This window comes from Geobacter sp., from assembly GCF_030834625.1.
Classification (GTDB): Bacteria; Desulfobacterota; Desulfuromonadia; order Geobacterales; family Geobacteraceae; genus Geobacter.
Window position 1 is genome coordinate 1 of record NZ_JAUQXO010000025.1, and the last position, 57,671, is coordinate 57,671.

Below are 57,671 nucleotides of genomic sequence, written 5' to 3' on the forward strand. Positions count from 1 at the left end.
GTGGCGTTGAAGGGGTTGGGAAGCCCTTTGAAGAGCCCCTGGCCATTGTGATGAATCGGGGAGGTCTTGCCGTGCATGAGGGTGGAACTGCGAACCACCTTCCCACCAAAGGCGGCGCCGATTGCCTGGTGGCCGAGGCAGACGCCGAGGATCGGTATCTTCCCGGCAAAGTGCCGGATGGCGGCGACCGAGATTCCTGCTTCCTCGGGGGAGCAGGGGCCGGGGGAGATGACGAGGCGCTCGGGCGCCAGTTCCGCAATCTCTTCGATGGTTATCCCGTCGTTGCGGAAGACCCGCACATCCTCGCCCAGCTCGCCGAAGTACTGGACGATGTTGTAGGTGAAGGAATCGTAGTTGTCTATCATCAGGAGCATGTCAGTCCAACCCCTTTTCCGCCGTCTCGATGGCCTTCACCACCGCCATGGCCTTGTTGACCGTCTCCTGGTACTCGGCGGCCGGGTTCGAGTCGGCCACGATGCCGGCCCCGGCCTGGAGGTGCACCATGCCGTCGCGGATGACGAGGGTGCGGATGGCGATGGCCAGATCCATGTTGCCGGAGAAGGAGAAGTACCCCACCGCGCCGCCATAGACCTCCCGGCGGACCGGCTCCAGCTCGTCGATGATCTCCATGGCCCGTACCTTGGGGGCGCCGGAGAGGGTGCCCGCCGGGAAGGTGGCCCGCACCACGTCGAAGGCGTCCTTCCCCTCCTCCAGCTCACCCTCAACGTTTGAGACGATGTGCATCACATGGGAATAGCGCTCGATGACCATGAGCTCCGACACTTTGACGGTGCCGGTGCGGCAGACGCGCCCCAGATCGTTGCGCCCCAGGTCCACGAGCATGACGTGCTCGGCCCGCTCCTTGGGGTCGGCCAGAAGCTCCTCGGCCAGCCGTTCGTCCTCTTCCACGGTGGCGCCCCGGGGGCGGGTGCCGGCGATGGGGCGAAGCTCCACCCGGTCCCCCTCCTTGCGGACCATGACCTCGGGGGAGGCCCCCACCACGAGGGTGTCGTCCATGCGGAGGAAGAACATGTAGGGGGAAGGGTTCAGGGTCCGCAGCACCCGGTAGATGGCGAGGGGCTCCACGGTAAGCTCGCCGGAGAAGCGCTGGGAGAGGACCACCTGGATGATGTCCCCGGCCCGGACGTACTCCTTCGATTTCTCCACCGCCGCCTCGAAGGCTTCGCGGGGGACGTTGGAGGCAAAGGAGACCGTCCGCACCGCCGGCGCCGCCGGCATTGCCGGCAGGGGGGCCCGGAGCTTGGCGATGAGGGCGTCCACCCGGGCGATGGCCTCGGCGTAGGCGGCCTCGGGGGCCTGGCCGTCCTCCAGATGGGCATTGGAAACCACGGTGATCTTCTGACGCATGGTGTCGAAGATCAGGATCGTGTCGGTGATGACGAAGCAGGAGTCCCAGGCCCCGATGACGGCGGGCTTCTCCGTGGCGAGCCGCTCGAAGTGGCGCACCATGTCGTACCCCAGGTACCCCACGGCGCCGCCAAAGAAGCGGGGGAGTCCGGGGAGCTCCACGGGACGGAAGCGGCTCAGGTATTCCCGCACGAAGCCCAGGGGGTCGTCGCTGGTCGTGGCGTGGACCTCACCGTTGGTGACGAGCTCCACGGTGGTGCCGAGGGTCCGGATGACGGTGGTGGGGTTGGCGCCGAGGAAGGAATAGCGGCCCCACTTCTCCCCCCCCTCGATGCTCTCAAGCAGGAAGGAGTAGGGACCGTCGTCAATCTTGCGGAAGGCGCTGACCGGCGTGTCCATGTCGGCCATGATTTCGCGGCAGACGGGGATCAGGTTGCCTTGGGAGGCCAGGGACCGGAAGGTCTCGAAATCGGGAAAATACACGGTAGGCTCCGATCAACGGGAAACAGACAGGAGGAAATGCCCGGAAAGGCTGTTTTTTAAAGGAGTTTAAACTAGCACAGGGGGCGGGAGAGTGTCAAGAAACCGGGAGGGTTACGGGATGGCGAGGTAGAACGTCGCCCCCTTCCCCTCCTCACCCTCGGCCCAGGAGCGGCCGCCATGTCGCTGGGCGATCCGCTGGACCGTGGCGAGGCCGATGCCGGTCCCCTCGAATTCATCGGCGCTGTGGAGCCGCTGGAAGGGACCGAAGAGCTTGTTGACGTAGCGCATGTCGAAGCCGGCGCCGTCGTCACTGACGAAGATGACCCGCTCGCCGTCGATGACGGTTTCGCCGAACCGGATGTGGGCGGATTCCTTTTTCCCTGTGTACTTCCACGCGTTGTCCATGAGGTTGGCAAGGGCCACCCGAAGGAGCGTCGGATCCCCCTTTGCCACGACACCGTCGGCGATCTCGAATTCAACCCGCCGATCCGGCTGGGACTCCTCAAACTCCCGCGCCAGATCCCGCACCATCCGGCTCAGGTCGACGGACTCACGGCGCATGGTGCTGCGGGAGACTCGGGAAAGGTCGAGGAGGTCGTCGATGAGTTGCCCCATCCGCCGGGACGCGCTCCTGATCTTCTCAAGGTAGGGCGCCGCCGTTTCCGGCAGCGAATCGCCGCAATCCTCCATGAGTGCCATGCTGAAACCGTCGATGTGGCGCAGGGGTGCCCGCAGATCATGGGAAACCGAGTAACTGAACGCTTCCAGCTCCCGGTTGGCGGTTTCGAGAAGGATGGTCCGCTCGCTCACCCGCTGCTCCAACTCCTCGTTAAGGCGACGGATCCGTTCCTCGGCAAGCTTTCGCCGGGTGATGTCGCGCAACACCACCTGCACGGCCGGCTGGCCGTTGAAGGTGAAAGGGATGCCGATCACGTCGACCTCAACCACCGTACCATCCAGCCGGATAAGCTGCTGCTCGGAAAGGGGGGCCGGCTTGCGCTCTGCGTAGAGGCGCTGGATCCGTTCGGCTACGACCTCGCGGCTGTCGGGGTGGACAAAATCGGTGATCGGCCGCCCCACCAACTGGTCGGGATAGTCGGCACCGTACAGCCGGAGGGCGGCCGGATTGGCGAAGACATAGCGCCCGGCGCAGTGGATGACAATGGCGTCGGGCGACAATTCCACGAGCAGGCGGTACCGCTCCTCGCTCTCGCCCAGCTGATCCTGACTCATCTGGTACTCGTCGATCTGCTGGCGCAGCTCCTCCTCAGTCATGGCGAGTTCTTCGTTGCGGTCGCGCAACTCCCGTTCCCGACCATGGACCGCGTCGGTCATGGCGCTGAAGTTGTCCACGAGCTCGTCGACCTCGCGGAAACTGGGGGGTGGCGGGGCAAAGGCGTAGTTGCCCCGGGCGATCTCCCGCGCGCAGGCCACGAGCGCCGTCACGGGCCGAAGAACCACGGCCCGGCCCGCCAGAGCCAGCAGAAAGGCCAGCAGGATGGTCGATACGGTGCCAAACCAGAAAATCGACTCGATTTTGGTTACCGGCGCCAGAGCCTTTGCAAGGGGGACCTCGACGATGACGAGCCACCCCGTCTCCGGTATCTGCACCACGCTGCCGAGCCGCTCAACGCCGTCCACGGCATAGGTGTGGGTACCGGCCATCCCCGCGAGCCCCGCGCGAACGATCTCCATTCCTCCCAAGTCGGTCTGCCGTTGCACCAGGGTGTAGTCGGGGTGGCCGATAACCTTCCCGGCCCTGCTGACGATGATGACCGAGCCGCCATCGTCGGGCTTGATCTGTTCGGCAATCCTGCTCAGCACCCGGAGCCCCACGGTGCCGACGACTGCACCTTCCCCCGCCGGGGCGGCGAACATCACCGCCGGGTCGCCGGTGGCGGACGAGAGAAAGACTTTTGAACGGCCGATCCCGCCCCGGGCAAGGGTCTCGCGGAGAACCGGCAGGTTCGACAGGTCCATGCCGAGATAATCGCGGGGCGATGCCGGCACGTTCTGCGCAAAGGCAACATCGGCAACCCTGCCGTGGCGGTCGAGCAGATACACCGATTCGAAGAGCCCGATGGCCCGGACTTCCTCCAGGAGCCGCCTCGCCTGCTCTCGTGCCTTGCCGTCATCCCTTCCCATGACCTTCCCGATGTGTTCGATGAAGCTCTGGGGTTCCCGGAGGCTTCCCGCCACCTCACGGGAAACGCTGCGGGCAAGGGTGAGATTGGTCGTGCCCACATGGTCAGACAGATTGCGTCGCTCGATCGTAAGGGTGATCAGGCCTATCGCGAGCACCGGCACGACCGCCGCAACGAGCAGGGCAGTCAAGACGGCGTTTCTGAAGCTTGGCTTTCGTTTCACTACTCCTCCACCATGCGTGATGCATCCGTATATATTAACAAGAAACGTCCCATTACTAGCATAATCCCTGGTTTCTTCCTAGATGTTCAAAGGATGACACGATAGTATCATCATCCCCCTTGAAATTCGTCCCGACGATGATTAGGTTAGAAACCACGCAACCACCACACCGATCCAAAGGAGAAGACACACCCCATGACGAAAACCACCAAGAAATTCGAGACCGAAGTCCAGCAGCTCCTGGATCTCGTGATCCACTCCCTCTATTCCAACAAGGACATCTTCCTGCGGGAGCTCATCTCCAACGCCTCCGACGCCATCGACAAGGTCCTCTTCGAGTCCCACCAGAACGCGGCGGTCATCGAGGGGGAGCCGGAGGGGAAGATCAAGCTGATCACCGATAAAGAGGCCTGCACCATCACCATCCGCGACAACGGCGTCGGCATGACCCTGGAGGAGGTGGAGAAGAACATCGGCACCATCGCCCATTCGGGGACCAAGGCGTTCCTGGCGAACCTGAAGGAGCAGAACGTGGCCGAGCACCCGGAGCTCATCGGCCAGTTCGGGGTCGGCTTCTACGCCTCGTTCATGGTGGCCGACCGGGTCACCCTCATCACCCGCAGGGCCGGCCACGACAAGTCAGCCGGGGTCCGCTGGGAGTCCACCGGCGACGGCACCTACACCGTGGAGGAGGCCACCAAGGAGACCCGCGGCACCGAGATCACCCTCCACCTGAAGGAAGAGATGAAGGAGTACCTGGACGAGTGGAAGATCCGCTCCATCGTCCGGAAGTACTCGGACTACGTCCAGTACCCCATCGTCATGGACGTCACCCGGACCGAGGTCCCCAAGGGGGTGAACGGCGAGGAGATCGAGGGGGCCGGCACCATCGAGAAGACCGTTGAGGAGACCCTCAACTCCATGAAGGCCATCTGGACCCGGGCCAAGAGCGAGGTGACCGACGAGGAGTACGAGGAGTTCTACAAGCATGTCTCCCACGACTTCGAGAAGCCCCTGCGGACCATCCACTACTCCGCCGAAGGGGTAAGCGAGTTCAAGGCCCTCCTCTACCTCCCGGCCCACAAACCCTTCGACCTCTTCATGCCCGAGCGCAAGCGAGGGGTCCAGCTCTACGTGCGACGGGTATTCATCACCGATTCCTGCGAGCAGCTCATCCCCGACTACCTCCGCTTCGTCAAGGGTGTGGTTGACTCCAGCGACCTCCCCCTCAACGTCTCCCGGGAGATCCTCCAGGAAGATGTGCAGATCAAGCGGATCCAGAAGAGCCTCGTCTCCAAGATCATCTCGACCCTCTCCGAGATGCGGGAGAAGGAGGCCGACGACTACCTGGCCTTCTACAAGGAATTCGGCCAGGTGCTCAAGGAAGGGGTCCATTTCGACTACGCCAACCGGGAGAAGCTCCAGGACCTCCTCCTCTTCGAGAGCACCAAGACCGAGGCAGGGCAGTTCACCTCCTTCAAGGAGTACGTGGAGCGGATGCCCGCGGGGCAGGAGGACATCTACTTCATCACCGGCACCAGCCGTGCGGCCCTGGAGCAGTCCCCCCACCTGGAGATCTTCCGGAAGAAGGAGTACGAAGTCCTCTTCCTGACTGACCCCGTGGACGAGTGGGTCGTGCAGGGGGTCACGGAGTACGGCGGCAAGAAGCTCAAGGCCGTGGATCGGGGCGACGTCATCCCCGCCACCGAGGAGGAGAAAAAGGAGCAGGAGGCCAAGCGGGAAGAGGCTGCCAAGCAGTACGGCGACCTCCTCTCCTTCGTGAAGGAGAAGCTCGCCGAGCGGGTCAAGGAGGTGCGGCTCTCCAGCCGCCTCACCGACAGCGCCTGCTGCCTGGTGGCCGACGAGCACGGCCTGAACGCCAACATGGAGCGGATCCTCCGGGCCATGAACCAGGATGTGCCCGACTCGAAGCGGATCCTGGAGCTGAACCCGGACCACCCCATCATGCAGGTCATGGCCACCCTCTTCGCCAAGGACAAGGCCAACCCGCGCCTGGGCGACTACTGCGACCTCCTCTACGACCAGGCGCTGCTCACCGAAGGCTCCCCCATCACCGACCCGCTCCGGTTCACCCGGCTCGTGGCGGAGCTGATGGTGGCGGACGGGAAGGCAGCTGCGGAGAAGTAGACGCCCCAAAAGGCAAAGGCATACGGAGAGGGGAGTCGGCAATGGCTCCCCCTTTTCCGTTGGTGCAGCGCCGCCTCCTTTGTCGAATATCCTGACAACCCCCCTCCGAAAAGCGTAACAATTCTTTACAATTCGTCCCGGACGCTCTGTTCAAGCTACCGCCTGCGTCAGCGGACAGGCGCAGTGTGTCCAGAATGTGCCGCCGGGCGCGGAAACCCCGGCTGTTGCCGGCAGCTGCTTAGATGGCCAGGATAACGACTGTGACGGTCTCATCGACTGTGCCGATCAAGGCTGCGCCAATGCCGTGGGGAATGCATGCGCCACGGGGTTCCCCGGTATCTGTTCGGACGGAACCCTTACCTGCATTGCCAATAATCCCACTGTTCAATGCGTCCAGAATCAGCAGGCTGCCGTTGAACTCTTCAACACCGCCACCTGCGGCGACGGGTTGGACAACGACTGCGACACCCTCGTCGATGCCGCCGATCCCGGCTGCACTCCACCGGCAGAATTGTGCTTCAACGGGACGGACGATGACGGCGACACATTCGTTGATTGCCTGGACCCGGACTGTACCGGCGCCAGGAATGGCCCGTGCGATAGCGGCATTCCCGGTGTATGTGCAACGGGACAGGTCGGATGCCTCAACGGCAGCGCGCAATGCCTGCAGACAGTATTCCCGCAAACATAGGCATTGACTGCCGGCAACACCTGCAGCGACGGGCTGGACAACGACTGCGACGGCTTTGTTGATGCATCTGATCCCGGCTGCACAACGCCTGACGAGATCTGCTTCAACGGTATGGATGACGATTTCGACGGCCGTGCCGATTGCGCTGACCCCAACTGCGATGGCGCCCGGGGCGATCCGTGCGGTTCAGGCCTGCCGGGCATCTGCTCTGCCGGCACGGTAACCTGCCAGGGAGCTGCTGTCGCCTGTGTCCAGAACCGGAATGCGGCAACCGAGGCAAGTGCCGCGGGCACCTGCAGTGACGGGCAGGACAACGATTGCGACGGTTCCATGGACGGAACCGATCCGGGTTGTGCCGTGCCGGGCGATCTTGACGGTGACCGCGACGTGGACGAGGAGGTAGCTGTCACAGCCTTGAGCCTTCAGCTTCAACTTTACCCTTTGCCCTTTACCCTTTGCCCTTTACACTTTACCCTTTACCCTTAAGCCTTCAGTCTTCAGCCCATAGAAAGGACCCCCCATGACCCTTTACACCCTGCTCGCCTTCCTCGGCGCGTCCATCGCTTTGACCGTGGCCCCGGGCCCCGACAACATCTTCGTCATGACCCAGGGGATCGCCCGGGGAAGGAAGCCGGCCATCGTGACGGCCCTCGGCATGTGCAGCGGCGTCAGCGTCCATACCGTTGCCGCGGCCTTCGGGATCTCGGCGGTGTTCTACTCGTCGGCGGTCGCCTTCACGGTGGTGAAGTCCGCCGGCGCGGCGTACCTCCTCTACCTAGCCTTCAAGACCCTGAAGGAGCGCTCCGCCATCAGGCTCTCGGCGGCGGAGGCACTGCCGGCGGCGGCCCTGTTCCGGCGGGGTTTCATCATGAATGTGCTGAACCCCAAGGTGGCCATGTTCTTCCTGGCGTTCCTCCCCCAATTCGTGGCCCCCGCCGCCGGCCACGTCCCGCTCCAGATGCTCCTCCTGGGGGTCATCTTCATGGTGCAGGCGGTGGTGATCTTCTGCCTGATCGGGTACTTCGCCGGAAGCATCGGCAGTTTCATCCTGGCCCGGCCCCGGATCGCCCGGTACTTCGACTGGCTGACCGCCGGAGTTTTCGCGGCGCTGGGGGTGAGGCTGGCCCTGGCGGAGCGGTAAACGTACCGCCCCGCCGGGCCACGGTTTCAGCCTACCTGTTTTCCATGAGGTTTTTCAGGATGAGGTTCGCCTCTTTCAACTTGGCTTCGAGGGTTTTCAACTCATCGACGGTATAGACCGCCGTCCCCTTGGCAAGTTCCTTGTTGAGTCTGGCGATTTTCTGCTGGAGGCTGTCGGTCTCCTGGGCGCAGTTCCTCAGCAGCATCTCGCATTCCCTGGCGCACTGCTCGTCCATCTGCTTGTGGGAGGTCCCGTGCTGAACGGCCAGTGCCGACGTGGCGGAAAAGAGGGTAAGAGTCAGTGCGGTTGCCATGAGTTTTTTCATTACTGTTCTCCTTGAAGGTGTGATCGGCGAGAGGCATTGCCCGTCGCCGCTGTTCTGACTCTTTTCTTTTCACATGCCATACCATTCCGCACCAGCTTGAAATAGCTGGCTTTTTTACATTGGTTCAGCAAACGGCACCTCTGGTATGCATACTATTCCTCAACAGTCAGGGGAATATTCCCCGCACGTCGTCATAACGGCATTGCATCGATGCCACTGAATGGGATACAAGCTGACTGCAGCCGATGTGCTCCAGTTCCCCTCGATTCAGGATGAAACGCCATGTCCAACGTCTGGTATGCACTGGGACTGACCCTCTTCGCCGGCCTGGCGACGGGGGTCGGCAGTGCCATCGCCTTCTTCGCCAAACGGACCAACTACCGCTTCCTGTCGGTCTCGACGGGCTTTTCGGCGGGGGTGATGCTGTACGTGTCGTTCGTGGAGATTCTCCCGAAGGGGCTTACGGCCCTGGCCGTTCCCTACGGGGAGAGATTGGGGCACTGGATCAACACTGCGTCGTTTTTCGGCGGCATGGCCCTGATCGGCCTCATCGACACCCTGGTCCCGGCGGCGAAGAACCCCCACGAGACCCACTCGGAGGAGGAAACGGCTCCCCTCCACGATGCGTCGGCCGCTTGGCCGGCTTTCGACACGGTTGCCCCGCAATCCCGCCAGGCAACCGTCGGCGTGCATGATCACCGGATCGACCGGGACAAGCTGGTGCGGATGGGTCTCTTCACGGCCCTCGCCATTGCTATCCACAATTTCCCCGAAGGGCTCGCCACGTTCCTGGCGGCCCTGGAGAACCCGAGCCTCGGCGCCGCCATCGCCCTTGCCATTGCGCTCCACAACATCCCCGAGGGGATCAGCGTTTCCGTCCCCATCTACTACGCCACCGGCGACCGCCGCAAGGCCTTCGCCTACTCGTTCCTCAGCGGCATGGCCGAGCCCGTGGGGGCCGGGGTGGCGTACCTGGCGCTCAGTCTGCTGACCGGGGGCGCGGGGGGCGTCATCCCTCCCCAGGTGATGGGTCTGACGTTCGGCGGCGTGGCGGGAATCATGGTCTACATCAGCCTTGACGAACTGCTCCCCACCAGCAAGGCCTACGGCAAGGGGCACGACAGCCTCCTGGGGCTCGTATCGGGGATGGTGATCATGGCGTTGAGCCTTCTGCTGATGAAATAACGAATCCCCAACCCTCCCACCAAGTCCTTTCTTTTAAGACATTTTCATGTTACAAGACATCGGCGAATTATAACTGACCGGGATTACTCAAGACTTCAGGTACCCGCCCTGTGCGCTACGCGCACGGAGCGGCATACCAATTGCCAGGGAGGGCACACAGGTGAGGAAAAATGGGATGCTATCGTTTGTAGTAACGGCGGGACTGTTGATAGGCACGGCATTGCCGGCATCGGCAACGCTCTTCCAGCCCCACGTGATGAATACGCTGGAATTCAGCTATGTGGAGAGCATCTTCGGCCCTGACGGGGCAAAAAAGGGAGGTTTGACGCTGGCGCCTGGCGATCAGCTCATCGGCATTATCGCCATCAACCGGATCATCGCGGGAGGGGAAACGCTTTTTGCTGCCGGCCCCGCGTCGCAGCTGACCGGAATTTACGCCCACAAGGTCCTGAGCGTCCCACCATACTTTGTCCAAGGTGGCGTTTCGTACGATCCCCATCTCCAGACCGCTGCCTACGCCCACGTGGAATTCGGCAACCCGGACATGGGAACATTTACCGACGGTTCAAGCTCGTTCAACCTCGCCGCGATCCTGACGCCGGGCGAGATGTTGGCCCTCTGGCTCGACCAGGGGAGCAGCGCCACCGTCTACACGACGGGCGGGTCCCTCGCCAACGGCGTGGCCAGGGCAACCGACGGGCTCCCCTTCCTCTCCGCAGGGATCGGCAGCTCGGGATATTTTTACGGCCATACCAATCCGACCGTCACCCTGGCCGACCTCATGCGGGGAGCTCTGTTCGGCCAGGCATTCGGTGGCCTGGAGGTCATGACCAACGCCACGGGGCAGACCCTGGACCCCATCCGCAACCCCGGCGACCGGGAAAAGGGTGTCCCAACACAGATGATTCTCTCCTGCGATCTCTCGATCAATCCGGCCGGCTTTTCCTCGACCAACCCGTCACCCTGGACCCTTGCCGGAACAGGCACGGCGCAAATCTATCCGGCTCCCGAACCGTCCACCTTCGTCCTCTTTGGTGTGGCCGGGACCGTAATGGCCCTGTGGCGGCTGAGAAAGCGCCCCTGACTGGATGCTCATTCCAGGCACAGGAAAGGCGTCCCACCGGACGCCTTTCTTGTTACACCGCGAATGAGCCTCTCCTCCCTCTCCTTGACACCCCCGGAATGCCTGCTATTTTTTGAACACAAACCATCCCGCCCGCTCCCGCAACCCAGCATCTCACCCACATCGAACCACGCACAAGGAAAGGCTTTCGACCACAGCAATCAAAGGGATCGGGCCTTTCTCAGGAAAGGAGGATTTGCCATGTCTCAGGGAAGAGAAGTGAATGGCGTGAATGTCGACCAGCTCTTGGCCACTATCGAACAGATCAAGATGAAGCCGGAGATCGCCAAATTCAAATTCCGGGCCACCAACCGGTGGGTGGGGGGAACCCACAACCAGGCAACTATCAAGGACTTCTACGGCGCCTGCGCCGAAGACGACTCGCGGCAACCGATGGTCTTCGACCTGGACGAGCCGCCGGTCCTGCTGGGCGGAAACCGCGGGGCCAACCCGGTGGAGTACCTCCTCGCCGCCCTTTCCGGCTGCCTGACGACGAGCCTCGTCGCCCATGCGGCGGCCCGGGGAATCGCTGTTCGGGGGGTCAGTTCGCGGTATGAGGGGGATCTGGACCTGCGGGGATTTCTCGGCTTATCCGAGGATGTCAAGGTGGGGTTTGAGACGATCCGGGTCTACTTCACGATAGATGCTGACCTGTCCGACGAACAGAAGGAAGAACTCATCCGGATGGCGCAGAAGTACTCGCCGGTATTTAACACCATCGCCAATCCGGTGCCGGTTTCGGTTCAGCTGGACAAGAGGTGATCGCTTCCGGACAGTGAAAGGCGCGGCATGACGCCACCGCCCCAGGCGGTGGCATCACCACAGCCTGCGTCGCGGAGGGTACCATGGCACGTCATGAATTACCTCCCGGCTTCCGGGACATGCTGTCGTTCGGCCTCATGGAAGCGCTGCTCGGCCGCCGCTCCCGCCGCTTCTTCCGGGAGGCGGAGATTCCGGACGGGGTGATGGCCTACCGGTCCCGCCCCCCCCTTCCCCCTCTCCGAACTGGAGAAGCTCCTGGTCGTCACCGCCTGCGGCGGCAATACCGGCTGGCACAACCTGATCTACCGGGCGAAGCGATACGCCCCCTTCCTCTCCAACTACGCCGGCGCCGCCGGGGGGCGCACCTTTCCCTCGGCGGCCGGGTTCCACACCAGCATGACGTTCTTCACGGACGACGAGGGGGTCTATGTGCTCGATGCTCAGGACGCCCCTGCCTGCCGACCGGAACAGGGACGGCTCCCTGGATCTGGAGGCGGTCCTCGACGCCGCCAGGGGACAGATCAGGAAGCTCCATGACTGGCGCCTCGGCCTGCCGCCGGAGGTCCCCTACACCGAGCCCCACAACACCTGGCCCCTCACCTTTGTGGAGCAGTGGTCTCTGGCCGAGCTCACGGCCGAGCTCTCCACCAGCTGCTACGCCGGCACCCTCATGCTCCAGGCAATGGGGCTTGGGGGATGGATGTTCAACGGCCTCGATCCCTTCAGCGTGCTCGGCGCCAGCGGGACGCCCGAGGTCCCCGGCCGGGGGTTCCGCTACGACACCCGCGACGGGTGGCTCTATCCGAACCCGACCGGCCTTTTGGGAATCATGGAGGGATACTGCCCACCCCATCACCGGGACAAACTCCATTTGATTTGTTCCTCGAGAGCGGGTAATCTTCGCGGAATAAATTCACCCAGGGGAAGCTGCTCCATGGTTATCACCACAACACGTCGAACTCTGCCGATGCTCGTCCTCATGGCCCTTCTCTTCGCCCTGCCGCCCAAGGCCTCGGCCGGGGACGACCTGGCGCGGGCCGTGCTCACCGAACTGAACGCGGCTCGCGCCAACCCCAAGGCCTATGCCGAACATCTGCGCGTCTACCGGTCCCAGTTCTCGGGAAAGTACCATATCCCGCCGGGCACCAAAATTCGCTACATCACCAAGGAAGGTCCAAAGGCCGTGGACGAGGCGGTGTGCTTCCTCGAACGCCAGCGCCCCCTTTCCACCTTGGGCTGGGCCGAAGGGCTCGCCCACGTCGCGGCGGAACTGGTCCGCGACCAGGCAAAAACAGGCGCCATAGGCCACGGCTCGGGAAGGATGGAGATGCGGGCCCGGGCCGAGCGTGTCGGCCGCTGGCAGAGCACCATTGGCGAAAACATCAGCTACGGCCCCGACGACGCCCGCCGCGTGGCGATGCAACTCATCGTCGACGACGGGATGCCTGACCGGGGGCACCGGAAGAACATCTTCACGCCCGATTTCCGGGTAGCCGGCATCGCCTGCGGGCCCCACCCGGTCTTCGAGACGAGTTGCGTCATCGACTTTGCCGGCTGGTTCTCAGAGAGATGAGGCTCGTGCAAAACGTCATGAGGAGGCCGGGATGCTAGGCGCAAGCAAGCGAGAAGGCGAGGCGTACCCGTTGGTACGTTGAGCTTTCGAGTGAGCGGCAACAACGCAGACCGGCCCCGCAGTAGTTTTGCACGGGCCTCAGGAGACATGCCCATGACACGGCAATTCAAGGACTATTTTTCCGAAAAGTCGGATGCCTATCGCTCCTACCGGCCCGGCTACCCCCCTGAACTCTTCGCCTGGCTGGCGGGATTGCCGGCGCAGCGCGACGCGGCCCTTGATTGCGGCTGCGGTACCGGCCAGGCATCGGTGGCCCTGGCGGAGCACTTTGCCCGGGTCTACGCTGTAGACCCGAGCGCCGGGCAGGTCGGAAGCGCCATGCCCCACGAGCGGGTGGAGTACCGGGTGGCCCCGGCGGAAGAGACCGGCCTCCCCGACACCAGCGTCGACCTGGTGATCGCTGCCCAGGCCCTCCACTGGTTCGACTTCGACCGTTTCTACCCCGAGGTACGCCGGGTGGCGCGGGAGGGTGCCGTCTTCGCCGCCTTCACCTACGGGCTTCTCGCCATCAATGGAGAGATCGACGGTATCATCGGCCGGTTCTACCGCGACGTCATCGGCCCCTACTGGCCCCCCGAGCGCGCCCACGTGGATTCCGGCTACCAGACCCTCCCCTTCCCCTTTCCCGACATAGAGCCCCCGACCTTCGCCATGACCGCCCACTGGGAACTGGAACACCTGATGGGGTATTTCGAGACGTGGTCGGCGGTGAAGGAGTACCGGCGCCTGAAGGGTGATGATCCGCTGGAACTGGTGGCCGGGGAACTGGCCGCGGCCTGGGGCGACCCGGTGCTCGTGCGGCGGGTCTCGTGGCCGCTGGTGCTGCGGGTGGGGCGGGTATCATAAGAGAAAAAACCCTACTTCTTCCCCTTCTTCCGCAGAACCACCCGAAGCCCCTTGGCAATGCGCCGCTCCTTCCCCTTCCGTTCCTGCCGGGCCACCACGTCGTCGCGGGCAGCGGCCTCGTCATCCTCTTTCCTCAGCTTCAGGTAGCTGGCGTAACGGCCCTGGTCAATCTCTCCGCCGGCCAGGGCGTCGCGCACGGCGCACCCGGGCTCGTGGGCGTGGCTGCAGTCGTGGAACCGGCACCGCAGGGCCAGCTCGGCAATCTCGGGAAACGACGCGGCGAGCCCCTCCCCCGCCTGCCAGAGGCCGAATTCGCGCATGCCGGGGGTATCGATGACAATGGCACCGCAGGGGAGAAGGATCATCTGCCGGTGGGTGGTGGTGTGGCGCCCCTTGGCATCGCGCTCCCGCACGGCGCCGGTGGCCATGACCTCTTCCCCGGCAAGACGGTTGACGAGGGTCGACTTGCCGACACCGGAGGAGCCCACGAAGCAGGCGGTCACCCCCGGCGCCAGGACCTCCCGCACCACCGCCACCCCCTCGCCGGCGAGGGAGCTGACGGGAACCACCCGCACGCCGTGGGCGAGGACCTCCGCCTCCGCCACCCGCTCCGCCGTATCTGGACAGAGGTCGGCTTTGCTGAGGATCACGACCGGCTCCGCGCCGCTCTCCCGGGCAGCCACGAGGTACCGTTCGAGACGCCGGGGGTTGTAGTTGCCGTCGAGCCCCATGACGATGAAGACCAGGTCCACGTTGGCGGCGATGGGCTGCACTTCGCCCCCCCCTCCCGCGCCGCGGCGGGCAAGGAGTGTCTTGCGCGGCATGATGTCATGGATCGTCACCTCTGCCCCGCCGCTCACCGGCTCCACGACGACCCAATCACCGACCATGGGGCGGTCGAGGCGGTCCGCCGCCCCCTTGCGGAGGCGGGGTGCAAGCTGCGCCGGGAACTCCCCCCCAGCGGTTCGCAGCCGGTACTCGCCCCGCAGTTCGGCTGTCACCCGCGCCAGGGTTCCGGCGCCCACGGCCCCTTCGACGGCCGCTGCGGCAAACCAGTCGCTCCACCCCAATACTTTCAGTTCATCCATGAAAACCTCGCACCCATGAGCCCCGAATCAGGCAACTGGCATATCTCGAATAATCGCACGACGGCATTGTACGCAATGTGGAAGGAAACGCAACCGGGTGATACTGCTTCAGAAAGGCACTGGAAGAAAAAAGCCTGCGTGGGCAGGCTGTGGCGGGGTGGCGGGATTTACCGGGTCAGGCGGCATCCCCCAAGTGCGGGGCGCTCCGGCAGGGTTCAAGCCGGCAATTGGCGCGGCAGTGGTCAAAGATGTGGAGCGGGGTCCGCTCCCCCCTGAAGGGCGGCGCCTCGTCCCACGTCCGCCCGTCCAGGACCCGTCCTCCCCCGCGCCAAGCCGTAAAGAGAAAGGGGATGCCGCGATCTTCCGCCTGATCGCGGAGATCCAGCGCCCACTCGGGACGCGGCAAACCATCGCGCCCCTCGGCTCCGCCGCAGATCACCCAGTCGACACAGCCGAATCCGGCCATGCAGAGGCTGTTCACCTGCCGCAGGTCCAGCTCTCCCCGAAGGGGCTCGGCGAGAATGCCGACCACCGGCCACCGGACCCCGTCGGCCACCCAGCAGTTCTTGAGGGCAATAGTGGCAGGGATGCGAAGGTCAGCCTCCTCCAGGTCCCGCATCCGGACCAGGAACCAGAGGTTGTTAAGGGCATCATCCTCCTCCAGGAGCCGGCACGGGGAATCGGGCGAGGGGGCATAGAGCCTCTGGAGTGAAAGCTCGGGGTAGTCGGTGACGGCGATGAAGAGATGCTGGGGAGACGACGCCACGACCGAGAGGATGGCGTCCAGGGACTCCACCGGCAGGGAGGGATGGAAGGGATCGCCCCCCACGAGCCAAGCCTTCCCCGTCTTTTCGCCAAAGGGACGCCAGAGCACCGCGCGGTCAACCGTGTCCCGCCGGACGATTACCTCCCAGGTGTCATCCCAGAAAATTCCTTCACTCAACCGATCGAACATCTCCAACCCCACCTGGCGCTAACCCGTTGATATCTGAACCGCACGATGCAATCAACCCCATGGTTATGTATCGGCAGACGTTCCCGAAACTTGAGGGTTTCCGAATTGTGTCCGTTTGTTCCGTTGCTTTTTCATCGAAGCACTTTACAATACCTACTACCCCGCCCCTTCAAGGGGCCAGGGTGTCCAGGCACCGCGGGAGGAGAGGCGATGGAAAACGTCAGGACCATCACGAAACTATGGAAGAGCAAGCCGACCGTGGAGGGGGCGGGGGTGCACCTCAAGCGGGCCTTCGGCTACCACGAGGCGCCACAACTCGATCCCTTCCTCCTCCTGGACGATTTCCGCTCGGCAAACCCCGCCGAGTACCTCCCCGGCTTCCCCTGGCATCCCCACCGGGGGATCGAGACGATCACCTACATGCTCGACGGCGAAGTGGAACATGGCGACAGCATGGGGAACCGGGGAACCATTTTGTCGGGGGATGTCCAGTGGATGACCGCGGGGAGCGGGATCATCCACCAGGAGATGCCGAAGGGAGACGCCAACGGCCTCATGGGGGGATTCCAGCTCTGGGCAAACCTCCCCGCCTCCCACAAGATGATGGAGCCCCGCTACCGCGACGTGAAGAGTCGCCAGATCCCCGAGGTTTTCCTGAAGAGCGGCGCCACGGTGCGGATCATCTGCGGCCAGGTGAATGGCGTACGGGGCCCCGTTGAGGACATCGTCACCGATCCCGAGTACCTGGACGTCTTCATCCCCCCCAACGCCCGCTTCACCCACCCGGCGAAAAAGGGACACACCGTATTCGCCTACGTGGTATCGGGGGCGGCCTCCTTTGACGGGGATGGTTCGCGCCTTTGTGACACCGGAACTTTGGTGCTTTACGGCGATGGAGACAGCGTGGCCGTGGCCACCGAAGCGGAACCGGTCCGCTTCCTCTTCGTTTCGGGGAAACCCATCGGCGAGCCGGTGGCCTGGCGCGGCCCCATTGTCATGAATACCCAGGAGGAGCTTCAGATTGCCTTTGAGGAATACGAGCAGGGAACGTTCATCAAGCACCAGTGACGGCATACGCACCACGGACGGAGCAGCCGCCATGAACAACGCAACCAGAATCGGCCCGCCGAGCCCCCCCGGCAATTTCCCCGGAGCTGCCCCGTGAGCCGCGGCCTCGTCATCTTCTCCCACGGCAAGGAGAGCGGTCCGTGGGGAACGAAAATCACGGCTCTGGCCGCCGTAGCCCGAAACCAGGGCTATTGCATCGAGAGTATCGACTACACCGACCTCCCCGACCCCGATGCCCGGGTCCGCAGGCTCGTGGAGCGGTGCGCCGGTGAAACGGGTCCCCTTGTCCTCGTCGGTTCCAGCATGGGGGGGTATGTGGCAACGGTGGCTTCACAGACCGCGAATCCGGCGGGGCTCTTCCTCATGGCGCCGGCCGTCCACCTCCCCGGCTACGACGAACCGGACCCCGTGTCCTGGTCAGAGAAAACCTTCGTCGTCCACGGCTGGCACGACGAGGTGATCCCCCAGGAGAACGTCGTCCGCTTCGCCCTGGGGAACCGGGCGAGGCTCTTCCTGGTGGACGGCGACCATACGCTCGTCAGTCAGCTCCCCTTCATCGAAGAGCTCTTCGGCCTTTTCCTTGAAAACCTGGAGAGTTAAGGGCAGGGATAGGTCAGGTCGAAATACTTGGGAATATGGCGCTTCCCGCTCTTCCTCATCGCTATGAGATGATAGGGCTGCGTCAGTGACTGGGTCGTGATGCACCCCTCTCCCGGCTTCGTCCTGATGATAGTGAGCCAGATGCCGTCCATCCCCTCCAGCGCCTCCTGCACCTCGATACTGTACCCCCCTGACGGCCGGACCATGTCCACCACGGCAACTACTTCATTCCGCGAAAAATCGACGGAAGGAAGGGGGGGAAGGGGGGTCATGTTCTGGTGGAGCGAGCCCCAGAATGCTGTGAACTCCGCCTCGTCGGCAATGACGCGGATCTGGGGCCAGACGAGCTGGGTGTCGGTGCCGGGCTCGGAGTAGGCACCGCCAACCCCCTTCTCCACCGTCTCCACGGCGATCTTGTGGGCGGCGGGGGCCGACTGCACCGGGATGGCGGTGGCGCAGCCGGCAAGGGAGATGACGGCAAAAACGAAGAGCAGCGTGATGCGAAAAAAGTTCATGGTTGCACCATCCTGTCGTGTAATTTCAATTGTGACTATCGTCCGAAGACTTCCCTGAAAAAGCGCTTCATCTCGTCCCACGACTCCCTGTCGGCAGCTGCGTCATAGGCGAGAGCGAGACCGAATTTCCTGGCGTAGATGTCGGCGTCAGGGTTCGTGAAGCTGTGCTTCGCCCCGGCATAGGAGATGAACCGGAAGTCGGCACCGGCGCGGGCCATCTCGGTAGCAAAGGCGCCCACCTGTTCGGGGGTGATGAACGTGTCTGCCCCGCCATTGAGGACCAGGACCTTCGCCTTGACGGCACCCGGCTCGGCCGGCTTTGCCGAGGCGAGGCTTCCATGGAAGCTGGCTACCCCCTTGAGGTCAAGGCCCTGACGGGCCATGTTCAGCACAACCGCACCGCCGAAGCAGTAGCCGATGGCGCCGATACGGCCGGCATCGACGGTGGGCTGTTTTCTGAGGTATTCCATCGCCGACGTGAAGCGCGCGGTCATGATGTCCATATTTTTCATCACCGCGGAGGAGAACGCGCCGGCATCGTCGGGGTGGTCAGCCTGCTTCCCCTCGCCGTACATATCGACCGCCAGGGCCGCGTACCCCATCTCCGCCAGCATCCGTGCCCGCTTGCGGGCGTATTCGTTGTGCCCCCACCACTCGTGCACCACGAGCACGCCGGGACGCCTCCCCTTTACCGCATCGTTCCAGGCGAGATATCCTTTCATGGTCACCCCGCCGTCGCGGTACTCGACTACCTTCCCCTTCACCGCGGCATCTGCCGTCGATACGCCCAGCAGGCCACCGACCAGTGCGACCACCACCCAAACGAAACCTCTGATTCCCCCCATGACTCTCCTCCCCTCTCACCGCCCGGAGGCGGTTTCCAACGTCTGCTGTAACTTTACCAGATCATGGAGAAATTTCCCGCAAGGCTCCCCATTGCCCTTTCATCCCTTGATTATCGGATAGGGTGTATTACTCTTTTCTCGTTGTTTTCAGACGTGGAGGAAACTTACCATGACCATCAGTGAGAAGATCGCAACGCTTTTCCCCGCCCCGGAGGATATCCCCGCCCAGCACCAACTCCCGGCCCCGGTGGAACTGCGGACCTACCTCGTTGCGGGGGAACTGCGTCAATGGGAGGGGCCGGCCCAGGAGGTCTTCTCACCGGTCTGCGTCCGAACCCCGGCAGGCCCCGAGCGGGTCAGGATCGGGAGCTTTCCCCTCATGGGAGAAGCCGACGCCCTGGCGGCCTTGGACGCGGCAGTGGCAACCTATGACAACGGCAGGGGGGATTGGCCCACCATGACCGTGGCCAACCGCATCGGCCACGTGCAGCGGTTTGCGGCCCGGATGAAGGAGCGGCGGAACGAGGTGGTTCGGCTCCTCATGTGGGAGATCGGCAAGGCCGAGAAGGACGCCGCCAAGGAGTTTGACCGGACCATCGCTTACATTGCCGACACCATCGACGCCCTCAAGGATCTGGACCGGGTCTCCTCCCGCTTCGTCATCCACGAGGGGATCATCGGGCAGATCCGCCGCGCCCCCCTCGGCGTGGCCCTCTGCATGGGTCCCTACAACTATCCCCTGAACGAAACCTTCACCACCCTCATCCCGGCCCTCATCATGGGGAACACGGTGCTCCTGAAGCCGCCGCGCCACGGGGTCCTCCTCTTTGCGCCCCTGCTTGAAGCCTTCCGGGACTCGTTCCCCCCCGGCGTGGTGAACACCCTCTTCGGCGCCGGCCGCACCGTCACCCCCCCGCTCATGGCCTCGGGGAAGGTGGATGTGCTCGCCTTCATCGGCACGAGCCCCGCGGCCAACGCCCTCCACAAGGGGCACCCGAAGCCCCATCGGCTCCGGACGGTCCTGGGGCTCGAGGCCAAGAACCCGGCCATCGTACTCCATGACGCCGACCTGAACCTGGCGGTGGAGGAGTGCATCGCCGGGAGCCTCTCCTTCAACGGCCAGCGCTGCACCGCCCTCAAGATCATCTTCGTCCACGAGTCGGTGGTCGATCACTTCCTGGCCCTCTTCTCCCGGGCTCTCGCCACGGTCGGTTGCGGGATGCCGTGGGAGCCCGGCGTGATGATCACCCCCCTCCCCGAACCGGGGAAGACGGTCTATCTCTCGGATTTGCTGGAGGACGCCCGCAGGCACGGCGCACATGTCGTCAATGACGGCGGCGGAATAGCAACCGGCTCCTTCTTCTCCCCGGCCGTGGTCTACCCGGTGACCCCGACGATGCGCCTCTACGCCGAGGAGCAGTTCGGCCCCATCGTGCCGGTGGTCCCCTTCTCCGACGTCAACGTCCCCATCCGCGCCATCGAGGAGTCGGACTACGGCCAGCAGGTGAGCATCTTCGGCCGCGACCCCCAGACCCTAGCGGGTCTCATGGACCATCTCGTGAATCAGGTCTCCCGGGTGAACATCAACTGCCAGTGCCAGCGGGGCCCCGACATCTTTCCCTTCACCGGTCGAAAGGACTCGGCGGTGGGAACCCTGTCGGTCTCGGACGCCCTGCGCTCCTTCTCCATCCGGACCCTGGTGGCGGCCAAGGAGATCGACCTGAACAAGGAGATCATCGCCGACATCGTCCGGGAGCACCGCTCCAACTTCCTCTCCACGGATTTTATCCTCTGAGTGTGGGAGCGGGGGAGCGAGATAGATAAACGCTCCCTCGCTCCCTTCCAGCCGCCTTTACATAAGCAATTCTTCACCTATACTTTCTCTCACCAACCAATTCTGCCGGGAGAGATCCGTGTTCCGCACCTTCCTTGAAAAACTGGGCGCCGTGGCCATCTCCATCTTCCGGGAAATGGGCCGGATGCTGATTTTTCTCGTCATGGCCCTCGTAAACATCATTATCAGGCCCGGCAAGCCGATCCACGTCTTCAAGCAGATCCACTTCATCGGTGTAAAATCCCTCTTCGTCATCGTTCTCACCGCCGCCTTCACCGGCATGGTCCTGGGGCTCCAGGGGTACTACAGCCTGGCCAAGTTCGGCTCCGAGGGGATGCTCGGCTCGGCGGTTGCCCTCTCCCTGATACGTGAGCTGGGGCCAGTCCTCACGGCTCTTATGGTGGTGGGGCGGGCCGGGAGCGCCATCACCGCCGAGATCGGCATCAAGAAGATCACCGAACAGATCGACGCCCTGAAGACCATGGCCCTGGAGCCGTTCAAGTATCTGGTCTCGCCAAAGATCATCGGAGCTCTGGTGGCCGTGCCGCTTCTGTGCGCCATCTTCGACGTGGTGGGTATCTACGGCGGCTACGTGGTGGGGGTGAAGCTCCTGGGGGTGAACCCCGGGGCCTACTTCCACGAGATGGAGCGGAGCGTGGAGTGGAAGGACGTCTGGTCGGGGATCGTGAAATCCATCTCCTTCGGCGGCATTGTCGCCTGGGTCTGCTGCTACAAGGGGTACCACGCCGGCCATGGCGCCGAAGGGGTCTCGCGGGCCACCACCGAGGCGGTGGTCATGTCGTCGGTGCTGGTGCTGGTCTGGGACTACTTCCTCACGTCGGTGATGCTGTGATTTATGATCAAACTTATTGATGTCTATAAGTCTTTCGACTCCCAGGTGGTGCTGGACGGCCTCTCCCTTGAGATCCCCCCCGGAAAGATCACGGCGGTGATCGGCCCCAGCGGCGAGGGGAAGAGCGTGCTCCTGAAGCACATGATCGGACTCATGAGGCCCGACCGGGGCCAGGTCCACGTGGAGGGGGACAACATCACCGCCATGCGCCGGTTCGAGATGAACCGGGTCTGGGAGAAGTTCGGCATGCTCTTTCAGAACGCGGCCCTCTTCGACTCCATGACGGTCTTCGAGAACGTGGCCTTCCCCCTGGAGGAGAAGACCCGGCTCACCCGGGCCGAGATCAGCGACCGGGTCCACGACGCCCTGGAGAACGTGGGGCTCAAGGGAATCGACAAAAAGTACCCCGACGAGCTGTCGGGGGGGATGAAAAAGCGGGTGGGGCTTGCCCGGGCGCTCTTGCTGAACCCCCGAATCATCCTCTTCGACGAGCCGACCACGGGCCTCGACCCGATCATCTGCCGGGCCATCCACCAGCTCATCAGGGAGACCCACGAGCGGTACGGCTACACGGCGGTGATCGTCTCCCACGAGATTCCGGAGATTTTCGACATCTCGGACTGCGTGGCAATGCTCTACAAGGGAAAGATCATCGCCACCGATACGCCGGAGGCTATCCAGCGCTCGGAGCATCCGGTGGTGCGGCAGTTCATCAGCGGCAGCCTTGAAGGCCCAATCCAGTTCATCTGAAACGGGTGATGTCATGAAAAAAATTACGCTCGAACTGATCGTCGGTGTCTTCGTCGCCATCGGCATTCTCTGCCTCGCCTGGCTGTCGGTGAAGCTGGGGAAGATGGAACTGGTCGGCGGGAACCACTACGAGGTCTACGCCGAATTCGACTCGGTGTCGGGGCTCAAGAAGGGGGCCGCGGTGGAAATTGCCGGAGTGGAAATCGGCCGGGTCGACCGGATCGACCTCGATCCGAAGTACCATGACCGGGCCCGGGTCTATCTGCGGATCGCCAACGGGGTGAAGCTCCAGGAGGATGTCATCGCCTCGGTCCGCACCAGCGGCATCATCGGCGACAAGTTCATCAAGCTGAAGCCGGGCGGCTCTGAAAAAATGCTGGCCGGCGGCGGCAGGATCAGGGAGACTGAGTCAGCCGTGGACCTGGAGGAGCTCCTGAGCAAGTACATCCACGGCAAGGTGGAGTGACTATATTCAGAAAACATCTTTCAACACGGAGCAACGGAGCACACGGAGCAAAATCAGAGAAAAACATTTTTCAGCACTTTTTACGCATTACGTCTAGAATTCAGGGGGAAACTTTGGTTTTCTCCGTTGCTCCGTTGCTCCGTGTTATTCCCGTCGTTGTTTCGGGTTCATTTGCATCCGAAGGAGGAACTTTCATGAGAACGCTTCGCACAGTGGCACTGGCATGCTGTCTGACGGCCCTTCCCCTGTCGGGGGTCCTGGCAGCCGAACCGGAAACGGCAACGAAAACCTTCAGCCTCGACGAATGCATCCGGGGGGCCCTGGCCACGGCGCCGGAGCTGGGGGAATCCCAGGCCGACATCGAGTTGGCCCAGTCCCGGCTCGATGAGGCCAAGGGGTACCGGTTCCCGCAGATCGAGATGCGGGGCCTCGTCGGGCCGGTCCCCGAGGCCCGGGGCAATCAGATCTCGTCGCCCGACGGGGTCAACGACACCGACTCCTTCACCTGGTTCGCCCGGGCCGACGCGACCCTGGTCCAGCCCCTCTACACCTTCGGCAAGATCAGCGAGAGCATGAAGGCGGCCACCCACGGCATCGAGGTGGACCGGGCCAAAAAGGACCAGCGGCGTAACGAGGTGGCCCTCCAGACCAAGGAGTACTACTACGGGGTGTTGTTGGCCCGGGAGTTGAAGGAAGTGGTCAAGGAAGTGCGGGAGAACCTGGACAAGGCCCGCACGAAGGCCCAGGAGCTCTTGGACAAGGCCTCCCCCAATGTGGATGAACTGGACATCTACAAGCTGGACGCCTTCAACGGCGAGGTGGGGAAGTACCTGGCCGAGGCCGACAAGGGAGAAACCCTGGCCCTCTCGGCCCTCCGCACCCGCATCGGCCTGCCGCCCGAGGCACAGATCGACGTCGCCACCGAGCGCCTCGTCCCCGATGAGGAAACCGTGGAGGACCTCCCCGTTTACATCGACGAGGCCCGGGCCAAGCGCCCCGAGTTCAAGCAGCTCAAGGAGGGGCTCAAGGCGCGGGAGGCCCTGGTGGAGGCGGCAAAGGCCGCCTACTACCCCGACATCTTCCTGGCGGGGCTCCTGTCGGGGGCCTATTCGCCGGAACGGAGCCGCATCGACAACCCATTCATCACCGACGAATTCAACCACTTCTGGTCGGGGATCGCCCTGGGGGTCAAGTGGAAGCTCGATTTCGGCATCACCGGCTCAAAGGTAGCCGGTGAGCGGGCCCAGTACAACCGGCTCCTCTCCACCAAGGCCTACGCCGAGAACAACATCCCCCTCCAGGTGAAAAAGGCCTGGCTCGACCTGAAGGAGTCGGAGAAGAGCATCGACGCCACCCGGGACGCCTACACCAATGCCAAGAAGTGGATCGTCTCCGCCATGGCCAACTTCGACTTCGGCGTCGGCCCGGGCAAGGAGCTTTTCGACGGACTCCAGAACTACGCCCGGATGAGAGGGGGCTACTTCCAGTCCATTTACAACCAGAAGATGTCCAAGGCCAACCTGGACTATGCCGTCGGCGCACTGCCGCTGGAGAAATAAACCAGGAAAAGCATTTGAAACACGGAGCAACTGAGCAACGGAGCAAAATCTGAGAAGAAAATTCGTTCTTTTCAATTTCCGAGCACCCCCTGAAAGTCAGGCAGGATATTGGATTAATGCATTGATTTCTCCGTTGCTCCGTTGCTCCGTGTTATTCCTGATGCCGTTAGAACGATCAATCTATGGAGGAACATGATTTATGAAATGGTTTGCCCTTCCCATCCTCTTCATAACGCTCGCCCTGGGCGGACCGGTCTTCGCCCAGGGAAGCCCCACCGAGACGGTCAGAAAGACCGTGGACGAGGTGGTCCGGATCGTCGCCGACAAGGAGATGAAGAAACCCCAGAACGAGAAGAAGCGCCGCCAGGAACTGAAAAAGGCCATCGGCGCCGTCTTTGACTACGGTGAGATGGCCCAGCGTTCCATGGCCCGCCACTGGCGGGACCGGAGCGCCGCCGAGAAGAAGGAGTTCACGGCACTCTTCGAGACGCTCCTGGAAAACTCCTATGCCGACAAGATCGAGTCCTACAACCAGGAGAAGATTGTCTACCTCAACGAACGGATCGACGGTGAGTACGCCGAGGTAAAGTCCAAGGTGGTCACCGCCAAGCGCGACGAGTATTCCCTTGACTACCGCCTCATGAAAAAAGGGGGGAAGTGGATGGCCTATGACGTGGTGATCGAGGGGGTGAGCCTCGTCTCCAACTACCGGGGCCAGTTCAACAAGATCGTCACCAACGACGGCTACCCCGCCCTCCTGAAAAAGCTCCGGTCCAAGAGCGAGGAGATCAAGGCGCCGTAGGGAAAATTCGCGCCGGAAACGAGAAAAGAGAGGTATCGCCAATAATCGCCGGTGCCTCTCTTTTCTTTTGTACAGAGCTTCCTCGCGCCTCCACCCCCTCCTTGCATTATTCTCCCCATTTGGTATAAAGTGACCCTGTTGCATTTTCGCTACACCAAGGACTGCGTATCAATGGATTCAAACCGTAACCACCAGACAGACATCATTCCCCCCACGGAGCAGGAGAGAAAGAAGCGACGGCGCGAAGCGATCATCATCGCCGTTTCGGTGCTGCTGATTCTCGTCCTGACCCGGGTCGAAGTCCACCTTTCCCGCATCAGCTCCGATGTCCCCATGGGGAGCAACATCCTCATCTTCGGCATCATCAACATCATCATCCTCCTCATCATCCTCCTCATCTACCTGGTCTTCCGCAACGTGGCGAAGCTCCTCATGGAGCGACGAAGCAAGGCCCTGGGGGCCAACCTCCAGACCAAGCTTGTCATCGCCTTCATGGGGCTGTCACTGGTGCCGACAATGCTCCTTTTTGTCGTGTCGGCCACCTATGTGAACCAGAGCATCCGCAACTGGTTCAATACCCGGATCGAGAACTCCCTTGCCGAATCCCTGGAGGTGGCCCAGACCTACTACAAGAATTCGGCCGCCAACGCCCTCTATTACGGCCGTCAGATCAGCACCACCATCCGGGACGAGCGGCTGCTGAACGAGGAAAACCTTCCCCATCTCCGGGAACTGGTCCGCAAGAAGCAGCAGGAGTACAACCTTGGCATCGTGGAGGTCTACTCCTCCCAGAACGAGGAGCTCGTGCGGTCGTCCAACCCCAGCGTCCCCCTGGGGGAATTCACGAACCCCTCCTCCGAGGACATCAAGGCAGGTCTCAACGGCAAGGAGCTCACCCGGGTGAACACCGTGGGAAAGGCCGATCTCATCCGCGGCATCATGCCCATCTATTCCACCTACCGGGCCGACGAGGTGGTGGGCGTGGTGGTGGTGAACTACTTCGTCCCCTACTCCCTCGTGGAGAAGATGCGGGAGATCACCAGCTCGTACGAGGAGTTTCGGCAGCTCAAGATCCTCAAGAACCCGATCCGCTCGGGGTACATCCTGACCCTCTTTCTCATCACCATGGTGATTGTCTTTCTGGCGGTCTGGTTCGGCATCTACCTGGCCAACACCCTCACGACCCCTATCAAGGAACTGGCCGAGGCGACCCGACAGGTGGCCGAGGGGAACCTGGATGTGCAGCTGGGACAGCGATCGAGCGACGAATTCGGGATGCTCGTGGCCGCCTTCAACAAGATGACCGGAGACCTGCGCAGCCACCAGCAGGCCCTGCGCCAGACCAACGTGGAGCTTGTCAGGAGCAACCAGGAACTGGACGAGCGGCGCCGCTACATGGAGACCGTGCTGCGGAACGTGGCAGCCGGCGTCATCTCCGTGGACCGGCACGGCATGGTCACCACCATCAACAAGTCGGCGGAGGAGCTCCTCCAGATCCCCCCCCGCGACGTGGTGGGAAAGAACTTCCGGGAAGTCCTCAAGCACGAGCAGCTCGACACCATCAAGGGGATCCTGCGGGACATGGTGATGGCGAAGCAGGACACCATCAGCCGTCAGGTGACCCTCCCCGTCCGCGACACCAGGGCGACGCTCCTCTTCAACCTGACCATGCTGCGGGATGAGAGTGGCGAGTTCCTGGGAACGGTGGTGGTCTTCGATGACCTGACCCAGCTCATCAAGGCCCAGCGGATGGCGGCCTGGCGGGAAGTGGCCCGGCGCATCGCCCACGAGATCAAAAACCCCCTGACGCCGATCAAGCTCTCGGCCCAGCGGCTGCGTAAGCGCTACCTCCCCCGCTTCGGCTCAGAAGACACCATCTTCGACGAATGCACCGCCATGATCGTCAAATCGGTGGATGAGCTGAAGACCCTCGTGGACGAATTCTCCAACTTCGCCCGGATGCCGGCCGCCAATCCGACCCCCAACGACCTGAACGGCATCATCCGCGAGGCCCTCACCCTCTTCCGGGAGGGACACCGCACCATTGCGTTCGGTTTCCGCGAGGACCCGCGACTGCCTCTGCTCCAGCTCGACCGGGACCAGATCAAGCGGGTTTTCATCAACCTGCTGGACAACGCCGTGGCAGCCGTCGGGGGGGAGGGGCACATCGTGATCGAAAGCCGCTTCGATCCGGAGCTGAAAATGGCGGTGGTGACCCTTGCCGACTCGGGGCACGGCATCGCCCCCGAAGACAAGCCGCGCCTCTTCGAACCCTACTTCTCCACCAAGAAGTCGGGGACCGGCCTGGGGCTCGCCATCGTCAACACCATCATCACCGACCACAACGGCTTCATCCGCGTGCGGGACAATGCGCCCCGGGGGACGAAGTTCATCATCGAACTGCCGGTAACGGCCTAATCCCCCCTCACCCCCGCCCCCCTCCCTCAGGGCGAGGGGAATCTTAAACCCTCTCCCCGCGGGAGAGGGTGGCCGAAGGCCGGGTGAGGGGAATAATAGCTAAAGGATCACAAAATGAACGAAACGATACTCGTCGTCGACGACGAGAAGAACATCCGCACGGCCCTGGCCGGCATCCTCGAGGACGAGGGGTACCGCCCCGTCTTTGCCAAGGACGGGCTTGAAGCCCTCGAAGCGGTAAAAAAGGAGCGCCCGGACCTGGTCCTGCTCGACATCTGGATGCCGCGGCTCGACGGTCTCGAAACGCTCCAGCGGCTCAAGGAGTTCCACCCCCTCCTCACCGTGGTGATGATGTCGGGCCACGGCACCATCGAAACGGCGGTGAAATCCACCAAGCTGGGGGCCTACGACTTCATCGAGAAACCCCTCTCCCTGGAAAAGGTCCTGGTCACCGTGAAAAACGGCCTCGACGTGGGACGCCTGAAGGCCGAGAACGACACCCTGCGCACCGTGGCCTTCAAGGGACACGACATGGTGGGGAAAACCCCGGTCATTCTCCAGCTCCAGGAGCAGGTCAGGCGCGTGGCAGTCACCAACGCCTCGGTTCTCATCACCGGCGAGAACGGCACCGGCAAGGAGCTGGTGGCCCGGGCCATCCACCACTGGAGTCCCCGGCGGGAGAAGCCCTTCGTCGAGATCAACTGCGCCGCCATCCCCGAGGAGCTCATCGAGAGCGAGCTCTTCGGCCACGAAAAGGGTGCCTTCACCGGCGCCGTGGCCCAGAAGAAGGGGAAATTCGACCTGGCCGACGGCGGCACCATCTTCCTGGACGAGATCGGCGACATGTCGCTGAAGACCCAGGCCAAGGTGCTCCGCATCCTCCAGGAGCGGACCTTCGAGCGTGTGGGGGGGACCAGGACCATCGAGGTGGACGTACGGGTAGTGGCCGCCACCAACAAGGACCTCCCCGAGGAGATCCGGGCGGGAAACTTCCGGGAGGACCTCTTTTACCGCCTCAACGTGGTCCCCTTCACGGTGCCGCCGCTCCGGGAGCGCCGGGACGACATCCCGCTCCTGGTGGAGCACTTCCTCATAATCTTTGCCCAGCGGGAGGGGCAGGAGCGCAAGCGGATGCTCCCCGAGGCGGTGGAGCTTCTCAAGGGGTACGACTGGCCCGGGAACGTGCGGGAACTGCGCAACATCATCGAGCGGCTCGTCATCATGACGCCGGGAAAGGTCATCACCCCCGACCAGGTTCCCGACTCCATCGGCGGCGCTGCAGCCGGCCGCGAAGTGGAGCACCGGGCCGGGAGCGCCCAGGAGCTCCACTCCCTCAGGGAGGCCCGGGAGGAGTTCGAGCGGGAGTTCATCATCCATAAGCTGGAAGAGCACGGCTGGAATATCTCCCGGACCGCCGAGGCCATTGAGCTGGAGCGGAGCAATCTGTACCGGAAGATGAAGAGCTATGGGATAGACGCAAAAAAATAACGGATGGAATCCCTCTGGCTCCCCCTGACGCTGTTGTGCGCCTTCGCCCTCGCCACGAGCGACGCCCTTGCCAAGCGGGCGCTGGCAAGCCATAACGAATACCTGGTCCTCTGGCTGCGGCTCCTCTTCGCCCTGCCGCTCCTCTTTGCCGCACTCCCCTTCGTGACGGTGCCCCCCCTGTCGCGGGACTTCTTCACCGCATCCCTCATGGCCCTGCCGCTGGAAGCCCTTGCCGCGCTCCTCTATGTGCGGGCGCTCAGGCTCTCCCCCCTCAGCCTTACCCTCCCGTTTCTGGCGCTGACGCCAGTCTTTCTCCTGGTGATCCCCTATCTGCTGCTGGGCGAACGGATCACCCCCGTGGGAGGCGCCGGCATCATCCTCGTGGCTGCCGGGAGCTACGTCCTCAACCTGAACGAAGGGGGAAAGGGACTTCTGGCCCCCCTGCGCGCCATTCGCCACGAGCCGGGCTCCCTCTGCATGATCGGCGTGGCGCTCATCTACAGTGTGACCTCCACCCTCGGCAAGAAGGCGGTCACCGCCTCGGCCCCCCTCTTCTTCTCCCTCTGCTACCTGCCGGCCCTCACCCTCCTCCTCACGCCGGTCGCTCTCTGGGGAGGGCGGCGGGAGCTGAAGTCAATGGCCAAGAGCGGCATCCTCCGGGCAGCCGCGCTCCCCGGCCTTCTCTACGGAGTGATGTTTCTCTCCCACATGACCGCCGTCAGCCTCACCAACGTCGCCTACATGATCGCCGTGAAGCGGACGAGCCTCCTCATGGGCGTCCTCTACGGCCACCTCCTTTTCCGGGAGCCGGGCATCCGCCACCGCCTCCCCGGCGCCCTCCTCATGGTGGCAGGGGTGGCGCTCATTGCGACGGGGTGGTAAGGCACCACCGTCATCCGCAAGAGATTACTCCACCGCTCAAAATGGAAAGGACCGTCTCCTCAGGGAGGCTGAAAACGGTTGACAGGGAATACCACGGCCGGGTTAAATAGTGCACGCCTAAACCATGCGAATATGCGAGGTGCAACGATGACCCTGCTCGACACGATCCTCGAAGCAAACAGGAAGTACGTCCGCCCCGGGGCGTTCCCTCCCCTCCCCAAAAACCCGAAGAAGCAGTTCGCCATCTTCACCTGCATGGATACCCGGCTTGTTGACTTCCTGGAACCGGCCATGGGAATCAAGCGGGGTGACGCCAAGGTCATCAAGAACGCCGGCAACACCATCGTCGACCCCCTGAGCGGCGGCGTGGTCAGGAGCCTCGTGGCGGCCATTTTCATGCTCGGCGTGGAGGAGATCTTCGTGATCGGGCACCAGGACTGCGGCATGGCCACCGTCGACGCCGAGGCCCTGAAAGAACGGATGGTGACGCGGGGTGTGGACCCCGCAGTCATCGCAACACAGGTGCCCGACCTGGCCCAGTGGATGGGGGCCTTCTCCTGCCCTGAGGAAAACGTGGCTCGGGTCGTCTCCGTTCTCCGCCAGAATCCTCTCATACCCAAGGACGTGCCGATTCACGGCCTCATCTTCTGCCCCAACGACGGTCACCTTGACGTGGTGGCGAGGGGCTACTGAGCCATGACCCACAACTCTCCCTTCAGCGCCGCCGAACTGGACGCGGTTCCCCTCTTCCGCTTCGTTCCCCTGGAGTGCATCGAGGGGATCCTTGCCCACTGCACGGCACAGGAGCTTCCGCGGGGCGAGCGGTTCGAGCCGGCCGGCCCCCTGGACCGCAGCCTGTCGGTGCTCCTTTCGGGGCGGCTTGCCCTCCACTATGACGTGCGGGAAACCGACGATCCCCTCTTTCTGGAACCGGGGGACATCATCGGCGAAACCTTCTCCGCCGGAGAGCCGGGCGTCCCTTGCCTGCTGGTGGCCACCGAGGCATGCCGCATCCTGTTCATGGAGGAAGACCTCATATGGGCACTGGCCCAGGCCTCCCACGCCGCCGCCTGCAACCTCCTCGGCATCCTCCTGCGGCGACGCCACGACCAGAGCCGCGAGAACTTTGCGGGGACGGTGCGCGAATATGCCCTCCACGACCAGAGCATCGTCGACCCCCTCACGGGCTTCCAGACCCGCCGCTGGCTGGAAGGGGTGCTGGAGCGCCAGGTAAGCCGCGCCATTGCCAGCGGCAAGCCCCTCTCCCTCATGATGATCGACATCGACCACTTCCGCGCCTTCAACGATGAGCACGGCCGCATCGGCGGCGACCGGGCGCTCCATGCCGTGGCAAAGGCACTGCGGAACTACCTCCGCCCCACCGAGGTGGTGGCCCGCTACGGCGGCGACACCTTCGCCATCCTCCTCCCCGACACCGGCGGCGCCACGGCCCGAGCCATCGCCGAGCGCCTCCGCCAGCGGCTCACCAACACCGTCATCGACATCCATGACGGCCGCATGCTCCCTCCCCTCACCATCTCGGTGGGCGTTGCCGAAGCGACCACCGGCGCCAGCAGCCACTCCCTGGTAACAGCCGCCCTTTCAGCCCTTGACGCTGCCAAGGCCGCCGGAGGGAATACCGTTACCGGCTGTACCTGAACCCCAATATTGGCGTATACACATTATCCTTTCATGCACAACCCGTGTTACTATGGGTCCACTGCCTGTCTGCCCGAACAATTCCCCCATCCGAGCCCGGGAGGGACCATGAACTCCTCACGCATTTTCGAGATCGAACGGTTTGCCCAGGCCCTCGTCAAAGGTGCCGCCATGGGGCTGTACCTCACGCCGAAACCGGGCCTCGTGGATCTCGCCGACTGCGGTTCCCACCCCGACCTGAACCTGGCGAAGATGGAGCGTTCCCTCCACATCGTGGCCGATTACCTGGCCGAGCTGATCCGGTCCCTGGCCGATGGCGAGCACTTCCACTGCCAGGCGGCCATCGGCCGGCGCGCCGAGGAGGCCATGTTCGACGAACTGGGGACCAACACCCACAAGGGGTACATCTTCCTGAGCGGCCTCCTTCTCATTTCCCGCTGGCACGCCGACTGCGATGACGAATCCCTCCTGCGCAGTGCCGTGCAATCCACCGCCCATCAGTATTTTTCCACCCTGGGCAAAGATGCCACCAACGGCCGGTGGTCACGGCACCGCTACGGGGCAGGCGGAGTAATTGGCGAAGCCGTGGCAGGCCTCCCTTCGCTCTTTGCCTGTGGCGTTCCGACCTACCTGGATACCATCGAGCGTACCGGCTGTTTCACATCGGCCTCCTTCGCCACCCTCTCCCGCCTCATGCAGACCGTGGAGGACACCACCACCTTCCACCGGGGGGGAACCATGGGGCTCGCCCGGATACGACGCGGCGGCCAGACCCTTGAGCGGATAATCGAGGATGGGGGAGACCACCTCTGCTACCTCAGGGAACTGAACCGCAAGTACACACGGATAAACCTCACCATGGGGGACGTGGCTGACATGCTCTCCCTCACCTACGGCTACCTGGTAGCCACCGGCCTCCTGACCGGCGAAACGGAGCGTCCCCGCCGTTCAAAACCCCACCCCATCAGCCGCTGCGCCTCGGGCCGCTGACCCGGCGGAAATCCTCTCCGCACTTAATTCTTGCCTTAGAATAAAAAAACGTTATACTCGTAAAAACCCAGTATAACCGGCATATTACACTTTGCTAACACTAATTAAATTCAGCAAATCGTAAATAATGTTTTAGCTCGCAGCGCAATCCCCTCAAACTCATACCGCGTCATCTTGCGAGGCTCCCTTTTCCTCCACTCAGCATCTCAAGGAGGTTGCAGCATGTCGGATCGAGTCTCGTTTCTGGAAGCACGGGTCGAGGAGTTGACCTCGGAGCTTCGAAACCTCACGGTACGCGTAGAGGAAATGTCGGTACAGCTGGGAATGGCATCACCGCCAGTTGCCCGGACCCCGTCCAAACCGAGGCCGATCTTTTCCACGGAGCCCGAATCCGCCTCCGAGGAAATCCTCTCCTGGGCCGGTGAGAAGTCCCTCCTCCCCCGCCTCTCCACCCTCTGCTTCGTGCTCGTCCTGGCACTGGCGCTCCGAACCCTCACCGACAGCGGCGTCGTCGGCAAGCAGATCGGCTCGTTCATCGGCATGGGGTACGCGGCACTGCTGATCGGCGTCGCCTGCGCCATGTACCTCAAAAAGAGCCCTCTGGCACCGGTCTTCGCCATCAGCGGCCCGGCGCTCCTGGCGACCATTGTCCTGGAGGTCCACGCCCGCTTCGACTCCCTCCCCGCCATGCCTGCCTACGGGGTCCTGATCATCGCCGGTATCGCCACTGCCGTCATCGGCCATGTCTTCCGGGTCGCCATCCCGGTCATCGTCGGCACCCTCGGGCTCTGCCTGGCCGGCGCCGCCATCGACTACCCCAACCCCTTCTTCCCGATGCTCGGCATGCTGCTCCTGACGGCCAACCTCCTCGGCACCTTCGCCACGCGGCTTCATCGCTGCTCCTGGCTGCGCTGGATTCTGCTGGCCGTCACCCTCTTCATGCAGGTGCTCTGGGCAACCAAACTTGGCATCGCGCTCAGGGGCGCCTCCCCTGTCCCGCCATCCCTGGCGGCCACCTGGTTCATGCCGACCATCGCACTCTTCATGGTCACCTTCGTGGCCACTGCGCTCCTCGGCATCCTGAAGAGCGGCCAAGACAAGATTTCCCGCTTCGATCTGGCCCTGCCAACCATCAATGCGGTCTGGGTCTTCCTCTCCGCGGTGTATGTGGCTTCATCCACGGGAACAGGTCTCGCGCTCTACGGCGCGGTCGGCATAGCAGCGGCCCTTGGTCACCTGGGAGTCTGTGTCTGGCTTGCTGGTCAGTCTCCCGAGCAGGCCCGGGGGGCAAGCGCCTTCGCCCTGGCAGGGAGCGCGCTTCTGGCCCTGGCTCTTCCCCTGGCATTCAGCCAAGCCGCCATACCGCCGGTTCTTCTGGCCGCAACGGCCTTCGGGCTGGCATTCATAGCTCACCGCTGGCAGCGGGGCGGCGTGCGGGCCGTTTCGTACCTCCTCCAGGGGTACGCCTGTTTTGCCTTTCTGGCGCTCCACCACCTGAAACCCGCCGAAACCCTCACCATTGTCGCGGCGGTTGCAGCGGCGCTGGTATCCCTCATCGCCATGGCCCACCACCACTGGTGCCGTACCCACGGCCCCCCGCAGGATTCCAAGCTCTTCTCCCGCTTCGACAGGCGGGATATTTCCGCCTCCCTCATCCTCATGGGAGTACTGGCAGCGGCCTTCTGCGCCCTGCGCTCCGGCGCCTGGCTCGCCTTCGGCGGCACGGCATCACCGGCGTTCCTCACCACCCAGACCGTCATCATCACCGCCGCGGCGGCGGGGCTCATGGTCATGGCCTTTGTCAGGCGAAACAAGGAGCTGCGCAACGTCGCCATTCTCGTAACCCTGGTGGCCCTGGTGAAAGTCTTCTTCCACGACCTCATGCTCATGCGCGGCATGCCCCTTGTCATCGGCATCTTCTCTTTCGGCATTGCAGCGGCAGTCCAGTCGGTGGTTCTCGGCCGCTGGCAGTCCCGCGCCCCTCGCGAGGTGGAGGCGGCAACGGATACGCCGGAGACGTCCGGCAAACTCCAGCAACAAGTCAGCGACTGATCCTCTCTCCACGTGCATTGGATGCCCGCCCCCCCCGGAGCGGGCATCGCCTTTTTCATTCTTCCCCACCCCTCCCGATTGCATCGTGACGGCAATGCGGTACCCTTTTCCTGCACGCCACACCAACAGGAGGGTATTCCATGAACGTTCTCATTCCGTTTTACTCCATGTACGGCCACATCCATCGGATGGCCGAGGCCGTGGCCGAAGGGGTCCGCGAAGTCCCCGGCGCCGAGGCGCTGCTCCGCCGGGTTCCCGAAACCCTGCCGACCGACGTCCTGGAGAAAATGGGGGCGGTTGAACCCCAGAAGGCCTTTGCCAACATTCCCGTCTGCACTGTGGATGAGCTGTCCGCCGCCGACGCCATCATCTTCGGCACCCCAACCCGCTTCGGCAATATGTGTGGCCAGATGCGCCAGTTCCTGGACGCCACAGGCGGGCTCTGGGTGAAGGGGTCGCTCGTGGGGAAGGCGGGGGGTGTCTTCACCAGCTCAGCCACCCAGCACGGGGGCCAGGAGTCCACCATCCTCACCTTCCACACCTTCCTCCTCCACCAGGGGATGGTGGTCGTGGGGCTTCCCTACGCTTTTGCGGGCCAGATGCGGATCGACGAGATCACCGGCGGCTCCCCCTACGGGGCGTCAACCATTGCCGGCGGCCAGGGCGAGCGGCTCCCCAGCGAGAACGAACTGGCCGGCGCACGCTATCAGGGGAAGTATGTGGCGGAAATTGCTGCAAAGCTGAACGGGTAGGAAAAACACCCTCACCCGGCCTACGGCCACCCTCTCCCCAAGGGAGAGGGTTTGTTTCCCCCCTCGCCCTTGGGGAGAGGGGCAGGGGTGAGGGGAAACAGGGAGGTTTCCCCCATGTCCACCACCTACATCCGTTGGTTCTCCGAAATCACCATCGACGATGTCCCCCTCGTGGGGGGGAAGAACGCCTCCCTAGGGGAGATGTACCGGGAGCTCCGCCCCCTGGGGGTGAAAATCCCCAACGGCTTCGCCATAACAGCGGAAGCCTACTGGCACCTGATCCGGTCGGCGGATGTGCTGGACGACATGCGGCGAACCCTGGCCAAACTCCACAAGGAGGACCTTGACGACCTGGCCTTCCGGGGGCACCGTATCCGGGAGCTGATTTGCGGCGCCCCTCTCCCCAGCGACCTGACGGTAGAGATCGTGGCCGCCTACCGCCAGCTCTGCGCCGAGTATGGCGAGGACTGCGCCGTGGCGGTCCGCAGCTCCGCCACCGCCGAGGACCTTCCCACCGCCTCCTTCGCGGGGCAGCAGGAAACCTACCTGAACATCCGGGGCGAGGTGCAGCTCCTGGACGCCTGCCGCCGCTGCTTCGCCTCCCTCTTCACCGACCGGGCCATCTCCTACCGCATCGACCAGGGATTCGACCACTTCAAGGTGGGGCTCTCCATCGGCGTCATGGCCATGGTCCGGTCGGACAAGGCCTCCAGCGGCGTCATCTTCACCCTCGACACCGAAACCGGCTTCCGGGACACGGTCCTCGTCACCGGCGCCTGGGGGCTGGGGGAGAACGTGGTCCAAGGGGCCGTGAACCCGGACGAGTTCACCGTCTTCAAGCCGACCCTGCGCCAGGGGTTCCGCCCCATCGTCCGGCGCACCCTCGGCTCGAAAAAGATCAAGATGATCTACGGCACCGGCACCTCCAAGCATCTGACAAAGAACGTGGAGGTGCCGAAGGAGGAACGGCGCCGCTACTGCCTTGCCGACGACGAAGTGCTGGAACTGGCCCGTCAGGCCATCATCATCGAGGAGCACTACTCGAAACGGGCCAACCATCCCATCCCCATGGACATCGAGTGGGCCAAGGACGGCGTCTCGGGCGATCTCTTCATCGTCCAGGCCCGCCCCGAGACGGTGGAGTCCCAGAAGCGGCTGAACTTCCTGGAGACCTATTTCCTGGAGCGCAAGGGCGAGGTGCTGGCCACGGGAACCAGCGTCGGCGAAAAGATCGCCGCCGGCCCGGCCAGGGTCATCCTCGACGTTCACAAGCTGAACGAATTCCGTCCCGGCGAGGTTCTGGTGGCCGACACCACCACCCCCGACTGGGAGCCGGTCATGAAGACCGCCGCCGCCATCGTCACCAACAAGGGGGGGCGCACCTGCCACGCCGCCATCGTCAGCCGCGAGCTGGGCATCCCGTCGGTGGTCGGCACCGGCGACGGCACCGAGCGGATCGCCACCGGCCGGGATATCACGGTATCCTGCGCCGAAGGGGATGTGGGGAGGATCTACGACGGCACCCTCCCCTTCCGGGTGGAGCGGGTGGACCTGGCCGGCATGGGGCGCCCCCGGACAAAGATCATGATGAACCTGGGGAACCCGGAGGAGGCCTTCTCCCTCTGCAAGATCCCCAACGACGGGGTCGGGCTCGCCCGGATGGAGTTCATCATCACCAACCACATCAAGGTCCACCCCATGGCCCTGGTCCACCCGGAACGGGTGGAGGACGAGGCGTCCCGCCGCGAGATCGGACGACTCACCGCCGGCTACCCCGACCCGCCCGCCTACTTCGTGGAGAAGCTGGCCGAAGGGATCGGCGCCATCGCCGCCGCCTTCTACCCAAAACCGGTCATCGTACGCATGAGCGACTTCAAGACCAACGAATACGCCTCGCTCCTGGGTGGACGCGCCTTCGAGCCCCATGAGGAAAACCCCATGATCGGCTTCCGGGGGGCGTCGCGTTACTATGACGAGCGCTACCGGGAGGGGTTCGCCCTGGAGTGCCGGGCCCTGAAACGGGTGCGGGACGAGATGGGGCTCACCAACGTCATCCCCATGATCCCCTTCTGCCGGCGGATCATCGAAGCTGAGAAAGTCCTGGCGGAGATGGCAACAAACGGCCTCGTCCGGGGTGAGAACGGGCTCGAGGTCTACGTCATGTGCGAGATCCCCAACAACGTGGTCCTGATCGACGAGTTCTCGCAGCTCTTTGACGGCTTCTCCATCGGCTCCAACGACCTGACCCAGCTCACCCTCGGCATCGACCGGGACTCGGTCCTGGTGGCCCATGTCTTCGACGAGCGGGACCCCGGCGTCATGCGTCTCATCGCCCAGGTGGTGGAGGGGGCGCGGCGCAACCGCCGCCACAGCGGCATCTGCGGCCAGGCCCCCAGCGACTACCCGGAATTCGCCGCCTTCCTCGTGAAAGAAGGGATCGATTCCATTTCCCTCAATCCCGACTCGATCATGAAGATCACCCTGCGGGTACTGGAGATGGAAGAGGAATTGGAGAAGCAGGGAAAAGAGAGGAGCGAGACATGTCACTGAACGAAAAAAAGGTGGTGGTGATCGGGGGCAGCTCCGGCATGGGGCTCGCCGTGGCGAAGATGGCGGCGGCCGAGGGTGCTGAGGTGGTGATCGCCGGCCGCTCGGAGGAAAAGCTCCGGCGGGCCGCGGACGAAATCCCCCAGCCGGTGGATACCCACCCCCTCGATGTTACCCTGGAGCACGCCGTGAAGGGGTTCTTCGCCAAGGTCGGCGAACTTGACCACCTGGTCGTCACCGCGGCCACCGGCGTGACCGGGGCGTTCCTGGAGCTCGACACCCCCTCCTTCCGCCGGATATTCGACAGCAAGTTCTGGGGGCAGTATTTCGCGGCCCGCTACGGTGCCCAGCGGATCAGGGAGGGGGGGTCCATCACGTTTTTCTCCGGCGTCGCGGCGGCAAAACCGGTGGCCGGGCTCTCGGCCTACGCCGCCGTCAACGGAGCCATCGAAGCCCTCTGCCGCAGCCTCGCCGTAGAGCTCGCCCCGCTTCGGGTGAACACCGTCTCCCCGGGGATCGTCGACACCCCTGCCTACGCCGGCATGAACCCCTTCGAGCGGAAGAAGATGTTCGACTCCCTGGCGGCCCAGCTCCCGGCCCACCGGATCGGCCGCCCCGAAGACGTGGCCGGGGCCGTCATTGCCCTCATGAAGAACGGCTACACCACGGGGTCGGTGGTCTGTGTGGACGGGGGTTACCGGCTGGTGTGAGGGGGGAAGACGGGATACTGCAGGAGGCACGCCATGAACCGCGACTGGACCCTGATTGAGACCCTGCTGCCGCAAGACACAAACCCCGCAGGAAGCATCTTCGGCGGGGTGCTCATGAGCCTCATGGACAAGGCGGCTGCCATTACCGCCTGGCGCTACGCCCGGTGCGAAGTGGTGACCGCCGGGGCAGAGGAGATGGCCTTCATCCGGCCGGTGCGGCTGGGGGAGGTTGTCAAGGTGGAGGCCCGGGTGGTCTGCACCGGGCGGACCTCCATCGACATGGCGGTTGTAGTGGAAGCGGAGAACGTCTTCACGGGGGAGAGCCGCGAGGCGGCCCGGGGGTTCTTCACCATGGTGGCCCTGGACGGATCAGGAAAACCCGCGGAGGTCCCACCCTGGGACCCCCGCACCGACGAGGAGCGGCGCCTCTGCGAGGCGGCCCGGGAGCGCCGGGCAAAACGGCGTGGGAGGGAGTGAACGGATAAGCTCTGCGCTACGCCACCTTGAAGTGGGCGACGAGCCGCTGGAGCTCCTCCGCCTGCCGGGCCAGCTGGGAGGCTGCCGTGGCCGATTCCTGGGCTCCGCGGGCGGTAACCTGGACCACCTCGGTAATCTGCTGGATGTTGCTGGATATCTCGCTGGTGGTGGCGGTCTGCTGCTCGGCGGCGGTGGCAATCTGGCTCACCTGCATACCCACCGCGTTGATCTGGTCGAGGATCTCGGTGAGGGCTTCTCCGGAGCGTCCCGCTTCGCCGGTACCCGACTCGACCTCGTGAACGCCCTCTTCCATGGCGGCCACGGCTCCTCTGGTTTCCGACTGAATCGCCTTGATCATGGCGCTGATCTCTTTCGTCGCCCGGGTGGTCCGCTCCGCCAGGGCCCTGACCTCGTCGGCAACCACCGCGAAGCCGCGTCCCTGCTCACCGGCGCGGGCCGCCTCGATGGCGGCGTTGAGGGCCAGGAGGTTCGTCTGGTCGGCGATGTCTTCGATGGTGCCGACGATGGCCCCGATCTGATCACTGCGTGTTCCCAGGCTCTCGACGGTCGTCGCCGTCGCCCTGACCCGCTCGGCAATCCGCCCCATGACGGTAACGGTCTTTTCCACCACCTGTGCCCCGGTCTGGGCCGCGCTGGTGGCATGGTGGGAGGCGTCGGCAGCCCGGTGGCAGGTCTGAGCGATGTCTCCGGAGGTGGCGGCCATCTCTTCCGAGGCGGTTGCCACCGTGGAAGCCTGGGAGGCCACCTCCTCGGCTCCCGTGGCCATCTGCTCGGAGGTGCTGAAGAGCTGGTTTGCCGCCGATGAGACCTGGGTCGAGGTGTCGGTCACCTTGCCGATGACGGAGCGCAGATTCTCCACCATGGCGGCGAAGGCGGTGGCCAGTTGACCGACCTCATCACGGGAGTCTGTCGTGATGGCCACGCTCAGGTCCCCCTTGGCAACCTTGTCGGCGTCGTCTGCCAGGCGCCGGATTGGCCCGCAGATGCTTGCGGCCATGAGGTTGCTCAGGATGATGCCGATCACGAAGCAGGCGATGAGGACGGCGGCGACTCCATACTGGGCCTTGGAGTAGACCTTCGCGATGTCCGCGCCTGCCTCCTTACCCTCCTTGACGTTGTACTCGGTAAGAGCTTCGATTGCCTTCATGGCATCGTCGTAGCTTTTCTTGCTCACGTTCCAGAGATTCTGTTTTCCTTCAGCGACTTTCCCCTGCTTGACCAGTTCGAAGGTTGTTGCCGAATCGGTAAAATAGTGCGCTGCCTTTTCCTGGAAAGCGGCGATCTGCTTCTTCTCGCCATCGTCCATTCTCAGCTTTCCGTAGGACTCCAGCATCTCTTTGAGCTGCTTCTGGTTGTCGTTGAAGCGTTTTTCGTATTTCGCCAGGTCGTCGGCGTTTGCAACGATAAGCGACTGGAGTTCCGAGCGCCGTGCGGTCCCGACGGCGTCATCGGCGGCCTTGAGAAGGACGATGGTGGGGAGATGGTTGCTGGAAAACTCTTCCCCCTGCCTGTTCACTGCGGCCAGCTGCGACAGGGAAAACACCCCAAGGGCAATGATAAGCAAGAGCATGACGAGATTGCCCATGGTGATCTTGCGCTTGATGCCGAGAGCTTTGAACAAATTCATTGTGCTGCCTCCGGAATGGTTTTGAACGCCACTAAGAAGCGTCATCAGTAATACTTATCGACACCACCGGAGATACATTGAGAGTTTTTTCTCACTCCCTCAAACATTTGCCGCTGGAAGCGGTTGCATTGATCTGTCCGGTCACTCCCTCTCGTGAGCCTCCACCTTTAGTTCGACAGTCGGCTCGCCGAAGAGCCTCACCACCTGCTCGCGGGCCTTGGCCTTGATCTCGGGGGTTATGTGGGTTGCCACCGTTATGAGGGCCGCGGCGATGACGGCCAGGTCGTCGGTGTAGCCGACCCCGGGGATGAAATCAGGAAGAGTGTCGATGGGCGAGATGAAGTAGCCGAGGGCGCCGAGAATGGCGGCGCGGGCCCATTTCGGCGTCGAAGGTGCCCGGAGGGTGTGGTAGAGGACCAGCACCTTCTCGATCAGCTCCCGCCCCGCCACCCGGGCGAACCGGGCGAGCTTGGCCTTCAGGTTGTCTTCGCTGTAGTGGGGGGAATAGTCTTTTGTCATGGGGTTTCCTCCAGTCGCCCGGCAGGGGCGGTGATACATCCGTTCAGATACAGGATACCGTTCCCTTGGGCAAGTGAAAAGCAGATCCTTCTTCCTTCTGGCCCGAGCTGTGCTAGGATTGTCCTGAACGGACGGCCTGACGAGGACAGCTACCATGGCACGGAAAGACACCCCCACCAACGACACATCGTCCAACCATCTCGAGCGGCTGTACTGTTCCCCTGTGCTTCTTATCGCGGCTGTCGCCGTTTCCGTCTTCGTTTCGGAAGTCGTCGTCATGGTCGTACTCTCACATTTCGGCCTGCTTGACCACCCTATCCACCACATCCTCGACTCGCTCATGCTGGTGGCCCTTCTCTTCCCGGCGCTGATCCTCCTCGTATTCCGGCCGGTCAACCTCCACCTTGCCCAGCGCAGGCGTGCCGAAAAGGAGCTGGCCGCCGAGCGGAACAAGCTGACGCACATCCTCAACGCCATCCCGGCAGGGGTCTGCATCGTCAGCCAGAACCGCAAGATCGAATACGCGAACTCCGCCCTGACCGAAGAGTTCGGCCCCGTTGCAGGGCGCACGTGCTTCGAATACTTCCACGGCCGGCCCGACGCCTGCCCCGACTGCCAACTCGACGAGGTCTGCGCGGGGAAGAGCTACACCTGGGAGTGGCTCTCGGAGAAGACCGGAAAGACCTACGAGATATTCGATACGCCGCTGCATAATACCGACGGCATCACCGCGAGACTTTCCCTGGTGCGCAACATCACCGCCCGCAAACAGGCGGCCGATGAGCTGCGGGCCTCCCGCGAGCGGCTCCGCTCCCTGTCGGGCCACCTGCAGAGGGCCCGGGAGGAGGAACGGACGGCCGTCAGCCGGGAGATCCATGATGAACTGGGGCAGGTGCTGGCGACGGTCCAACTGGGGGTGTCGTCATTGGCGGAGGAATACCGGGACCACCAGCACCTGGTGAAGAAGATCACCGACATGGAACTGCTCATTGCCGGAGCGATCAGTACCGTCCAGAGGATATCCACCCAGCTTCGGCCTTCCATCCTCGACGAACTGGGTCTTGCCGAAGCCATCGAATGGCAGGCCAGGGAGTTCGAAAAACGAACCGGAATCGGCTGCTCGCACGACATTCTCCTGCTGGAGACGAATTTCAGCAGGGATCTGGCGACGGCGGTTTTCCGCATCTTCCAGGAAGCCCTGACCAACGTTATCCGCCACTCGGGGGCCACCCGCGTCAGGGTCTCCCTGGAGGAGAGAAACGACCGGCTCGTTCTGATTGTGACGGACAACGGCCGCGGGATCACCGCCGAACAGGTGCGCGACAACGGTTCGCTCGGCATCACCGGCATGCGGGAACGGGCCTTTGCGCTGGGAGGGCGGGTGCGAATCTGCCGTTCGCTGCAGGCGGGAACCGTCGTCATTGTCCACATCCCTATCAACTCATCCGGAGGATGAACATGTCTCACATGCTGAAAATCATCATCACCGATGACCATGGAATTTTTCGCGAGGGTTTGAAGCAGGTCATTGCCGGCACCGCGAACATGACTGTCACCGATGAGGCGGCCGACGGTACAGAATTGCTCGCAAAGCTGCGAACCAATGACTATGACCTCGTAATCCTCGACATTTCCCTCCCCGGCCGCAGCGGGCTCGAAATCCTGACTGAGATCAAAGGCATCAGGCCGAAGCTTCCGGTGCTCATCCTGAGCATGCACCCGGAAGATCAGTACGCCTTGCGCGCCCTGAAATCCGGCGCCTCCGGCTATCTGACCAAGGGGAGCTCCTCGCAGGAACTGATCGAGGCCCTGCAGAAAATCGCCCTGGGGAAGAAGTACGTGAGCGCTTCCATGGCGGAGATGCTGGCCTCCCGGATCGGCTCAGACTCCGACGGCGCCCTGCATGAGCGCCTTTCAGACCGTGAATTCCAGGTGATGCGCATGATTGCAGCGGGAGTCACCCCCAGGAAAATTGCCGAGGAACTGCTGGTCGGCATAAAGACGGTCAACACCTACCGCGTCAGGGTCCTGCAAAAAATGGAAATGAAGTGCAACGCCGACCTGACCCGTTATGCCATCCTGCACAAGCTGATGTAGCGGAAGCCTTTCCGGCAATTATTTTCACCTAACAATCCGGCCTCGCACCGCCCGAATTCTCCCGCACAACAGGCCATCCCTCCGAAATCACTCCGCTATTTCCATGTAAACAAATTACCTACAACCAACACCACAAGATACTCACACAACAAACACTATTGTACCGACAAGCCGCTACAAATCAGTGCGTTATACATTACACAACGCATTGTCCTGAGTTCACCACATGAGGGGCTCGACAGTCAGATATCCAGGATAAAGCCAAAACCTGTGTGAGCAGGTGACGGAAAGCCACGGGTCTTCTCCGCAAGACAGCCGGGCCGCCAAAGGATTCTCTTTGGTGCCCGGCTTTTTCTTTATGCGGAGCAGAATAAGTGACGACAGTGAAGGATCATTCAGGGTGAATTTGTTTTTGAGGGCGAGCTTGTCGCGATCAAGTGATCGATGCGGCCTATATAAATACCGAGTCATTCAAGAGAAAGGGGGTAAGGGTTATGAAACGACTAGTGGCACTGGCAGCAGGGGTTTTTCTGTCCATTTTTCTTGTTGCAGCGGTGAACGCCGCCCCGGCGGGGACTTCAGACAAGCCGAAGCAGCAGCAGGGAATCAAGAACGCGAAGAAGGCCATGCAGTCCAAGCTTGAGCGGGACAAGAAGATGCGCGAGGTACAGAAAAAGGGCCAGGCGAAGAGGCAACAGATACAGAGCGCGAAGTGATCCGCAACGCCTATAGATGCCGGGAACCAATGAATGCAGCAGGTTAAGAAGAAAGGAGGAGTTATGAGCAGGCAGAAATTTATGATCATCACGTGCCTGGCAATGCTGGTGACCGCCCTCTGGGGAATCGGCCCGCCTTCAGCCCAGGCCGTGGATGAAACGAAGATCCCCCACTACTTTGGCCCCTACCCGAACTGGGCGCTCAGTCAGCTGCCGGCTGGGACGTGCTCAGTTACGACGACAACCGCCTGTATCAGCGATGCAGGGTGCCCGGGAGGAGAGACCTGCAACAGGACAACCGTTACCGGCGGCATCAAAAAGTTCCAGGACGGGCTGCCGGGCCTGTGCGACCCGCGGGTCACGGCCCCGGCCGCGGGTAACTGCACCGATGCCACAAACAACCTGGGTCAGTACATTCCGCTCGCGGTGCCCGACACCACGACCTTCACTACGGCCAACGGGTTCGCCGATGAAGCCGACTACTACGTCATTGCAGTCGTCCAGCACCGGGAGCGGATGAATTCATCCCTGCCCGCCCAAGGGACGCTGCTCCGCGAGTACGTGCAGCTCCAGACCCCGGCCAACGCCGACGCTCCCTGGAACAAGAAGATTCCTCTGATGACCGATCTCCCCGACGGCACGTCGGTACCGACCCTGATGCCAGACGGTACGCCGGCGATCGCGGTGGACAACCCCCACTACCTGGGGCCGGTCATCGCGGCGACCAAGGACAAGCCGGTCAGGATCGTCTTCTACAATCTCCTGCCCAAGGATGCCGGCGGCAATCTGTTCCTCCCCGTCGACTCCACCCTCATGGGTTCCGGCATGGGCCCCATGGCGATGATGGATCCGATGAATGATGGCACCGTCGACGATTTGGTGCGCAACCCCGAGTGCAGCGACGTCACGAAGGGAACCAACCACGGCTGTTTCAAGGACAACCGCGCTACGATCCACCTCCACGGCGGCATCTCCCCGTGGATCAGCGATGGTACCCCGCACCAGTGGATCACGCCGGCCACTGAAAGCACCCCCTGGCCGGAGGGTGTCAGCGTAAGAGCCGTCCCCGACATGATCAACGTTCCCGGCGTGCCCAACTGCTCGGCCGCGAACGACGGCTGCATGACCTTCTATTACACCAACCAGCAGAGCGCCCGGCTGATGTTCTACCACGACCACTCGTGGGGCATCACCCGCCTCAACGTATACGCGGGCGAGGCTGCAGGGTACGTGATCACCGACGCTACGGAGAAGAAGCTTTTACCCGCGACAGCGGACAACCCCACTGGACTCGGGCTCATCCCCGGTGCTGCCGACACCATCCCCCTCGTCATCCAGGACCGGACCTTCGTGCCTGACCCCGCGCAGATGGCTGCCCTGGATCCCACCTGGGACTACACCCGTTGGGGCAAGGAAGGCGATCTCTGGTACCATCACGTCTACATGCCGGCGCAGAACCCCGGCGACATGGGCGGCATGAGCGGCTACGGGCGCTGGATGTTCGGGCCGTGGTTCTGGCCCCCTGCGACCCCCCTTTATGGACCCATCGCCAACCCGTACTACAACGTGGACCCAAAAGGACCAGACGGAATTCGGGGCAGAACCTGCGAAGACTTGACGACCATCTGTACGGCGGACGCCAACTGCACCGGCATCGGGACCGGTATCTGTCTCCCCACTGATGACTTCACGACCCTTCTGGCGACACCGTGCAACCTGGATAACCCGGCCACCTGGCAGTACCAGACCGATCCGTTCTGCGAGCCGCCGTTGATTCCCGGCACGCCGAACATCTCCGTCGGAATGGAGCAGTTCAACGACACTCCGGTCGTCAACGGTACGGCATATCCGACGAAAACCGTCGAACCCAAGACCTATCGCCTGCGGATCCTGAACGCGGCCAACGACCGGTTCTTCAACCTCCAGTGGTACGTGGCCGATGCCACGGGGACCGAAGTTGCACTCAATGCGGCCGAAGTGGCAGCTGCCCAACTCGACCCGGTCGTCTTCCCGACGCCGGATACCACCCTGAGCCCTGCCGGACCGGCTTGGGTCCAGATCGGCTCCGAGGGAGGGTTCCTCCCGGCCCCGGTCGTGATTCCGAACCAGCCGATCACCTGGATCACCGACCCGACAAGATTTGACGTCGGCAACGTGGACCTGCACTCGCTGCTGCTTGCTCCTGCTGAAAGGGCGGATGTCATCGTCGACTTCTCCCAGTTCAGAGGCAAGACGCTGATCCTCTACAATGATGCACCTGCCGCCTTCCCGGCCAGGGTCCCCAGCTACGATTACTACACGGGAGCTCCGGACCAGTGGCCCGTAGGCGCTCCATCGGTCCTGCCGGGCTACGGGCCGAACACCAGGACCGTGATGCAGATCAAGGTCACTGACACGACCCCCGCCGACACGTTCAACCTGGCGGCGCTCCAGGCAGCCTTCGCGCACCAGCCGGACGGCTCAGGCGTATTCGAGTCGGGCCAGCACCCCATCATCGTGGGTCAGGCCGCCTACAACTCGGCCTATGGTCTGAACTTCGCCGGCAGCAGCTGGTGCAACGTTCCCAGCCTCAACATCAACATCTGCGACGGATTCGCCCGCATCTCCGACCAGGGGGGCGACCTGTTCGGCTTCAACACCCTGTCCGCTCCTGCGGCCAAGCTCCAGATCCCGATCCAGCCCAAGGCGATCCACGACGAGATGAACGCAGTGGCCTTCGACGAGTTCGGCAGAATGACGGCAAACCTCGGCGTCGAAGTAGTCCCGGCGACGCCCGCAACGCAGAACGTCGTCCTCTACCCGTTCGTGAACCCGATCACCGAGCTCATCGACGGGACCAACCTGCCGACTAACCTCAACGTTACCCCCATCACCACCCAGGACGGCACCCAGATCTGGAAAATCACCCACAACGGTGTGGACACCCACCCGATCCACTTCCACCTGTACGACGTGCAGGTACTCAACCGGGTGACCTGGGACAACATCATCATCCCGCCCGACGCCAACGAACTCGGCTGGAAGGACACCGTCCGGATCAGCCCGCTGGAGGACACCATCGTGGCCCTCAGGCCCGTCATCCCGACGGTGCCGTTCGATCTGCCCAACAGCATCCGGATGCAGAACCCTATGACGATGTCCGGCTCGACGATGGGTTTCAACAACACCGATATCAACGGGAACCCGACCACGGCGATCACCAACAAGCTGGTCAACTTCGGCGCGGAATATATGTATCACTGCCACATCCTGAGCCACGAGGAGATGGACATGATGCGGCCGGTGGTGGTGGCACTCCCGCCGAAAGCGCCAACCTTGACCAGTTTCTCGTCCGCCGGCACCGGGAACAACAGCAGGATAGTGGTTAACTGGAACGATAACTCGATCAACGAGACAGGGTTCCTGGTGCAACGAACAACGAATGACATCACCTGGACCGACGTCGGGACCAGCCCGTCGCCTCTCGACCAGCTGAACACGACCGGGACACGCACGTTGACCGACCCGACGTCCAGCGCCACCACGCCGTACCGGTACCGGATCGTCGCCCAGAACACGGTCGGCTACGGGGGGCAGTTCCCGAGCATGACCGCCACGTCGGTCTCAAACGCCCTGGGTATCAACCTGCCGGCGACCCCGCCGGCGGCCCCGACCATCCTGTCGGCGACGCTGCAGGCCGGACCCCGGGTCACCCTGACCTGGCGGGACAACGCCACGAACGAGGCCAACTTCGGCATCGAGCGGTCAACGGATGGCGTCAACTTCACCCGGATCGCCTTAGTACCGGCCCGGAACAATACCGGCAACGTCACGTTCGTCGACACCGCGATGGCCGCGTCGGTGACGAACACGTACACTTACAAGGTAGCGGCGATTAATCTTGCAGGGGCCGCCTACTCGGGCACGATAAGCGTTATCGGGCCGGCCGTTCCGGCCGCGCCGGGCAGTTTCACCGCGGCGAACGGAACGAACGGCACCGGCAATAACCGGACCGTGAACCTGTCTTGGGTGGACAACTCCGGCACTGTGGAGACAGGGTTCACGATCCAGAGAGCCACCAACGCGACGTTCACGGCAGGCCTCAACACTACGAACGTCGGTGCAAACACTACGTCACTCATCCAGACAGGCCTGAACAAGAACACCCAGTACTACTACCGGATCCGGGCGAACAACGGTGCCATCGTCTCCTCCGCCTGGGTGAACGCGACGCCGTTCCCGATCCGCACAAACCCGTAACTCCATCCACTGAAATTCGGGGAGGGAGCGATCCCTCCCCTGAATTTCCTCGAAACCTGCAACCTGTTCAGGAAGAAGGATCACATGAACAGACCATCCGGAGCATGATGTGCGAAAGGGCCTCTCTACAGGCCCTTTCGTTTTATTGGGCAAAGTTCACCATTCTCATCAGCTTTTCATCGCCCCACGTAAAAGGTAACTGCTCAGGAACGTAAGCCTGTGGCGCAGCTCACCATACTGAAAGGAGAACACACCATGAAGATGACGAAAACCTCGACCCTGGCGGGGGCATTCCTGCTGGCGGCCACAATGGCTGCTCCGGCCGCCGCTCTCTCGCCCCTTGAGACCCTCGGCAAGAAACTCTTCTTTGACACGGCCCTGTCGGCAAACGGCACCCAGTCGTGCGCCGCGTGCCACGCTCCGGAGGTCGGCTTCACCGGCCCCGATGCCGCCGCCAACACAGGCGGGGCCGTCTACGAGGGGGCGCTTCCCAGGCACTTCGGCAACCGGAAACCTCCCACGTCGGCCTATGCCGGCGACAGTCCGGTACTCCACTATGACGAAGCCGAGGCGGGGTGGTTCGGCGGCATGTTCTGGGATGGACGGGCGACAGGCGCCGTCCTCGGCGACCCGCTGGCCGAGCAGGCCCAGGGACCCTACCTGAACCCTCTCGAACAGGCAATCCCCAACGCCCAGGTCCTCTGCACCAAGGTCAGGAAGTCTGACTACGCCGGTCTCTTTGAAGAAGTGTGGGGCGCCGGCTCTCTCGACTGCGCCAAGGATGTGAACGGCGTGTACGAGAATATCGGCCGCTCCGTGGCGGCCTACGAGAGAAGCGCCGAGGTGAACCCCTTCACCTCCAAGTTCGACAAGTTCTGGGATACTGCCGAAGCGGCCGGCAAGGACGTCACCAAGATCAAGTGCGGCACCGGCGGCATGGGCGGCGGTGGTGGAGGCGGCATGGGCGCCATGGGATGCCCCGGCGGCGGTATGGACCCCAACCGCTGGACGACATTCCGCAATCTGGGGCTCAGCGACGCCGAGCTCCAGGGGCTTGCCGTCTTCAACGACCCCAACCGCGCGAACTGCTCGTCCTGCCACACGCTGCAGCCGGGCAAAGACGGTTATCCGCTCTTCACCGACTTCAGCTATGACAACATCGGCACCCCGAAGAACCCGGCAAACCCCTTCTACTCGATGCCCCCCAACTGGAACCCCGATGGCGCCAACTGGGTGGACTACGGCCTGGGCGGCTACCTGAAGAGCGCCGGGCATGCGCCTGAGGTCTACGAACCTGAGATGGGTAAGCAGAAGGTGCCGACGCTCCGCAACGTGGACCTGCGGCCTTCCCCGGATTTCGTAAAGGCCTACGGCCACAACGGCTTCTTCAAGTCCCTGGACGACATCGTCTTCTTCTACCACTGGCGCGCCATGATGGACGGTGGTTGCATGGGTGGTGGCATGGGTGGCGGTGGCATGGGCGGCGGCTGCGACGGCATGGCCACCATGTTCCCCCCGCCGGAAGTGGACCAGAACCGCGCCACGCTCGGCATGTTCCCGCGGCCGCAGGTGGACAACATCGTCCTCTTCCTGAAGACCCTCTCGGACGGCTACTTCCAGAGATAGCGAACGACCTGTTCCGGGGAGGGAACGTGTTCCCTCTCCGGATTGCCCAACTTCAAATCGGGAAGTGAGGTAATTACAATGAAAATTTCAGGCAAACTCTCCATAATGGCGTGTGCAATCGGCACGGTCATGCTCGTCTGCGCCGCCGTCCCCCCCGGTGCAACGGCGGCCCCACTCCCCGGCGGTACCCTGAATCCCCTGACTATCCCCAAGTACGTTACTCCCCTGGTCATCCCGCCGGTCATGAAGAATTACAGCACCAACAAGTACGACATAGCTGTCCGGCAGTTCAAGCAGCAGATCCTTCCGGGCGGAATCTGGAACACCCTCAACGGCCGCAATGACATATTACCGCCCACCACCGTCTGGAGTTACGGCCCCAACGCCGATACGCCTCCCGCGGTCGCACCATCTCCCGGTTCACAGTTCAATTACCCGGCCTACACGGTCGAAACCATGGCGAATGATCCGGTCAAGGTCCGCTGGATCAACGGCCTGGTGGACAAACAAGGGAGGTTCCTTCCCCACCTGCTGCCCATCGACCAGACCCTGCACTGGGCCAACCCGCCCATGCTCTGCATCGACGGCACCCGCAAGACCGACTGCAGGGGGTTCATTCCCGCACCCTACATGGGGCCGGTGCCGATCGTGACCCACGTACACGGCTCCCACGTGGAAGGGCACAGCGACGGCTACCCCGAGGCCTGGTGGCTGCCGAAGGCAGTCAACATTCCGAAAGGATATGCGACCAAGGGGACGCTCTTCGATGACGCCACAGGGACGAACCCCGGTAATCTCGGCTACGCCGATTACGAATACCGCAACGACCAGCCGGCGGCCACCCTCTGGTATCACGACCACACCCTGGGGATGACCCGCTCCAATGTGTATGCCGGGCCAGCGGGTTTCTGGCTCATCCGGGGCGGTGATTTCGACAGGGTGGACGACACGACCACCGGTGATCTGTGGGACGGGGTCCTGCCAGGGCCATCGCCCGTGGCGGGAGAAGGTGTGGTGACGGTCAACTTCCCGAGCAGCCTCGGCGGAGAGCGGGAAAAATACCGCGAAATTCCGATCGCAATCCAGGACCGCTCCTTCAACGCCGACGGATCGCTCTTCTACCCGGCGACCCGGGCGTTTTTCGAAGGATTGACGCCGAAGCAGCTTAAAATTCCCTTCATCCCGAACGTCAGCTCCGACATCTCCCCGATCTGGAACCCGGAGGCCTTCTTCAACGTGATGGTGGTAAACGGCGTTTCCTGGCCGAAGCTCGAAGTGGCTCCCGCCCTCTATCGTCTCCGCTTCCTGAACGGCTGCAACTCCCGCTTTCTGTGGCTGAAGTTCAGTAATCCGGACGTAAAGGTGTGGCAGATCGGCGCCGAGCAGGGGTTCCTCCCTGCCCCTGTGTTGATGAACAACAATCTCGACCGGAGCGACGACGGAACGGCCCAACTGCTCATGGCCCTGGCCGAACGGGCGGACGTCATCGTCGACTTCCGCGGGCTGGCTGACGGGACCGAGATCGAACTACTCAATATCGGTCCTGACGAGCCCTTCGGCGGCGGCATTCCCGGCGACGATTTCTCCCCGGCCGATGCCGGCACCACCGGCAAGGTGATGAAGTTCGTGGTAAAGGCAGCGCTGAACGGCGCCAGCGATACCGATCCGGCCGGCGCCACTCCCGCCACGGATCCGGTCGCCCTGGCGCTGAACGCGGAAGGCCAACTCGGTGTTGCCACGGTGCAGCGTGACGTCTCGCTCAACGAGGCGATGTCGGAGCAGGTGTGCGCCACCGCCCTGCCTGACGGGACCATCAAGTGGATCGCTTCGGTCAAACCGGGTCCCAACTTCGAGGCCGATTGCGCCGCCGCCGGCGGGGAGCCCTTCGGACCCAGGGAGGCGCTCCTCGGCACGGTCAAGGATCCGGGCACATCGGCAACCGGGTTACCGCTCATGTGGACCGACATGACGGGTGCAAGCTTCCCCGTCCCCGTAACCCTGAAGAACGGCAAGACGGTGGAGGTCATGGTCACCGAAAACCCGACCAAGGACGATGTGGAGGAGTGGAGCATCTACAACTTCACGGAGGATGCACACCCGATCCACCTGCACCTGGTCCGGTTCGAGGTGGTAAGCCGCGGGAACATCGCGGACTTTCCCATTGCTCCGGGTACCGGCGTTCTGCCATGGGAGACCGGCTTCAAGGACACCGTCACCGCTTATCCTGGTCAGATCACCACGGTCAGGGCGAAATTCGATATCGCCGGACTGTACGTGTGGCACTGCCACATCGTCGAGCACGAGGACAACGAGATGATGCGGCCGTACGTTGTGGAGCCCTAGGAGTGTGAGGAAAGGTGTTGTGTGATAGTCGGCCGGGCAGGGCCGGAAATGGTCCTGCCTGGCTTTGTGCGTCGGAAGTGAACGACCTTGAGGAAGTCATCGACGGCTCCGTGCAGCCGTGTGAAAGGAGTATCCATGAAACGAAAAGGGATGAGCAGGAGAGAGTTCATGGCCCTTGCGTCTCTGGCGACGGCGGGAGGGTATCTTCACCTGCAGAACGGTATTGCCAGGGCCATGATGGGGAGCGGAGGCATGGGCGGCGGCGGGATGGGGGGAGGCGGGACGACCATCATCAACCCTCCGCCGGGGAGCCCGTTCAAGGATCCTGCCGAAGCCGTGAAGAATGCCCTCGGGGTCTATGAACTGGCGGTACAGGAAGCACAGGTAAACGTGAACGGCACCTGGGCCACGCTCCTGACCTACAATGGGGCATTTCCCGGTCCGACCATCCGGGCCAGGAGGGGGGAGACCCTGCGGGTGCAGTTGAAAAACTTCCTCCCCTCCACGACGGAAAAGAACATCCTTGGGCATACGAAGAACATTACCAACCTCCATACCCACGGCCTTCACGTTTCACCTGAACCACCGGCAGACAGCATGATGATCCAGCTCAAACCGGGAGAGATCTACGACTACTCCTACGACCTGGGCCACGAGGAACCGGGGCACCTGAATTTCTACCATCCCCACGTGCACGGGGTGGTGGCGGAACAGTACTGGGGGGGATTGGCAGGCCCTCTGGTCATCGAGGACGACACGACAGCCCTTGCCGGCTACGAGACCCACATCATGGTCCTGAAGGACCTGACCCTGAGCGGTTCTGCCCCCACGCCGTACACCTCGATGATGGACTACATGCACGGCAAGGAAGGAAACCTGGTGATGGTCAATGGCCAGGTCAATCCAGTGTTGAACATCCGGCCGGGGCAGGTGCAGCGGTGGCGGATCGTCAACGCCAGCAACGCCCGCTTCTACAAGCTCTCCCTGGAAGGGCACTCCCTCTACCTGGTGGGAACGGACGGCGGCCTGCTCGACAAACTGTACCATATCTCCTCGCTCCTCCTCTCGCCGGGGGAACGGGCGGATATCCTGGTGAAGGCGAGCCGGACCGCCAAGAGCTACCGCTTCCTGTCGCTTCCCTACAGCCGGGGCGGCATGAGCAGCCAGCAGCAGGTGACGCTCCTTACCCTCTCGTGCAAGGGGGCAACCGTGAACAGCTCCCTGCCGACTTCGGTCAATCCCGGCGCCAAGCGGGTTGTCATGGACACCTCCATGCTGCCGCGCCGCACTCTGACCCTCAGCATGATGCAGGGAAGGGGGTACATCAACGGCATCTCGTTCACAGACATGGACCACACCTACAAGTTCATGTCCCACCTGGGGGGATGGGAGGTCTGGGAGATCATCAACCAGAGCGGCATGGACCATCCGTTCCACCAGCACGTCAACTCGGCCCAGATCCTTTCCATAACCGGCGGCGACAGCGCCTATGCCTCCCTCTACACCACCATCCCGGCATGGAAGGACGTGGTGATCGTCCCCAAATGGGGGAAGGTGACCATGCTCGTTCCGGTGATGGACTGGCCGGGAATGACCATGTTCCACTGCCACATCATCGAGCACGAGGATATCGGGATGATGGGAGCGTGGGATATCATGGGGATGCCGATGTAGAAAGGAAGGAAAATAGTGCGTGTGACGGTGAAACAGGCCTCGGCCAAAAAAATTAAAGTTGCATTCCCGCACTCCGATATGATAAATACAGCGCGAAACAGCCGCGTAACAATTTCATATCAGAGATAGACGACAATACTAAACCATCCGCGAGGGTGGGACGGAAAGCCCATCGGGTCTCACCGAGACAGCCGGGTCGCCGAACTATCGTTCCCCGAACGATATTGAGGCCCCGGCTTATTTTTTGCCCATTGCGATACCACAAACACTGGAGGGAGGTGAACGAGCACACAACGGCTGAACTAAGGCAGGAAGCAGCGGGTTTGACAACGATCCACCCCCACCGTGCAGTCAGATACCCCGATGAAACGTTCACTCCAACAACGAACCTCAAGCACCGTGGCGGCGACCGAACCGCAAAAGAAGAGGAACTCCGCATGCAGACAAAACGTTTTTCACCCCGGTATCTTTATCTTTGTATTGCGGCACTGGCGGCCCTGCTGGTCCCCGCGCTGGCCAGCGCGGCCGATCTGGTCATCAAGGTGAAGACCGACAAGACATCATACCTCCCGGGTCAGCCGGTGACGGTCACTGCCTCGGTGACCTCGGCCGACGGCAAGCCGGTAACGACAACGGCAAAGCGCCAGATCAAGATCAGCAACCCCAGCGGCGCGACGGTCGTGGAAAATGCCATGACCAGTGCCGGCAACGGCTCTTATTCCTACAAGTACGCCCTTGCCTCCAGTGCGCCGATCGGCACCTGGAAAATCGGGACCGAATTCGAGTCCACAAGCGGCAGCGGCAAAGGCTCGGCCTCGTTCAGCGTCGCCAAGACGACCACCCCGCCGGCCGACACCACGGCGCCGGTCACGACCCCCTCCCCTGCCGGCGGCACCTTCTCGGCCCCGGTTTCGGTGAGCCTCGCCGCCAACGAGTCAGCCACCATCTACTACACCACCGACGGCTCCACGCCGACCGCCGCGTCGGCCACCTACGGCTCTCCCATTGCCGTTGCTGCAACCACAACCCTCAAATTCTTCGCCCGTGACGCTGCCGGCAACAGCGAGATGGTGAAAAGCGCCACCTACACCATCAACGTAACTCCTCCCCCCACCGGCGCACCCCACGCCACCCTGAAGTGGAACGGCGCCGGCACCTGCGTTGTCTGCCACAGCAAGGAGGCCACGGAAGTCCACGGTTCGGTCCACTACCAGTGGAAAGGGGCAACCCCTGCCATTGCCAACCACACCACCGGCGGCGGCAAGAACGCCGGGGCCATGAACGCCTACTGCATCAATATCACCGGCAACTGGAACAGCTGCAGCAAGTGCCACGTGGGTCTGGGCGCCCAGCCCACCGCCACGGCGGACACGGCGCAGCTCAACAACATCGACTGTCTCATCTGCCACCAGGACAAGTACAAGCGGGTTAAGGCGAACGGCGTCATGGTTCCCGACACGGCGAACATGACCATCACCATGGACCAGGCGGTCCAGACCCTCCACAAGCCGACCCGCACCAGCTGTCTCCAGTGCCACGCCACGGCCGGCGGCGGCGACGGCGTGAAGCGGGGCGACATTGCCCTGGCCCACGGCAGCACCACCGACCGGGCCTACGACGTCCACATGGCCACCACCGGCGCCAACCTCACCTGCCAGGGGTGCCACGCAACCAGCGAGCACCAGATTTCGGGCCGCGGCAGCGACCTGCGCCCCACGGAAGGGACAATGCCTGTGGGCTGCGCCACCACCGCCTGCCACGCCACCAAGACCGGCACCGGCGGCCACGTTACCACCGACATCAACCGTCACATGGCACGGGTTGCCTGCCAGACCTGCCACATCGGCACCTATGCCCGCAACGCCTTCGACACCGCGGCCACCGAGGCCACCGAGGTCTTCCGCGACTGGCAGCAGCCCCACCTGGGTGCCACCGGCACCTACCATCCGCTCATGCAGATGCAGAACGACCTGAAGCCGGTCTACACCTTCTGGAACGGCAGCTCCTGGGCCTACGACCTCTTCGACACCGCCACCCCCGACCCGGCCACCGGCTACTACCCCGTGAGCCTCCCCCTAGGCGGGATCAACGATCCGAAGTCGAAGCTCCACCCCTTCAAGTACAAGACGGCGAGCCAGCCCCTGGCAACCCTCACCAGCCAGCTGATCCCGGTGGACACCAGCGTCTACTTCGCCACCGGCAACCTCTACAACGCCATCAATTCGGGGCTCGTGAACCTGGGGCTCACCGCCGGCGCCCCCAACCAGATGGTCACCACCTACGAGTACCAGGCCCTGAACCACGAAGTGACCACCAAGGACAAGGCCCTCGCCTGCACCGACTGCCACGGCACCACGGCCCGCATGAACCTGAAGCAGATCGGCTATACCCTCAAGGGAGCCGAATCGGCGGTCTGCATCCAGTGTCACGGCTTCAAGCCGAACCCCGGCTTCTCCTCGGTGCACAGGAAGCACGTCACCGACAAGCAGTACGACTGCTCCTTCTGCCACGCCTTCAGCCGCCCCGAGCGGGGGCTGCGGACCACGAAGTAGCATTCCTGCCTCTGTAACGCAAAAAGGGCGGCCCGCCATGGGTCGCCCTTTTCTGTTCATCATTTCTGCTGTTATAACCGCTACCGCCGCTTCCCTCCGAAGATCGACCCCAGCACCCCCCGGATGATCTGGCGCCCCACCTGGCTGCCGATGGCGTGGGCCGCGCTCTTGGCAAAGGCCCCCAGCATCGTTCCCACCTGGCCGGCCACTTCACTCTTCCCCTCCTCCGGAGCGGGAGCAGCGGCCGCCTCGGCGGCAGCGGCTGCGGCGGCCGCCTCGGCCTTGGCCTGGAGCGCCTCATGGGCCGATTCCCGGTCCACCGCCTTCTCGTAGAACCCCGCCAGGGGCGAACGGGCGATGACCGCCGTCCGCTCTGCTCCGGACAGCGGCGCGAAGCGGCTTTGGGGAGGACAGACCAGGGCCCGCTCCACCACCGTCGGGGCACCCTTCTCGTCGAGAACCGAAACCAGGGCCTCCCCCACTTCCAGCTGGGTGATGACCGTCTCCACCTCAAAGGCGGGATTGGCCCGGAAGGTCTCGGCCGCGGCCCGAACCCCCTTCTGGTCCTTGGGGGTGAAGGCCCGCAGGGCATGCTGGACCCGGTTCCCCAACTGCCCCAGCACCGTATCGGGAAGGTCGACGGGGTTCTGGGTGACAAAGTAAATCCCCACCCCCTTGGAGCGGATGAGCCGCACCACCTGCTCGATCTTGTCCACCAGGGCCTTGGGGGCATCGTCAAAGAGGAGGTGGGCCTCGTCGAAGAAAAAGACCAGGTTCGGCTTCGCCGGGTCCCCCACCTCGGGGAGCTGCTCGAAGAGTTCCGAGAGCATCCAGAGGAGGAAGGTGGCGTAGAGCTTGGGCGACTGCATCAGCTT

Annotated in this window: 47 protein-coding genes, 1 pseudogene and 2 riboswitches (1 of these 50 running past the window's edge); of the genes and pseudogenes, 37 read left to right on the forward strand and 11 right to left on the reverse strand. The window is 63.0% G+C overall.

Features of this window, described 5'->3' with window-relative positions; all coding sequences use genetic code 11:
* The 3 genes from RCH91_RS06175 to RCH91_RS06185 form a co-directional block, all read right to left on the reverse strand.
* The coding region (locus RCH91_RS06175) for an aminodeoxychorismate/anthranilate synthase component II (RefSeq protein ID WP_306533735.1) at window positions 1–374 on the reverse strand (374 nt) is incomplete at its 3' end.
* A gap of 1 nt (window position 375) precedes the next feature.
* Window positions 376–1,851, reverse strand: coding sequence for an anthranilate synthase component I (trpE, locus tag RCH91_RS06180; protein WP_306533736.1), 1,476 nt, complete (start codon window positions 1,849–1,851; stop codon window positions 376–378).
* 111 nt (window positions 1,852–1,962) lie between these two features.
* Window positions 1,963–4,218 carry an ATP-binding protein gene (locus RCH91_RS06185; RefSeq protein WP_306533737.1) on the reverse strand — a complete coding sequence of 752 codons (2,256 nt, stop codon included), beginning with the start codon at window positions 4,216–4,218 and terminating at the stop codon, window positions 1,963–1,965.
* 195 nt (window positions 4,219–4,413) lie between these two features.
* Here RCH91_RS06185 and htpG point away from each other — a divergent pair, with 195 nt between their 5' ends.
* From htpG to RCH91_RS06205, 4 genes are all read left to right on the forward strand, one after another.
* Window positions 4,414–6,366 (forward strand): molecular chaperone HtpG, encoded by a 1,953-nt coding sequence (gene htpG / locus RCH91_RS06190; RefSeq protein ID WP_306533738.1) that lies wholly within the window; start codon window positions 4,414–4,416, stop codon window positions 6,364–6,366.
* A gap of 196 nt (window positions 6,367–6,562) precedes the next feature.
* Window positions 6,563–7,057: a hypothetical protein gene (locus tag RCH91_RS06195; RefSeq protein ID WP_306533739.1), complete on the forward strand. Its 495-nt coding sequence runs from the start codon at window positions 6,563–6,565 to the stop codon at window positions 7,055–7,057.
* 3 nt (window positions 7,058–7,060) lie between these two features.
* Window positions 7,061–7,543: a MopE-related protein gene (locus RCH91_RS06200; protein ID WP_306533740.1), complete on the forward strand. Its 483-nt coding sequence runs from the start codon at window positions 7,061–7,063 to the stop codon at window positions 7,541–7,543.
* A 34-nt stretch (window positions 7,544–7,577) separates the two neighbouring features.
* Window positions 7,578–8,198 carry a LysE family translocator gene (locus RCH91_RS06205; RefSeq protein ID WP_306533741.1) on the forward strand — a complete coding sequence of 207 codons (621 nt, stop codon included), beginning with the start codon at window positions 7,578–7,580 and terminating at the stop codon, window positions 8,196–8,198.
* A gap of 31 nt (window positions 8,199–8,229) precedes the next feature.
* Here the strand turns inward: RCH91_RS06205 and RCH91_RS06210 are convergent, their stop codons facing one another.
* Entirely contained in the window at window positions 8,230–8,523 is a 294-nt protein-coding gene (locus RCH91_RS06210; RefSeq protein ID WP_306533742.1) for a hypothetical protein, read from the reverse strand.
* A gap of 282 nt (window positions 8,524–8,805) precedes the next feature.
* Between RCH91_RS06210 and zupT the strand changes: the two genes are divergently transcribed.
* The 6 genes and pseudogenes from zupT to RCH91_RS06235 all read left to right on the forward strand — a co-directional run bounded on the left by zupT (window position 8,806) and on the right by RCH91_RS06235 (window position 14,072).
* Window positions 8,806–9,708 (forward strand): zinc transporter ZupT, encoded by a 903-nt coding sequence (gene zupT / locus RCH91_RS06215; protein ID WP_306533743.1) that lies wholly within the window; start codon window positions 8,806–8,808, stop codon window positions 9,706–9,708.
* A gap of 175 nt (window positions 9,709–9,883) precedes the next feature.
* Window positions 9,884–10,792: a PEP-CTERM sorting domain-containing protein gene (locus tag RCH91_RS06220; RefSeq protein ID WP_306533744.1), complete on the forward strand. Its 909-nt coding sequence runs from the start codon at window positions 9,884–9,886 to the stop codon at window positions 10,790–10,792.
* A 240-nt stretch (window positions 10,793–11,032) separates the two neighbouring features.
* On the forward strand, window positions 11,033–11,593 hold the full coding sequence (locus tag RCH91_RS06225; protein ID WP_306533745.1) for an OsmC family protein: 561 nt from the start codon (window positions 11,033–11,035) through the stop codon (window positions 11,591–11,593).
* 83 nt (window positions 11,594–11,676) lie between these two features.
* A pseudogene (locus tag RCH91_RS21425) lies at window positions 11,677–12,488 on the forward strand (hypothetical protein); the annotation flags it as partial.
* Between the two features lie 84 nt (window positions 12,489–12,572).
* Window positions 12,573–13,166 (forward strand): CAP domain-containing protein, encoded by a 594-nt coding sequence (locus RCH91_RS21430; protein ID WP_373694370.1) that lies wholly within the window; start codon window positions 12,573–12,575, stop codon window positions 13,164–13,166.
* A gap of 153 nt (window positions 13,167–13,319) precedes the next feature.
* On the forward strand, window positions 13,320–14,072 hold the full coding sequence (locus RCH91_RS06235) for a class I SAM-dependent methyltransferase (protein ID WP_306533747.1): 753 nt from the start codon (window positions 13,320–13,322) through the stop codon (window positions 14,070–14,072).
* Window positions 14,073–14,083: 11 nt separating this feature from the next.
* Here the strand turns inward: RCH91_RS06235 and rsgA are convergent, their stop codons facing one another.
* A complete protein-coding gene (rsgA, locus tag RCH91_RS06240) occupies window positions 14,084–15,160 on the reverse strand; it encodes a ribosome small subunit-dependent GTPase A (protein ID WP_306533748.1) in 1,077 nt (358 codons plus the stop codon).
* Window positions 15,161–15,335: 175 nt separating this feature from the next.
* Window positions 15,336–16,115 carry a DUF5131 family protein gene (locus RCH91_RS06245; protein ID WP_306533749.1) on the reverse strand — a complete coding sequence of 260 codons (780 nt, stop codon included), beginning with the start codon at window positions 16,113–16,115 and terminating at the stop codon, window positions 15,336–15,338.
* A gap of 210 nt (window positions 16,116–16,325) precedes the next feature.
* Here RCH91_RS06245 and RCH91_RS06250 point away from each other — a divergent pair, with 210 nt between their 5' ends.
* Together RCH91_RS06250 and RCH91_RS06255 are read left to right on the forward strand one after the other, a co-directional pair.
* Window positions 16,326–17,183, forward strand: a complete 858-nt coding sequence (locus RCH91_RS06250; protein WP_306533750.1) for a pirin family protein — start codon at window positions 16,326–16,328, stop codon at window positions 17,181–17,183.
* Window positions 17,184–17,276: 93 nt separating this feature from the next.
* On the forward strand, window positions 17,277–17,783 hold the full coding sequence (locus RCH91_RS06255; protein WP_306533751.1) for a YqiA/YcfP family alpha/beta fold hydrolase: 507 nt from the start codon (window positions 17,277–17,279) through the stop codon (window positions 17,781–17,783).
* On the opposite strand, the gene RCH91_RS06260 is transcribed toward RCH91_RS06255, so the two are convergent.
* On the reverse strand, window positions 17,780–18,298 hold the full coding sequence (locus tag RCH91_RS06260) for a protease complex subunit PrcB family protein (RefSeq protein ID WP_306533752.1): 519 nt from the start codon (window positions 18,296–18,298) through the stop codon (window positions 17,780–17,782). The genes RCH91_RS06255 and RCH91_RS06260 overlap by 4 nt on opposite strands.
* A 35-nt stretch (window positions 18,299–18,333) precedes the next feature.
* Window positions 18,334–19,143, reverse strand: a complete 810-nt coding sequence (locus RCH91_RS06265) for a dienelactone hydrolase family protein (RefSeq protein WP_306533753.1) — start codon at window positions 19,141–19,143, stop codon at window positions 18,334–18,336.
* A 169-nt stretch (window positions 19,144–19,312) separates the two neighbouring features.
* Here RCH91_RS06265 and RCH91_RS06270 point away from each other — a divergent pair, with 169 nt between their 5' ends.
* The 17 genes from RCH91_RS06270 to RCH91_RS06350 all read left to right on the forward strand — a co-directional run bounded on the left by RCH91_RS06270 (window position 19,313) and on the right by RCH91_RS06350 (window position 39,382).
* Window positions 19,313–20,938: an NADP-dependent glyceraldehyde-3-phosphate dehydrogenase gene (locus RCH91_RS06270; RefSeq protein ID WP_306533754.1), complete on the forward strand. Its 1,626-nt coding sequence runs from the start codon at window positions 19,313–19,315 to the stop codon at window positions 20,936–20,938.
* Window positions 20,939–21,056: 118 nt separating this feature from the next.
* Window positions 21,057–21,830 carry an ABC transporter permease gene (locus RCH91_RS06275; protein WP_306533755.1) on the forward strand — a complete coding sequence of 258 codons (774 nt, stop codon included), beginning with the start codon at window positions 21,057–21,059 and terminating at the stop codon, window positions 21,828–21,830.
* Window positions 21,831–21,833: 3 nt separating this feature from the next.
* The gene (locus RCH91_RS06280; protein ID WP_306533756.1) at window positions 21,834–22,580 is read left to right on the forward strand and encodes an ABC transporter ATP-binding protein; all 747 of its coding nucleotides are present in this window, start codon (window positions 21,834–21,836) and stop codon (window positions 22,578–22,580) included.
* A 13-nt stretch (window positions 22,581–22,593) separates the two neighbouring features.
* Complete coding sequence (gene mlaD / locus RCH91_RS06285; RefSeq protein WP_306533757.1) at window positions 22,594–23,046, forward strand: outer membrane lipid asymmetry maintenance protein MlaD; 453 nt, start codon at window positions 22,594–22,596, stop codon at window positions 23,044–23,046.
* A 194-nt stretch (window positions 23,047–23,240) separates the two neighbouring features.
* Window positions 23,241–24,605, forward strand: coding sequence for a TolC family protein (locus RCH91_RS06290; RefSeq protein WP_306533758.1), 1,365 nt, complete (start codon window positions 23,241–23,243; stop codon window positions 24,603–24,605).
* Window positions 24,606–24,804: 199 nt separating this feature from the next.
* Window positions 24,805–25,407 (forward strand): phospholipid-binding protein MlaC, encoded by a 603-nt coding sequence (locus RCH91_RS06295; RefSeq protein ID WP_306533759.1) that lies wholly within the window; start codon window positions 24,805–24,807, stop codon window positions 25,405–25,407.
* Between the two features lie 171 nt (window positions 25,408–25,578).
* The gene (locus tag RCH91_RS06300; RefSeq protein ID WP_306533760.1) at window positions 25,579–27,825 is read left to right on the forward strand and encodes a PAS domain-containing sensor histidine kinase; all 2,247 of its coding nucleotides are present in this window, start codon (window positions 25,579–25,581) and stop codon (window positions 27,823–27,825) included.
* Window positions 27,826–27,939: 114 nt separating this feature from the next.
* Window positions 27,940–29,313 carry a sigma-54 dependent transcriptional regulator gene (locus RCH91_RS06305; RefSeq protein WP_306533761.1) on the forward strand — a complete coding sequence of 458 codons (1,374 nt, stop codon included), beginning with the start codon at window positions 27,940–27,942 and terminating at the stop codon, window positions 29,311–29,313.
* A gap of 3 nt (window positions 29,314–29,316) precedes the next feature.
* The gene (locus RCH91_RS06310; protein WP_306533762.1) at window positions 29,317–30,195 is read left to right on the forward strand and encodes an EamA family transporter; all 879 of its coding nucleotides are present in this window, start codon (window positions 29,317–29,319) and stop codon (window positions 30,193–30,195) included.
* Between the two features lie 147 nt (window positions 30,196–30,342).
* Window positions 30,343–30,888, forward strand: a complete 546-nt coding sequence (locus RCH91_RS06315; RefSeq protein ID WP_306533763.1) for a carbonic anhydrase — start codon at window positions 30,343–30,345, stop codon at window positions 30,886–30,888.
* A gap of 3 nt (window positions 30,889–30,891) precedes the next feature.
* On the forward strand, window positions 30,892–31,854 hold the full coding sequence (locus RCH91_RS06320) for a diguanylate cyclase domain-containing protein (RefSeq protein ID WP_306533764.1): 963 nt from the start codon (window positions 30,892–30,894) through the stop codon (window positions 31,852–31,854).
* 108 nt (window positions 31,855–31,962) lie between these two features.
* Window positions 31,963–32,844 carry a triphosphoribosyl-dephospho-CoA synthase gene (locus RCH91_RS06325; RefSeq protein ID WP_306533765.1) on the forward strand — a complete coding sequence of 294 codons (882 nt, stop codon included), beginning with the start codon at window positions 31,963–31,965 and terminating at the stop codon, window positions 32,842–32,844.
* A gap of 222 nt (window positions 32,845–33,066) precedes the next feature.
* Complete coding sequence (locus RCH91_RS06330; RefSeq protein ID WP_306533766.1) at window positions 33,067–34,896, forward strand: hypothetical protein; 1,830 nt, start codon at window positions 33,067–33,069, stop codon at window positions 34,894–34,896.
* A gap of 140 nt (window positions 34,897–35,036) precedes the next feature.
* Window positions 35,037–35,648, forward strand: coding sequence for an NAD(P)H:quinone oxidoreductase (wrbA, locus tag RCH91_RS06335; RefSeq protein ID WP_306533767.1), 612 nt, complete (start codon window positions 35,037–35,039; stop codon window positions 35,646–35,648).
* 114 nt (window positions 35,649–35,762) lie between these two features.
* The gene (ppsA, locus tag RCH91_RS06340) at window positions 35,763–38,198 is read left to right on the forward strand and encodes a phosphoenolpyruvate synthase (RefSeq protein WP_306533768.1); all 2,436 of its coding nucleotides are present in this window, start codon (window positions 35,763–35,765) and stop codon (window positions 38,196–38,198) included.
* Window positions 38,189–38,905 carry an SDR family oxidoreductase gene (locus RCH91_RS06345; protein ID WP_306533769.1) on the forward strand — a complete coding sequence of 239 codons (717 nt, stop codon included), beginning with the start codon at window positions 38,189–38,191 and terminating at the stop codon, window positions 38,903–38,905. Before ppsA ends, RCH91_RS06345 begins: the two co-directional genes overlap by 10 nt.
* 33 nt (window positions 38,906–38,938) lie before the next feature.
* Complete coding sequence (locus RCH91_RS06350; protein WP_306533770.1) at window positions 38,939–39,382, forward strand: acyl-CoA thioesterase; 444 nt, start codon at window positions 38,939–38,941, stop codon at window positions 39,380–39,382.
* Between the two features lie 16 nt (window positions 39,383–39,398).
* Here the strand turns inward: RCH91_RS06350 and RCH91_RS06355 are convergent, their stop codons facing one another.
* Window positions 39,399–41,030 (reverse strand): methyl-accepting chemotaxis protein, encoded by a 1,632-nt coding sequence (locus RCH91_RS06355; RefSeq protein WP_306533771.1) that lies wholly within the window; start codon window positions 41,028–41,030, stop codon window positions 39,399–39,401.
* Window positions 41,031–41,171: 141 nt separating this feature from the next.
* Window positions 41,172–41,549, reverse strand: a complete 378-nt coding sequence (locus tag RCH91_RS06360) for a YkvA family protein (RefSeq protein ID WP_306533772.1) — start codon at window positions 41,547–41,549, stop codon at window positions 41,172–41,174.
* Window positions 41,550–41,703: 154 nt separating this feature from the next.
* On the opposite strand from RCH91_RS06360, the gene RCH91_RS06365 reads away from it, so the two are divergent.
* The 8 genes from RCH91_RS06365 (at window position 41,704) to RCH91_RS06400 (ending at window position 56,796) form a co-directional block, all read left to right on the forward strand.
* Window positions 41,704–43,005: an ATP-binding protein gene (locus RCH91_RS06365; RefSeq protein WP_306533773.1), complete on the forward strand. Its 1,302-nt coding sequence runs from the start codon at window positions 41,704–41,706 to the stop codon at window positions 43,003–43,005.
* Between the two features lie 2 nt (window positions 43,006–43,007).
* Window positions 43,008–43,646 (forward strand): response regulator transcription factor, encoded by a 639-nt coding sequence (locus tag RCH91_RS06370; protein ID WP_306533774.1) that lies wholly within the window; start codon window positions 43,008–43,010, stop codon window positions 43,644–43,646.
* A 250-nt stretch (window positions 43,647–43,896) separates the two neighbouring features.
* A riboswitch (cyclic di-GMP riboswitch) is annotated at window positions 43,897–43,974 on the forward strand.
* A 166-nt stretch (window positions 43,975–44,140) separates the two neighbouring features.
* Window positions 44,141–44,362, forward strand: coding sequence for a hypothetical protein (locus tag RCH91_RS06375; RefSeq protein WP_306533775.1), 222 nt, complete (start codon window positions 44,141–44,143; stop codon window positions 44,360–44,362).
* Between the two features lie 63 nt (window positions 44,363–44,425).
* Entirely contained in the window at window positions 44,426–48,601 is a 4,176-nt protein-coding gene (locus RCH91_RS06380) for a multicopper oxidase domain-containing protein (RefSeq protein WP_306533776.1), read from the forward strand.
* Window positions 48,602–48,856: 255 nt separating this feature from the next.
* A complete protein-coding gene (locus RCH91_RS06385; protein ID WP_306533777.1) occupies window positions 48,857–50,227 on the forward strand; it encodes a cytochrome-c peroxidase in 1,371 nt (456 codons plus the stop codon).
* 78 nt (window positions 50,228–50,305) lie between these two features.
* On the forward strand, window positions 50,306–52,570 hold the full coding sequence (locus RCH91_RS06390) for a multicopper oxidase family protein (protein WP_306533778.1): 2,265 nt from the start codon (window positions 50,306–50,308) through the stop codon (window positions 52,568–52,570).
* A 135-nt stretch (window positions 52,571–52,705) separates the two neighbouring features.
* A complete protein-coding gene (locus RCH91_RS06395; protein ID WP_306533779.1) occupies window positions 52,706–54,244 on the forward strand; it encodes a multicopper oxidase family protein in 1,539 nt (512 codons plus the stop codon).
* A 127-nt stretch (window positions 54,245–54,371) separates the two neighbouring features.
* A riboswitch (cyclic di-GMP riboswitch) is annotated at window positions 54,372–54,448 on the forward strand.
* 233 nt (window positions 54,449–54,681) lie between these two features.
* A complete protein-coding gene (locus RCH91_RS06400; RefSeq protein ID WP_306533780.1) occupies window positions 54,682–56,796 on the forward strand; it encodes a chitobiase/beta-hexosaminidase C-terminal domain-containing protein in 2,115 nt (704 codons plus the stop codon).
* 80 nt (window positions 56,797–56,876) lie between these two features.
* On the opposite strand, the gene RCH91_RS06405 is transcribed toward RCH91_RS06400, so the two are convergent.
* A protein-coding gene (locus RCH91_RS06405) for a helicase HerA-like domain-containing protein (protein ID WP_306533781.1) crosses the window boundary here: on the reverse strand, window positions 56,877–57,671 show its 3' portion. 684 nt of this gene lie beyond the right edge of the window; the window shows 795 of its 1,479 coding nt (coding positions 685–1,479); its start codon lies beyond the right edge, outside the window; it ends in the stop codon at window positions 56,877–56,879.

Excerpts from the sequence above, each read along its gene's own strand:
- RCH91_RS06360 (WP_306533772.1), bottom strand. The coding sequence starts at position 41,549 with ATGACAAAAGACTATTCCCCCCACTACAGCGAAGACAACCTGAAGGCC.
- htpG (WP_306533738.1), top strand. The coding sequence starts at position 4,414 with ATGACGAAAACCACCAAGAAATTCGAGACCGAAGTCCAGCAGCTCCTG.
- ppsA (WP_306533768.1), top strand. The coding sequence starts at position 35,763 with ATGTCCACCACCTACATCCGTTGGTTCTCCGAAATCACCATCGACGAT.
- RCH91_RS06220 (WP_306533744.1), top strand. The coding sequence starts at position 9,884 with ATGCTATCGTTTGTAGTAACGGCGGGACTGTTGATAGGCACGGCATTG.
- RCH91_RS06345 (WP_306533769.1), top strand. The coding sequence starts at position 38,189 with ATGTCACTGAACGAAAAAAAGGTGGTGGTGATCGGGGGCAGCTCCGGC.
- RCH91_RS06380 (WP_306533776.1), top strand. The coding sequence starts at position 44,426 with ATGAGCAGGCAGAAATTTATGATCATCACGTGCCTGGCAATGCTGGTG.
- RCH91_RS06295 (WP_306533759.1), top strand. The coding sequence starts at position 24,805 with ATGAAATGGTTTGCCCTTCCCATCCTCTTCATAACGCTCGCCCTGGGC.
- RCH91_RS06290 (WP_306533758.1), top strand. The coding sequence starts at position 23,241 with ATGAGAACGCTTCGCACAGTGGCACTGGCATGCTGTCTGACGGCCCTT.
- RCH91_RS06350 (WP_306533770.1), top strand. The coding sequence starts at position 38,939 with ATGAACCGCGACTGGACCCTGATTGAGACCCTGCTGCCGCAAGACACA.
- RCH91_RS06315 (WP_306533763.1), top strand. The coding sequence starts at position 30,343 with ATGACCCTGCTCGACACGATCCTCGAAGCAAACAGGAAGTACGTCCGC.
- RCH91_RS06330 (WP_306533766.1), top strand. The coding sequence starts at position 33,067 with ATGTCGGATCGAGTCTCGTTTCTGGAAGCACGGGTCGAGGAGTTGACC.
- RCH91_RS06370 (WP_306533774.1), top strand. The coding sequence starts at position 43,008 with ATGTCTCACATGCTGAAAATCATCATCACCGATGACCATGGAATTTTT.
- RCH91_RS06355 (WP_306533771.1), bottom strand. The coding sequence starts at position 41,030 with ATGAATTTGTTCAAAGCTCTCGGCATCAAGCGCAAGATCACCATGGGC.
- RCH91_RS06390 (WP_306533778.1), top strand. The coding sequence starts at position 50,306 with ATGAAAATTTCAGGCAAACTCTCCATAATGGCGTGTGCAATCGGCACG.
- RCH91_RS06265 (WP_306533753.1), bottom strand. The coding sequence starts at position 19,143 with ATGGGGGGAATCAGAGGTTTCGTTTGGGTGGTGGTCGCACTGGTCGGT.
- RCH91_RS06245 (WP_306533749.1), bottom strand. The coding sequence starts at position 16,115 with ATGTTCGATCGGTTGAGTGAAGGAATTTTCTGGGATGACACCTGGGAG.
- rsgA (WP_306533748.1), bottom strand. The coding sequence starts at position 15,160 with ATGGATGAACTGAAAGTATTGGGGTGGAGCGACTGGTTTGCCGCAGCG.
- RCH91_RS06260 (WP_306533752.1), bottom strand. The coding sequence starts at position 18,298 with ATGAACTTTTTTCGCATCACGCTGCTCTTCGTTTTTGCCGTCATCTCC.
- RCH91_RS06280 (WP_306533756.1), top strand. The coding sequence starts at position 21,834 with ATGATCAAACTTATTGATGTCTATAAGTCTTTCGACTCCCAGGTGGTG.
- RCH91_RS06210 (WP_306533742.1), bottom strand. The coding sequence starts at position 8,523 with ATGAAAAAACTCATGGCAACCGCACTGACTCTTACCCTCTTTTCCGCC.
- RCH91_RS21430 (WP_373694370.1), top strand. The coding sequence starts at position 12,573 with ATGGCCCTTCTCTTCGCCCTGCCGCCCAAGGCCTCGGCCGGGGACGAC.
- wrbA (WP_306533767.1), top strand. The coding sequence starts at position 35,037 with ATGAACGTTCTCATTCCGTTTTACTCCATGTACGGCCACATCCATCGG.
- mlaD (WP_306533757.1), top strand. The coding sequence starts at position 22,594 with ATGAAAAAAATTACGCTCGAACTGATCGTCGGTGTCTTCGTCGCCATC.
- RCH91_RS06375 (WP_306533775.1), top strand. The coding sequence starts at position 44,141 with ATGAAACGACTAGTGGCACTGGCAGCAGGGGTTTTTCTGTCCATTTTT.
- RCH91_RS06310 (WP_306533762.1), top strand. The coding sequence starts at position 29,317 with ATGGAATCCCTCTGGCTCCCCCTGACGCTGTTGTGCGCCTTCGCCCTC.
- RCH91_RS06205 (WP_306533741.1), top strand. The coding sequence starts at position 7,578 with ATGACCCTTTACACCCTGCTCGCCTTCCTCGGCGCGTCCATCGCTTTG.
- RCH91_RS06300 (WP_306533760.1), top strand. The coding sequence starts at position 25,579 with ATGGATTCAAACCGTAACCACCAGACAGACATCATTCCCCCCACGGAG.
- RCH91_RS06395 (WP_306533779.1), top strand. The coding sequence starts at position 52,706 with ATGAAACGAAAAGGGATGAGCAGGAGAGAGTTCATGGCCCTTGCGTCT.
- RCH91_RS06305 (WP_306533761.1), top strand. The coding sequence starts at position 27,940 with ATGAACGAAACGATACTCGTCGTCGACGACGAGAAGAACATCCGCACG.
- zupT (WP_306533743.1), top strand. The coding sequence starts at position 8,806 with ATGTCCAACGTCTGGTATGCACTGGGACTGACCCTCTTCGCCGGCCTG.
- RCH91_RS06320 (WP_306533764.1), top strand. The coding sequence starts at position 30,892 with ATGACCCACAACTCTCCCTTCAGCGCCGCCGAACTGGACGCGGTTCCC.
- RCH91_RS06385 (WP_306533777.1), top strand. The coding sequence starts at position 48,857 with ATGAAGATGACGAAAACCTCGACCCTGGCGGGGGCATTCCTGCTGGCG.
- RCH91_RS06400 (WP_306533780.1), top strand. The coding sequence starts at position 54,682 with ATGCAGACAAAACGTTTTTCACCCCGGTATCTTTATCTTTGTATTGCG.
- RCH91_RS06235 (WP_306533747.1), top strand. The coding sequence starts at position 13,320 with ATGACACGGCAATTCAAGGACTATTTTTCCGAAAAGTCGGATGCCTAT.
- RCH91_RS06250 (WP_306533750.1), top strand. The coding sequence starts at position 16,326 with ATGGAAAACGTCAGGACCATCACGAAACTATGGAAGAGCAAGCCGACC.
- RCH91_RS06365 (WP_306533773.1), top strand. The coding sequence starts at position 41,704 with ATGGCACGGAAAGACACCCCCACCAACGACACATCGTCCAACCATCTC.
- RCH91_RS06325 (WP_306533765.1), top strand. The coding sequence starts at position 31,963 with ATGAACTCCTCACGCATTTTCGAGATCGAACGGTTTGCCCAGGCCCTC.
- RCH91_RS06225 (WP_306533745.1), top strand. The coding sequence starts at position 11,033 with ATGTCTCAGGGAAGAGAAGTGAATGGCGTGAATGTCGACCAGCTCTTG.
- RCH91_RS06270 (WP_306533754.1), top strand. The coding sequence starts at position 19,313 with ATGACCATCAGTGAGAAGATCGCAACGCTTTTCCCCGCCCCGGAGGAT.